The organism is Methylobacterium sp. 142-1Y, assembly GCF_057747795.1.
Window position 1 is genome coordinate 2,137,045 of sequence record NZ_CM173224.1, and the last position, 57,671, is coordinate 2,194,715.

The 57,671-nt window shown below is 66.5% G+C and carries 43 protein-coding genes (2 of these 43 only partly in view); 29 read left to right on the top strand and 14 right to left on the bottom strand.

The genetic code is table 11. The features are described 5' to 3' along the window. Positions 1 to 1,398 carry the 3' portion of a glycine--tRNA ligase subunit beta gene (glyS, locus tag AC3AOF_RS09780; RefSeq protein ID WP_488348357.1) on the top strand. Its footprint begins 717 nt before the window's first position, so 1,398 of the gene's 2,115 nt are visible here — the last part of the coding sequence; its start codon lies off the left edge, out of view; the stop codon is at positions 1,396 to 1,398. Positions 1,399 to 1,825: 427 nt separating this feature from the next. Here the strand turns inward: glyS and AC3AOF_RS09785 are convergent, their stop codons facing one another. Next, entirely contained in the window at positions 1,826 to 2,044 is a 219-nt protein-coding gene (locus tag AC3AOF_RS09785; RefSeq protein ID WP_236992239.1) for a DUF6894 family protein, read from the bottom strand. Positions 2,045 to 2,307: 263 nt separating this feature from the next. On the opposite strand from AC3AOF_RS09785, the gene AC3AOF_RS09790 reads away from it, so the two are divergent. Together AC3AOF_RS09790 and AC3AOF_RS09795 are read left to right on the top strand one after the other, a co-directional pair. Further along, entirely contained in the window at positions 2,308 to 2,544 is a 237-nt protein-coding gene (locus tag AC3AOF_RS09790) for a hypothetical protein (RefSeq protein WP_236992240.1), read from the top strand. 107 nt (positions 2,545 to 2,651) lie between these two features. After that, a complete protein-coding gene (locus AC3AOF_RS09795) occupies positions 2,652 to 2,786 on the top strand; it encodes a hypothetical protein (RefSeq protein ID WP_272913302.1) in 135 nt (44 codons plus the stop codon). A 222-nt stretch (positions 2,787 to 3,008) separates the two neighbouring features. On the opposite strand, the gene AC3AOF_RS09800 is transcribed toward AC3AOF_RS09795, so the two are convergent. Both AC3AOF_RS09800 and AC3AOF_RS09805 read right to left on the bottom strand, forming a co-directional pair. Continuing rightward, positions 3,009 to 3,689 (bottom strand): DUF2155 domain-containing protein, encoded by a 681-nt coding sequence (locus tag AC3AOF_RS09800; RefSeq protein ID WP_488348358.1) that lies wholly within the window; start codon positions 3,687 to 3,689, stop codon positions 3,009 to 3,011. Between the two features lie 212 nt (positions 3,690 to 3,901). Then, a complete protein-coding gene (locus tag AC3AOF_RS09805) occupies positions 3,902 to 4,318 on the bottom strand; it encodes an NADH:ubiquinone oxidoreductase subunit NDUFA12 (RefSeq protein ID WP_488348359.1) in 417 nt (138 codons plus the stop codon). A 504-nt stretch (positions 4,319 to 4,822) separates the two neighbouring features. On the opposite strand from AC3AOF_RS09805, the gene AC3AOF_RS09810 reads away from it, so the two are divergent. The 9 genes from AC3AOF_RS09810 to AC3AOF_RS09850 all read left to right on the top strand — a co-directional run bounded on the left by AC3AOF_RS09810 (position 4,823) and on the right by AC3AOF_RS09850 (position 17,602). After that, positions 4,823 to 8,545 (top strand): vitamin B12-dependent ribonucleotide reductase, encoded by a 3,723-nt coding sequence (locus AC3AOF_RS09810; protein WP_488348360.1) that lies wholly within the window; start codon positions 4,823 to 4,825, stop codon positions 8,543 to 8,545. A 589-nt stretch (positions 8,546 to 9,134) separates the two neighbouring features. After that, positions 9,135 to 9,809: an RNA polymerase sigma factor gene (locus AC3AOF_RS09815; protein ID WP_488348361.1), complete on the top strand. Its 675-nt coding sequence runs from the start codon at positions 9,135 to 9,137 to the stop codon at positions 9,807 to 9,809. After that, positions 9,806 to 10,405, top strand: coding sequence for a hypothetical protein (locus AC3AOF_RS09820; protein WP_488348362.1), 600 nt, complete (start codon positions 9,806 to 9,808; stop codon positions 10,403 to 10,405). Before AC3AOF_RS09815 ends, AC3AOF_RS09820 begins: the two co-directional genes overlap by 4 nt. A gap of 4 nt (positions 10,406 to 10,409) precedes the next feature. Next, the gene (locus AC3AOF_RS09825) at positions 10,410 to 13,772 is read left to right on the top strand and encodes a UvrD-helicase domain-containing protein (protein ID WP_488348363.1); all 3,363 of its coding nucleotides are present in this window, start codon (positions 10,410 to 10,412) and stop codon (positions 13,770 to 13,772) included. Between the two features lie 87 nt (positions 13,773 to 13,859). Continuing rightward, a complete protein-coding gene (locus AC3AOF_RS09830) occupies positions 13,860 to 14,585 on the top strand; it encodes a multiubiquitin domain-containing protein (protein ID WP_488348364.1) in 726 nt (241 codons plus the stop codon). Beyond that, entirely contained in the window at positions 14,578 to 15,198 is a 621-nt protein-coding gene (locus AC3AOF_RS09835; RefSeq protein ID WP_488348365.1) for a putative metal-binding protein, read from the top strand. Before AC3AOF_RS09830 ends, AC3AOF_RS09835 begins: the two co-directional genes overlap by 8 nt. 98 nt (positions 15,199 to 15,296) lie before the next feature. After that, positions 15,297 to 15,683 carry a Mov34/MPN/PAD-1 family protein gene (locus tag AC3AOF_RS09840; RefSeq protein WP_488348366.1) on the top strand — a complete coding sequence of 129 codons (387 nt, stop codon included), beginning with the start codon at positions 15,297 to 15,299 and terminating at the stop codon, positions 15,681 to 15,683. A gap of 2 nt (positions 15,684 to 15,685) precedes the next feature. Then, complete coding sequence (locus tag AC3AOF_RS09845; protein WP_488348367.1) at positions 15,686 to 17,215, top strand: E2 ligase fold family C protein; 1,530 nt, start codon at positions 15,686 to 15,688, stop codon at positions 17,213 to 17,215. Positions 17,216 to 17,269: 54 nt separating this feature from the next. Beyond that, positions 17,270 to 17,602, top strand: coding sequence for a transposase (locus AC3AOF_RS09850; RefSeq protein WP_488348368.1), 333 nt, complete (start codon positions 17,270 to 17,272; stop codon positions 17,600 to 17,602). 113 nt (positions 17,603 to 17,715) lie between these two features. Here the strand turns inward: AC3AOF_RS09850 and AC3AOF_RS09855 are convergent, their stop codons facing one another. From AC3AOF_RS09855 to AC3AOF_RS09875, 5 genes are all read right to left on the bottom strand, one after another. Beyond that, positions 17,716 to 19,566 carry a DUF262 domain-containing protein gene (locus AC3AOF_RS09855; protein WP_488348369.1) on the bottom strand — a complete coding sequence of 617 codons (1,851 nt, stop codon included), beginning with the start codon at positions 19,564 to 19,566 and terminating at the stop codon, positions 17,716 to 17,718. 45 nt (positions 19,567 to 19,611) lie between these two features. Beyond that, entirely contained in the window at positions 19,612 to 25,584 is a 5,973-nt protein-coding gene (gene proA, locus AC3AOF_RS09860; protein ID WP_488348370.1) for an anti-phage protein ProA, read from the bottom strand. Continuing rightward, positions 25,581 to 29,705 carry a hypothetical protein gene (locus AC3AOF_RS09865; protein ID WP_488348371.1) on the bottom strand — a complete coding sequence of 1,375 codons (4,125 nt, stop codon included), beginning with the start codon at positions 29,703 to 29,705 and terminating at the stop codon, positions 25,581 to 25,583. Before AC3AOF_RS09865 ends, proA begins: the two co-directional genes overlap by 4 nt. 429 nt (positions 29,706 to 30,134) lie before the next feature. Further along, positions 30,135 to 31,343: a T6SS phospholipase effector Tle1-like catalytic domain-containing protein gene (locus AC3AOF_RS09870; RefSeq protein ID WP_488348372.1), complete on the bottom strand. Its 1,209-nt coding sequence runs from the start codon at positions 31,341 to 31,343 to the stop codon at positions 30,135 to 30,137. A 252-nt stretch (positions 31,344 to 31,595) separates the two neighbouring features. After that, the gene (locus AC3AOF_RS09875) at positions 31,596 to 31,838 is read right to left on the bottom strand and encodes a hypothetical protein (RefSeq protein ID WP_488348373.1); all 243 of its coding nucleotides are present in this window, start codon (positions 31,836 to 31,838) and stop codon (positions 31,596 to 31,598) included. Positions 31,839 to 32,409: 571 nt separating this feature from the next. Between AC3AOF_RS09875 and AC3AOF_RS09880 the strand changes: the two genes are divergently transcribed. The 6 genes from AC3AOF_RS09880 to AC3AOF_RS09905 all read left to right on the top strand — a co-directional run bounded on the left by AC3AOF_RS09880 (position 32,410) and on the right by AC3AOF_RS09905 (position 38,867). Beyond that, positions 32,410 to 32,988 (top strand): tyrosine-type recombinase/integrase, encoded by a 579-nt coding sequence (locus AC3AOF_RS09880; protein ID WP_488348374.1) that lies wholly within the window; start codon positions 32,410 to 32,412, stop codon positions 32,986 to 32,988. Positions 32,989 to 33,061: 73 nt separating this feature from the next. Next, the gene (locus AC3AOF_RS09885; protein ID WP_488348375.1) at positions 33,062 to 34,072 is read left to right on the top strand and encodes a helix-turn-helix domain-containing protein; all 1,011 of its coding nucleotides are present in this window, start codon (positions 33,062 to 33,064) and stop codon (positions 34,070 to 34,072) included. A gap of 441 nt (positions 34,073 to 34,513) precedes the next feature. Continuing rightward, positions 34,514 to 35,515: a nucleoid-associated protein gene (locus AC3AOF_RS09890; protein WP_488348376.1), complete on the top strand. Its 1,002-nt coding sequence runs from the start codon at positions 34,514 to 34,516 to the stop codon at positions 35,513 to 35,515. 1 nt (position 35,516) lies between these two features. Beyond that, positions 35,517 to 36,902, top strand: a complete 1,386-nt coding sequence (locus AC3AOF_RS09895) for a hypothetical protein (protein WP_488348377.1) — start codon at positions 35,517 to 35,519, stop codon at positions 36,900 to 36,902. 399 nt (positions 36,903 to 37,301) lie between these two features. Next, the gene (locus AC3AOF_RS09900) at positions 37,302 to 38,597 is read left to right on the top strand and encodes a flagellin N-terminal helical domain-containing protein (protein ID WP_488348378.1); all 1,296 of its coding nucleotides are present in this window, start codon (positions 37,302 to 37,304) and stop codon (positions 38,595 to 38,597) included. 81 nt (positions 38,598 to 38,678) lie between these two features. Further along, complete coding sequence (locus AC3AOF_RS09905) at positions 38,679 to 38,867, top strand: hypothetical protein (RefSeq protein WP_488348379.1); 189 nt, start codon at positions 38,679 to 38,681, stop codon at positions 38,865 to 38,867. Between the two features lie 36 nt (positions 38,868 to 38,903). Here the strand turns inward: AC3AOF_RS09905 and AC3AOF_RS09910 are convergent, their stop codons facing one another. Further along, positions 38,904 to 39,317, bottom strand: coding sequence for a DUF1236 domain-containing protein (locus AC3AOF_RS09910; RefSeq protein WP_488348380.1), 414 nt, complete (start codon positions 39,315 to 39,317; stop codon positions 38,904 to 38,906). A gap of 246 nt (positions 39,318 to 39,563) precedes the next feature. On the opposite strand from AC3AOF_RS09910, the gene AC3AOF_RS09915 reads away from it, so the two are divergent. The 3 genes from AC3AOF_RS09915 to AC3AOF_RS09925 are packed head-to-tail and all read left to right on the top strand — an operon-like array spanning position 39,564 to position 40,257. Next, a complete protein-coding gene (locus AC3AOF_RS09915; protein ID WP_488348381.1) occupies positions 39,564 to 39,806 on the top strand; it encodes a hypothetical protein in 243 nt (80 codons plus the stop codon). A 33-nt stretch (positions 39,807 to 39,839) separates the two neighbouring features. Further along, entirely contained in the window at positions 39,840 to 40,016 is a 177-nt protein-coding gene (locus AC3AOF_RS09920; RefSeq protein ID WP_048430991.1) for a DUF1328 domain-containing protein, read from the top strand. A gap of 37 nt (positions 40,017 to 40,053) precedes the next feature. After that, positions 40,054 to 40,257, top strand: coding sequence for a CsbD family protein (locus AC3AOF_RS09925; protein ID WP_427433764.1), 204 nt, complete (start codon positions 40,054 to 40,056; stop codon positions 40,255 to 40,257). A 111-nt stretch (positions 40,258 to 40,368) separates the two neighbouring features. Here the strand turns inward: AC3AOF_RS09925 and AC3AOF_RS09930 are convergent, their stop codons facing one another. Then, positions 40,369 to 43,272, bottom strand: a complete 2,904-nt coding sequence (locus tag AC3AOF_RS09930) for a PAS domain-containing protein (RefSeq protein WP_488348382.1) — start codon at positions 43,270 to 43,272, stop codon at positions 40,369 to 40,371. A gap of 586 nt (positions 43,273 to 43,858) precedes the next feature. On the opposite strand from AC3AOF_RS09930, the gene AC3AOF_RS09935 reads away from it, so the two are divergent. From AC3AOF_RS09935 to AC3AOF_RS09945, 3 genes are all read left to right on the top strand, one after another. Further along, a complete protein-coding gene (locus AC3AOF_RS09935; RefSeq protein WP_488348383.1) occupies positions 43,859 to 44,077 on the top strand; it encodes a hypothetical protein in 219 nt (72 codons plus the stop codon). A 131-nt stretch (positions 44,078 to 44,208) separates the two neighbouring features. Next, the gene (locus AC3AOF_RS09940; RefSeq protein WP_488348384.1) at positions 44,209 to 46,125 is read left to right on the top strand and encodes a PAS domain S-box protein; all 1,917 of its coding nucleotides are present in this window, start codon (positions 44,209 to 44,211) and stop codon (positions 46,123 to 46,125) included. A 36-nt stretch (positions 46,126 to 46,161) separates the two neighbouring features. Next, positions 46,162 to 46,545 (top strand): response regulator, encoded by a 384-nt coding sequence (locus AC3AOF_RS09945; protein ID WP_427433755.1) that lies wholly within the window; start codon positions 46,162 to 46,164, stop codon positions 46,543 to 46,545. Between the two features lie 160 nt (positions 46,546 to 46,705). On the opposite strand, the gene AC3AOF_RS09950 is transcribed toward AC3AOF_RS09945, so the two are convergent. From AC3AOF_RS09950 to AC3AOF_RS09960, 3 genes are all read right to left on the bottom strand, one after another. Continuing rightward, complete coding sequence (locus tag AC3AOF_RS09950) at positions 46,706 to 47,017, bottom strand: response regulator (RefSeq protein ID WP_232388844.1); 312 nt, start codon at positions 47,015 to 47,017, stop codon at positions 46,706 to 46,708. Positions 47,018 to 47,084: 67 nt separating this feature from the next. Continuing rightward, positions 47,085 to 50,381, bottom strand: coding sequence for a GAF domain-containing protein (locus AC3AOF_RS09955; protein WP_488348385.1), 3,297 nt, complete (start codon positions 50,379 to 50,381; stop codon positions 47,085 to 47,087). Positions 50,382 to 50,705: 324 nt separating this feature from the next. Then, entirely contained in the window at positions 50,706 to 50,942 is a 237-nt protein-coding gene (locus AC3AOF_RS09960) for a helix-turn-helix transcriptional regulator (RefSeq protein WP_488348386.1), read from the bottom strand. 112 nt (positions 50,943 to 51,054) lie between these two features. On the opposite strand from AC3AOF_RS09960, the gene AC3AOF_RS09965 reads away from it, so the two are divergent. The 3 genes from AC3AOF_RS09965 (at position 51,055) to AC3AOF_RS09975 (ending at position 55,888) form a co-directional block, all read left to right on the top strand. Further along, positions 51,055 to 51,942, top strand: a complete 888-nt coding sequence (locus AC3AOF_RS09965; protein WP_488348387.1) for a 3'-5' exonuclease — start codon at positions 51,055 to 51,057, stop codon at positions 51,940 to 51,942. Between the two features lie 917 nt (positions 51,943 to 52,859). Then, positions 52,860 to 53,588, top strand: a complete 729-nt coding sequence (locus tag AC3AOF_RS09970) for a hypothetical protein (protein ID WP_488348388.1) — start codon at positions 52,860 to 52,862, stop codon at positions 53,586 to 53,588. Next, the gene (locus tag AC3AOF_RS09975) at positions 53,585 to 55,888 is read left to right on the top strand and encodes a Mu transposase C-terminal domain-containing protein (RefSeq protein ID WP_488348389.1); all 2,304 of its coding nucleotides are present in this window, start codon (positions 53,585 to 53,587) and stop codon (positions 55,886 to 55,888) included. The genes AC3AOF_RS09970 and AC3AOF_RS09975 overlap by 4 nt, the downstream gene beginning before the upstream one ends. A 145-nt stretch (positions 55,889 to 56,033) precedes the next feature. Here AC3AOF_RS09975 and AC3AOF_RS09980 read toward each other — a convergent pair whose 3' ends face one another. Then, on the bottom strand, positions 56,034 to 56,213 hold the full coding sequence (locus AC3AOF_RS09980; RefSeq protein WP_488348390.1) for a hypothetical protein: 180 nt from the start codon (positions 56,211 to 56,213) through the stop codon (positions 56,034 to 56,036). A 103-nt stretch (positions 56,214 to 56,316) separates the two neighbouring features. On the opposite strand from AC3AOF_RS09980, the gene tnpC reads away from it, so the two are divergent. Then, on the top strand, positions 56,317 to 57,600 hold the full coding sequence (gene tnpC / locus AC3AOF_RS09985) for an IS66 family transposase (protein ID WP_236993540.1): 1,284 nt from the start codon (positions 56,317 to 56,319) through the stop codon (positions 57,598 to 57,600). 16 nt (positions 57,601 to 57,616) lie between these two features. After that, positions 57,617 to 57,671 carry the 5' end (the start) of a TniB family NTP-binding protein gene (locus tag AC3AOF_RS09990; RefSeq protein WP_488348391.1) on the top strand. 839 nt of this gene lie beyond the right edge of the window, so only the first 55 of its 894 coding nucleotides appear in the window; its start codon is at positions 57,617 to 57,619; its stop codon lies off the right edge, out of view.

The window sequence follows — 57,671 nt, forward strand, 5'->3', positions numbered from 1 at the left end:
GGCCTCGACCTCGTCGAGGACGAGGGCCTGCTGGAAGAGGTGGCGGGCCTCGTCGAGTGGCCGGTGACCCTGATGGGCGCCTTCGACGAGCGCTTCCTGACGATTCCCCCGGAGGTGATCCGCGCCACGATCCGGGCGAACCAGAAGTGCTTCGTGCTGCGCAGGCCTCCCGGCCCGGACGGGCGCGAGCGCCTGGCCAATGCCTTCATCCTGGTCTCGAACCTCGTCGCCTCCGACGGCGGCGCGGCGATCGTCGCCGGCAACGAGCGGGTGGTGCGGGCGCGCCTCTCGGACGCGGCGTTCTTCTGGGAGACCGACCGCAAGGTGCGGCTGGAAGACCGGCTCGTTAAGCTCGACAACATCGTCTTCCACGAGAAGCTCGGCACGCAAGCCGCGCGGGTGGAGCGCATTGCCAGCCTCGCCCGGGCGCTGGCGCCGTCGGTCGGGGCAGATCCCGATCTCGCCGAGCGGGCCGCGCGGCTCGCCAAGGCCGACCTCGTCACCGAGATGGTCGGCGAGTTCCCCGAGTTGCAGGGCCTGATGGGCCGCTACTACGCCGCCGAGCAGGGCGAGGACCCGGCGGTCGCCGCGGCGATCGAGGACCATTACAAGCCCCTCGGCCCCAGCGACCGGGTGCCGTCCGAGCCGGTCTCGGCGGCGGTGGCGCTCGCCGACAAGCTCGACACCCTGGTCGGCTTCTGGGCGATCGACGAGAAGCCGACGGGGAGCAAGGACCCCTATGCGCTGCGCCGCGCGGCGCTCGGCGTCATCCGTCTCATCCTGGCGAGCGAGGCCCGGCTGCCCCTGCGGGCGCAGATCGCCGCCGCCGCCACCGGACACGGCCAGGCCTCGGAGGCTTTCGCGGGTGATCTCCTCGCCTTCTTCGCCGACCGGCTGAAGGTCTACCTGCGCGACCAGGGCGCCCGCCACGACCTCATCGACGCCGTCTTCGCCCTGCCGGGCCAGGACGACCTCCTGATGGTGGTGCGCCGCGTCGAGGCGCTCGGTCGCTTCCTCGACACCGAGGACGGCAAGAACCTGCTCGCCGGCTCCCGCCGCGCCGCCAACATCCTGCGCATCGAGGAGAAGAAGGACGGCCGCGCCTACGACGCGGTGCCGGACCAAGGCCTCCTGAACCTGCCCGAGGAAGCGGCCCTCGCCGACGCCCTGCGAACAGCCGGCGCCGAAGCCGGCCGGGCGGTCGCGGTCGAGGATTTCGAGGGCGCGATGCGGGCGCTCTCGAGCTTACGCGCGCCCGTCGACGCCTTCTTCGACAAGGTGACGGTGAACGCCGACGACGCGCAGTTGCGCGCCAATCGTCTCGCTCTGCTCCATGCGCTCAGGGCGGCGACCCGGGAGGTGGCGGATTTCTCCCGCATCGGCGGCGAAGGTCGCTGAGTTCGAAAACTAACATAAGATGCGTTGCACAAGAGCCTCAGCACTTCACCAGGGAACGGTTTAACGACTTTTTCATTGTTTGTCGGCGCCGGGAACCGGTACAACCTCAACCGGTTCGATTCTCATCAACAGGACACGTCGGCGCCGCGCTCCGGCGGAAGGGAATGCCCTGTGCCGTAGCGCACCGCGAGGTGACGCGGCCGGTGGTTCCCTGCGCGCAGGTTCTGAGAGTCGGACCGGTGATGGAAGGCAGGAGATAGCCACGATGTCGCTCGGCGGGAAGGCTCGACCCACGGAGCAGAACGCTCCCCGGACGCCGGACGCATCCGCACCGCATGCGGGCGGCCGGGACGACGCAGGCGCCCAGGCGAGCGCCTGCATCCGCTCCCATGTGCGTCAGGTGCTGCTGCAGACGGGATCCGGCCCCTCAACCCAGGGGAATTGAGCGCACCAGCCGTCCGGCCCCGTCGCGGATCTCCAGCTGCCAGCCCTCCCCGAGGAGCGGCAGGTCGCCGCTCACCCGCATCTCGGCGATGACCGCCCGCGCTTCGGTCTCAGCCTGGTCGGCCGTGTCGGCCTCGACGCCCGTCGGGTCCTCGATCGCACGCGCGGGGCCGACCAGGTTGAAGAAATAGCGCTGCGGCATGAGGTCTGACCACGGTCGGTGATCGGGACGCAGCCCGGTTCGGGTCTCTCCGCCCGGCCCGCGTCCGATCGATTGCGAGTGCGACGCCCTGACGTTACCAGCCCGGTTCCGGGCTGGCATGTCAGGGAAAAGGCGAGTTGCACGCTCAAGCGTGAGCGATTCCGCGCCTGCCGCGTTCCTCCGAAGGGAGAGGGCGGCCGCCCCCCTTCTCCCACCGCCTGCGGGCGGCCGACGGACCACGGCGCGGCGAAGGCAGGCCGACCATGCAGCACGATTCCGCCCGAGCGCATCCCGAGAAGCGGAGACATCCGGACAAGCCGGGGGCCTCGGCCCGCAGCATCGTGCTCACCCTGCTCGGCGTCGTGATCGGCAGCGCCGGCTACTATGCCTCCTGGCGCTTCCAGACCCCGATCGGCACCCTTGCGGGCATCGCCGGCCTGGCGCTCTGCGTGATCGGCACCAGCCACGGGCATGACGGGGGCACGCGTCAGGTCGGATGATCGGCCCATGCGGCGAAACGCGGCCCGGGCGTGACCGATCCGGCGAGCCTCGGGAGACGTTGGTGCGGGAATCCTCGGTCGCGAGGATCGTCGATGAGGAGAATCCCGTGAACGCCAATTCCCCCGAGCACCGCATCGGCCACGACGTCGATTCCGTCGATCAGGTCAGCAGCGTCACGCTCTTCGGCTTCGCCGTCGTCGGTGCGGCCCTGACGGTGGCGCTGAACGCGATGCTGGTCTGATAGCCTGTTTGATCGATCTCTATCGATCGAATCTTCCTCGTCATTCCGGGGCCGCGCAGCGGAGCCCGGGATGACGAGGAAGGCATGAATACTGTCGATCAGGTCAAGCAGGCTTGAGGATCTTTCGGCCTCGGAACGAGCCCGCAGAGGTCGGAGCCGCGCAGCCCTGCGCAGCGGCTTCAGGCACGGTCGGCGGCAATTGTTGCCAAATCCGCCGAGCGCTCAGCGCGGGTTCGGATCCATCGGGTCGACGCCGCCCGGCTTCGGCCCGTCATTGGTCGGGAAGAAGCGCCGCGACGGCGACTGACGCGGCTGCACCGGCGTGCCGCGCAGGGGCTCGACGTCGACCTGGCCCTGGCGGTTGACCTGGCGGCTGCGCGGCGCCTCGTCGCCGCCCCGCGCCTGCTCGCGGCGCTTGCGGCCCTCGGGCTTGGCGGCGGCCACCGGCGCGTCCTCCTGCTCCTTCGGCTCGGCCACGAGGTCGGTACCACCTTTGCAGTCGACCAGCCACACGTCGTAGATCGGATGCTCGATCGCGTGCAGGCCCGGACTCGAGGCGAACATCCAGCCGGTGAAGATCCGCCGGTACTTGTTCTCCAGCGTGACCTCGTCGACCTCCAGGAAGGCCGTGGTCTTGGCGCTCTCGGTCGGGGGACGGGTGTAACAGACCCGCGGGGTGAGCTGGAGCGCGCCGAACTGCACCGTCTCGTCCACCGCCACCTCGAAGGAGACGGTGCGGCCGGTGATCTTGTCGAGGCCGGCGAAGACCGCGGTCGGGTTGCGGATCTTGTCGGCCCAGGCCGGCGCGGAGGTGAACGAGCCCCCCAGGACGGCGCCGCCCAGAACGATACCGCGGAGGAGCAGGAAGGCGCCCGCGGCGCGGCGTGCGGTCATGCGGCTCAAACCCAATCGCTCCCGGCTCGGTAGTCGGCGGCCATCTTGAAGGCCTCTCGCGCCCGGATCGACGGGGCGCGCGGGCAGGATCGGCCCGCCCGCGATAGACACAAGGAGGATGGTGGAAAAAGGGCGGCTTAGTGCACCTCACGAAACTCCCGCTGCGCCGATGCCGCCAGAAGCAGGCACCGGGCAGCGGGCGGGAGTTTCGTGAGAGACACTTACTCGCCCGGGACCCACGGCACGTAGTCGCCGGTCGCCGCCGGCCGCTGGCCGTAGGAGAGCTGCGAGCCCCGCGGCCGGTAGGCCGCCACGGTGCCGGTCAGGTTCTCCTCGTGCGGCTTCTGCCACTCCCGCGGGACGTAGGTCTCCTCGGAGGGCGCCACGTTGGTGGCGTGGCAGAGCCAGCCGCGCCAGCCGGGCGGCACCTTCGAGGCGTCGGCATAGCCGTTATAGATCACCCAGCGCCGCTCCGGGCCGACCGAGCGGTCGATCAACGGGCCCTGCGCGCGGTAGTAGCGGTTGCCGAACTCGTCCTCGCCGACGAACTGGCCATGGCGCTTGGTGTAGAATTCCAGGCTGACGGTCGAGCCGCTCCACCAGGTGAAGATCCGAAGCAGGGTGTCTTTCAGCGCCATCGCGACCGTCTCTGGGGCTCGGGCCCTTAAGGAATGGGGGAGGCCCCCTTCGTCGCGCGGGACTATGGTGAGATGACTCCCGGATGTCCAGCACGTCCCGCGCCGCAGCATGATTCCCCTGCGCGGAGCCCTCGGGCGGTTTGGTTCGGCTCAGGTTCGCTCACGATCTGTGAACAACTCGGTGCCCCGAGCTTGCGCCGGCTATGGGCGGCGCGCAGGCCCGCCGCGATTCTCGCAACCCGATCCTGGGCTTAAGCGCGGGCACGGCGCTATCCACAGGAATCCGGCCCTTAACACTATATGTAGGGAGGAACGGAGTCCGTCGACACTAGTTGTTGACGTGTGGCCGCCAGCGTCGGTAGTTTCCGGGGCATCGGACGGGAGGATCCCGGATCGGGTTCGCCCGCATCCGCCGAACCTCCAGCGCCCCGCCCATCCCCTGTAACCGGCGGACCCCGCACGCATGCGGGCGGTCCCCGGCTGTTCGTGACCGGAGAGTATCCCATGCGGTTCGAGCGTCGCATCACCACCGCGGGGCAATCGCCCTATGCCAGCATCCCGTTCCGCAAGGCGGTGAGCGAGATTCGCAATCCGGACGGCTCGGTGGTGTTCCGCCTCGACGGCATCGACGTGCCGGAGGCCTGGAGCCAGGTCGCCTGCGACGTGCTGGCCCAAAAGTACTTCCGCAAGGCCGGCGTGCCGAAGGCCCTGAAGAAGGTCGAGGAGAACGGCGTCCCCTCCTTCCTGTGGCGCTCGGTGCCCGACGAGGCGGCCTTGGCCCACCTCCCCGAGGGTGAGCGCACCGGGTCCGAGGTCTCGGCGACGCAGGTCTTCGACCGGCTCGCCGGCTGCTGGACCTACTGGGGCTGGAAGGGCGGCTACTTCTCGAGCGAGGAGGACGCGAGCGCCTTCCACGACGAGCTGCGCGCCATGCTCGCCCGCCAGATGGTGGCGCCGAACTCGCCGCAATGGTTCAACACCGGCCTGCACTGGGCCTACGGCATCGACGGCCCGGCGCAAGGCCACTACTACGTCGACTACAAGACCGGCGAGCTGACCCAGTCGGCGACCGCCTACGAGCACCCGCAGCCCCACGCCTGCTTCATCCAGTCCGTCGCCGACGACCTCGTCAACGAGGGCGGCATCATGGACCTGTGGGTGCGGGAAGCCCGCCTGTTCAAGTACGGCTCGGGCACCGGCTCGAACTTCTCGCGGCTCCGCGGCGAGAACGAGAAGCTCGCCGGCGGCGGCAAGTCCTCAGGGCTGATGAGCTTCCTCAAGATCGGCGACCGGGCCGCCGGGGCGATCAAGTCCGGCGGCACGACGCGCCGCGCCGCCAAGATGGTGATCGTCGACATCGACCATCCGGACGTCGAGGCCTTCATCGACTGGAAGGTCAAGGAGGAGCAGAAGGTCGCCGCGCTGGTCACCGGTTCCAAGGTGGTGTCCAAGCACCTCAAGGCGGTGATGAAGGCCTGCATCAACTGCGAGGCCGCGGGCGACGCCTGCTTCGATCCCGAGCGCAACCCGGCCCTCAAGCGCGAGGTCAAGGCCGCCCGCAAGGCGATGGTGCCGGATGCCGCGATCAAGCGGGTGATCCAGTATGCCCGCCAGGGCTACACCGACATCTCCTTCCCGATCTACGACACCGACTGGGATTCGGAAGCCTACCTCACCGTCGCCGGCCAGAACTCGAACAATTCGGTCTCGCTCACCGACGACTTCCTGCGCGCGGTCGATGCGGATGCGGACTGGACCCTGAGCCAGCGCACCACCGGCAAGCCGGCCAAGACCGTCAAGGCGGCGGAACTGTGGGACAAGATCGCGGAGGCCGCCTGGGCCTCGGCCGATCCGGGCCTGCACTTCAACACCACGATGAACGACTGGCACACCTGCCCGGTCGGCGGGCGGATCCGGGCCTCGAACCCGTGCTCCGAGTACATGTTCCTCGACGACACCGCCTGCAACCTCGCCTCGGCGAACCTGCTGGCGCTCTACGACCGCGGGGCCAAGCGCTTCGACGTCGAGGGCTACGAGCATCTGTGCCGGCTCTGGACCGTGGTCCTCGAGATCTCGGTGCTGATGGCGCAGTTCCCGAGCCGCGAGATCGCCGATCTCTCCTACAAGTACCGCACCCTCGGCCTCGGTTACGCCAATATCGGCGGGCTGCTGATGACCATGGGCCTGTCCTACGATTCCCGTGAGGGCCGGGCTCTCGCCGGTGCGCTCACCGCGATCATGACCGGCGTGTCCTACGCCACCTCGGCCGAGATGGCGCGCGAGCTCGGGCCCTTCCCGGCCTACGAGGAGAATGCCGACGCGATGCTGCGGGTGATCCGCAACCATCGCCGCGCCGCCCACGGCGAGGCCACCGGCTACGAGTTCCTCAACACCAACCCGGTGCCGCTCGACCATGCCGGCTGCCCGCAGGGCGAGCTGGTGGAGCACGCCAAGGCAGCCTGGGACCGGGCCCTGCGGCTCGGCGAGGAGCACGGCTACCGCAACGCGCAATCCACCGTCATCGCGCCGACCGGCACGATCGGCCTCGTCATGGATTGCGACACCACCGGCATCGAGCCCGACTTCGCCCTGGTGAAGTTCAAGAAGCTCGCCGGCGGCGGCTACTTCAAGATCATCAACCGGGCGGTGCCGGATGCCCTGCGCAGCCTCGGCTACCGCGAGGCCGAGATCGCCGAGATCGAGGCCTACGCCGTCGGCCACGGCTCGCTCGGCCAGGCCCCGGCGATCAACCCGGGCTCGCTCCGTGCCAAGGGCTTCACCGACGACAAGATCGCGGCGGTGGAGGCCGGGCTGAAGTCGGCCTTCGACATCAAGTTCGTGTTCAACCGCTGGACGCTGGGCGAGGATTTCCTCACCCAGACCCTGAAGGTGCCGGCGGAAAAACTCGCCGACCCGTCCTTCGACCTGCTCTCGTTCCTCGGCTTCAGCCGCAAGGACATCGAGGCCGCCAACGTCCATGTCTGCGGGGCGATGACGCTCGAAGGCGCGCCGCACCTCAAGGTGGAGCACTACCCGGTCTTCGACTGCGCCAATCCGTGCGGCCGGATCGGCAAGCGCTACCTCTCGGTCGAGAGCCACATCCGCATGATGGCGGCGGCGCAGCCCTTCATCTCGGGGGCGATCTCCAAGACCATCAACATGCCGAACGACGCCACGGTCGAGGATTGCAAGAACGCCTACCGGCTGTCCTGGACCCTGGCTCTGAAGGCCAACGCCCTCTACCGCGACGGCTCGAAGTTGTCGCAGCCGCTCAACGCCGCCCTGATCAGCGACGAGTCGGAGGACGAGGACGAGACGGTCGAGGCCATCCTGGCCCAGCCGGCGGTCGCCAAGACCGTCGCGGTGACCGAGAAGATCGTCGAGCGGATCGTCGAGCGCGTCGAGCGCCTGCGCTCCCAGGAGAAGCTGCCGAGCCGCCGCAAGGGCTACACCCAGAAGGCCAAGATCGGCGGCCACACCATCTTCCTGCGCACCGGCGAGTACGACGACGGGCGGCTGGGCGAGATCTTCCTCGACATGAACAAGGAGGGCTCGGCGCTCCGGGCCTTCATCAACAACTTCGCGATCTCGGTCTCGCTCGGCCTGCAATACGGCGTGCCGCTGGAGGAGTACGTCGACGCCTTCACCTTCACCCGGTTCGAGCCGGCCGGCTTCGTCCAGGGCAACGACGCGATCAAGAATGCCACCTCGGTCCTCGACTACGTGTTCCGCGAACTGGCGATCTCGTATCTCGGCCGCAACGACCTCGCCCATGTCGACCTCTCGGAGATCGGCAACGCGGCGACCGGCGTGAGCCCGGCCAAGCCCTCGGCCTCGGATTCGGTGCCGGCCCACAACGTCGTATCGCGCGGCCTGCTGCGCGGCTCCGGCGACCGTCTGACCCTGATCCATGGCGGTCCCGGCGGCGCGACGGCCGGTGTTGCGGCCCCGAGCACGGGCCAGTCGGCTCCTGCGGGTGGGACGGTCGTGGCGGTGAGGGGCTCAGTTGCACTGAAGGCAGAGCCTACCTCGGACGCAGATGGTGTTAAGTTAGGCTTCTCTGCTCCTGATATCGACAACAAAGCGATGTTAGTCGCCAAGCGCGTCGAAGCTCGCATGAAGGGGTACGTAGGAGAAGCCTGCCCTGAGTGCGCAAATTTCACATTGGTCCGCAATGGAACGTGCCTGAAATGCGACACCTGCGGTGGCACGACTGGATGCTCATAGTCTTCATTTAACATAGTCGGTGGGCGCGGCTGTCGAGCGAACCATAGAATCGGCCTACGGAACCAAAGCGTAGGCCAATTCGAACCATAGTGTGGTTATTCAACGTGCCGTTGAAAACCAACGCATCACGAACGTGAAAGTAATGAGGGCGCGTCGGGGTACCCGACGTGCCCTCTCAAGACTCAAGCTACTGACTCCGCTCACGGATGTCTCAATAAAACGCAAGGCCTGCTGGCCTCAGGCGCGAATTTGAGGCTGATCGTTCAATACGGCATCTTGACATTGACTGAACAGGTGGCCTCCATACGCCGCCTGTAACCTCGTTGATCCGGAAACGCCTTGCGGCTCTGCCTGGATTGTTTCTCGAGAGCCGCCCCGTGGCTCTTTCTAGAGTATGTGTGACGGTGTTCGCGACCGGGGACTGCCATGATCGGGCAGACAAACCCCGCGACCACCAATCAGTGCTGGCCAGCGTTTCGGGCCGCTCGCTCCGCACCGTTCGTGTGGGGCCTTGCCGCAGCGGTGTAAGATTTTCGCGCCGCGCTACCGATTCGTAGCCTGCAACTTCGCTAGAGAGGCAGGCTCTCGCATGACGGGGGCACGTGTGAACGTTCAAGACGGTGTCTCGCTCGAGCACCTTCGCGAGTTCTGGCAGGAGGCCACGAATGGCGGATCGCTCGACAAGCATGATCCCAGGACGATCGTCGCCGCTTGCCGTCGTCTCGATCCGACGGCGGACGGCCGCCTTCGCGAACAGCTGCTCAAGCATCTCTGTGCGACGGCCCAGCGGATCCTCCGGCCACAGGTCAGCGCACGGCACGAGAACGGCGGCGAGGACGCCGTGGTTGAGGTGGTCGGAGCGATGGTGGTGTCGATCCTCGACCCCAACTCTGCGGACGGGGTCGGCTTCGAGACGTCATTCCGTGGACGGCTGGAGAAGCGCCTTATCGATCGCGTCCGTAAGGAGCAGGCGCGACGGGAGGTCATTCGCCATTTCGACACCGATCCGGATGACGGTACCGTCCTCGAACCGAGGGATTGGCAGAGCTTCAGCCAGGAGGACATGGCCGTGATCTCCTCAGCCCTCGACAGTCTGCCGCCGAACCAGCGGAAGGCGCTCCTGCTGAGACGTAGCGGTTTCGGCTACACGGGTCCTGACGGAGAAAGCATCTCCAGCATGCTCGGTGTGACGCCCAAGACCGCCAAGGATTGGGTCGAGCGAGCCGAGCGGTATCTTCGTACGGAACTCGGCCGCGAGATATGAGTGCGCCGGAGGATACCCTCGACGAGATCCTGATTCGCTTCCACGAGGAGGCGGATCAGATCACGCCCGAACTCGTGCGGGCCTGGACGGATGCCTACCCGCAGTATGCCGAAGAGATCCGCGCGCACGCCGTCGAGCGGATCGAGATGGCTCACCATCGCAGGCGGGCGGATGCAGACACCGCCGTGACGGATTTCTCGGAGTTCGTCAGGGCGGCCGTGCAGGCAGCGGCGGAACGGCACGCGCCCGAGCCGGTGCCTAGGCTGCGCGACGTGCTGGCCTCGCATGAGATGGATGTCCGGACCTTCGCAGCCGAGATCGGCCTCGCGCGGTCCATCGTCGCTGACCTGGGCTCGGGGCAGATCGTCGCTGGGACGGTCCCCCAACGCTTCATGCGCATCGCCTCCGAGCGGCTCGGCTGCACGGTCGAATGGCTGCAGGCCGTCCTCTCCAACTCGCGTCACGCCGCGACAGCGCCGGCATTCAAGAGCTCCGCCACCCCCACGGCCGGCCGCGCCCGGACGTGGGATGAGGCCGTCCGTGCCTCGACGATGCCGGATGAACGAAAGGCCTTCTGGCTCGCGGCGGAGGATTAGGTCGATGGACGCGTGGCGTGGCATCCGCATCGAGGCGAGGCGACGGCACGCGGAGGCCGCCGCGCGGGCGAGCGATGGCACGATCGCCGCGCTCGTCGCGGCAGCGCTCTCGATCGCCGACCTCGAGGTCGAACTCTTCGAGCCCGGCACCGTGTACGGCCCCGAGGTCGCCGGCGCTTTGGAGCGGGCGGACGGGTTCGTGCGCCTTGCCGCGAACCTCGACGCCGGCCGCAAGGCCGTCGTCAGCGCCCATGAGATCGGGCACTTCCACCTGCACGACGAGAAACAGTCCCTGGTGCGCGCGACGGAGCCGGCCTTCGGTGGCCAGCCTCTCGAGACCGGCGCGGAGAAGGTTGTTGCCTATTCGCCGCGCGAGCGCCGCGAGGTCCAGGCCGACGTCTTCGCGCAGGAGTTCCTCCTGCCGGCCGACCTGCTGCGCCGCCGCTTGGTCGATGAAGGCCTCACACCGTCCGCGATCGCTGCCGAGACCGGGCTCCCGCTCTCCTTCGTGACGATGCAGGCAATCCGGGCGCTGCTGCTGCCGCCGCTGCCCGACTGGGACGCGGACACGGAGCCGTCGCCGGTGATCCCGCTGGACGACGACCAGCGCGTTGCCGCCGAGTGGGACGACCGTCCGCTGATCCTGGACGCCGGGCCTGGCACCGGTAAGACGCGCACGCTGGTCGGGCGGATCGAGCATCTGCTCGCGCGAGGCGTCCAGCCCTGGGAGATCCTGGCGCTGACGTTCTCAAACCGGGCAGCGGCCGAGATGCGCGAGCGCATCGAGAGGCTCGACCGCGCGGCCGCGCCACAGATCTGGATTGGCACGTTCCACGCTTTCGGGCTCGAGCTACTGCACCTCTACGCCGAGCAGGCCGGGCTACCGAAGGACTTCGACATCGTCGACGAGTCCCAGGCGCTCGGCATGCTTGAGCGCCTGCTGCCGCGCCTGAACCTGCACCACTTTCAGAATCTGTGGGATCCCGCGCTCGATCTGCGCCCGATCCTGCGCGCCATCTCGCGCGCGAAGGACGAGATGGTCGGCCCGGAGGCCTATCTCGCGGCGGCGCGCGCTGCCCTCGCCGCGGCCGGGACGCCGGATGCGGTCGAGCGGGCGGAGAAGGCGGTGGAGGTCGGCGAGGCCTACGCCGTCTACCAGGATGCGCTCGCCGCATCGGGCAAGGTCGACTTCGGCGACCTCGTCGGCCGGGCGGCCCGCCTGCTAGCGGAGCACGACGGGGTTCGAGCCGCCGTCCAGTCGCGACACCGCTACGTCCTGCTGGACGAATACCAGGACGTGAACTCCGCGAGCACGGCCCTGCTCGACCAGATCGCCGTCGGCGGGCAGCGTGTCTGGGCGGTCGCCGATCCCCGGCAGTCGATCTACCGCTTCCGCGGAGCGGCACCGGGGAACGCGACCGGCTTCACCGTGCGCTACGCGGGCGCGGAGAGCCGGCCGCTCACCACGAACTACCGCTCGGGTGCTCCCGTGGTGAAGCTGTTCGAGCGCTATGGCGGCGGGATCGCAGCGGCTCCGAAGCCGGCGGTGACGTGGCACCCGCATCGCGGCGGGATTGGGTTCGTCGACCACCTCCACGCCGCGGACCTCCGCTCCGAGGCCGGCGCGCTGCGCGACCAGATCGAGCGCTTCGCCGCCGACGGCATCGCGTACGATCAGCAGGCGATCCTCGCCCGGACCCACCTCTGCCTCGCCCGGTTCGGGCGCATCCTGCAGGAGCTCGGCGTACCCATCCTCTACCTCGGCGACCTTTTCGAGCGGTCCGAGATCCGCGACCTGCTCTCCGTTGTCTCGCTCGGTGCGGATGGAGACGCGACCGGCCTGGTGCGCGTCGCGCAGTTCCCGGAGTATGGCGCAACGCGCGAGGATGCCCTCGGGATTATCCGCGAGGCGGACGCGACGGGCGAGGACGTGCTCGCGCTGTGCGCGCGCGCCGCGACGATCGACGGCCTCTCCGAGGCCGCGCGCGTCGGACTGCCGCTCCTAGCGGACCATCTTGCGGGCGTGACCTGGCAGTCGTCGGCCTGTCAGGTGCTGGTGCGTTACCTGTTCGAGACGAGCGGGTACCTGCGTCCCCTCATCGAGGATCCGAGCGTCCGCGCGAGGCAATGCCTGATCGCGATCTATCAGCTCCTCAAGTTCGCGCGCGAGCACGCCGATGCCGCGAGGGGCCGGGGAGGACGCCGCCGGTTCCTCGAGGCGATCCGCCGGCTCGAACGTCTCGATGACGACCGGGCGTTCCGTGTCGTGCCGCCGGAGGCGGACGGCATCTCCGCCGTGCGCATGATGACGGTGCATGCTGCCAAGGGCCTCGAGTTCCGCGCCGTCCATCTGCCGCAGGTCGCGACGCGCTACGTGCCGAGCAAGCGCCAGAGCATCCGCTGCCCGGCACCGCTCGGGCTGGAGCACCTCGAGATCCAGCCGGTCGACCACGACGCGGAGGAGGAGTGCCTGTTCTTCGTTGCGCTCTCCCGCGCACGCGACGTCCTCTCGATCAGCAGCGCGCGGCTGTACACGGTGAAGCAGGGCTGCAACCCCTCGAAGTTCCTGAAGGACCTCGCCGCCGTCCTGCCGAAGGCCCGGACCGTGCCGACGCTCGCACCAGCGACCGCGGCCAGCCGGATTCCCGTGCCCCCGCCGGCCGCCGCCTATGAGGAGCGGCACCTGCTGGTCTACGCGAAGTGCCCCGCGCGCTACCGCTACGAGGTCCTCGACGGCCTCGGCGACCGCAGCGCAAACTCCGCCTACCTCGCGTTCCACTGCTGCGTGCGCAACACCATCGCCTGGATCTCAGCGCGGCAGTCCGAGGGCGCGACCGTCGATCCCGCCGCGGCCCAGGCCTATCTCGCCGAGGTGTGGGCCGAGCGCGGACCCGTCGATCATGGCTTCGAGCCCGTCTATCGCGTGGCCGCCGAGGGGATGGTCGCCAACGCCGTCACCGCACTCGCCGACGACGGGCGCACGCTGGATCGGCGCTGGAGCGTCGTGCTCGACGGCCGCACGATCCGGCTGCGGCCTGACCGCGTCGTCGAGATGCCGGACGGCCGCCTCGCCGTCCAGGTCTACAAGACCGGACGCCGTTCGAAGAGCGAGCCGACGAAGGCGGTCTGGGAGCTCCTCGGGGAGGCCGCGCGCCAGGCGCATCCCGGCCGGGAGGTCATTCTCGAGGCGGTCTACCCGGCGATCCCGGAGACCCTCCAGATCGACCCGGACCAAGGCGGCAAGGGGTTCGCCGCCTATGCCGAGGCCATCGCCGGGATCGAAGCCGGATGCTTCGAGCCGAAGACCTCGACCGATTGCCCGACCTGTCGATTCTATTTCGTCTGCACGGCCGAAGATTCTTTCTGACCGGACTACCGAATCGCTGCGCACCGCTTCGCTAGGGACTCACAAGGGCAGCTCAGTCTGCTGCCCGCCTGAGGCAAAGGCCAAGCGATGCACGAGCACCACGCGGACGGCGAGCCCATCCAGATCGGCGACGAGTCCCTCCACTTCACGAACGTCACCCTGCCCGATCCCGTGCCGACGGGGCGGCAGATCATCAAGGCCGCGGGTAAGCGCCCGGTCGACGACTTCGCGGCCCTCGCGATCCTGCCGGACGGAGCGCTCGAGGTCCTGCGGCTGGACGAGACCTTCGACCTGCGCAGCCACGGGGTCGAGCGCTTCCTCGTCTGCCGGAGCGACACGCTCTACCGGGCCTTCATCGACGGCCAGGACTTCGATTGGCCCGTCCGCCGGATCACGGGCGTCGTCCTCAAGACGCTCGCCGGGGTCGACCCGAAGGCCTTCGACGTCTTCCTCGTCGTGCCCGGGGCCGACGACATCCAGGTTGCCGACCACGAGTTCTTCGACCTCGCCCGCGAGGGGGTGGAGCACTTCCAGACGGTGCCGCGCAAGGCCCCCACGAACCGGGAGATCACGCTCCGGATCGTCGTCAACGGTGCCGAGGCGCAGATCAAGGTGCGCGAGGGTACCCCGCTGGAAAAGATCCGCCGGGAGGCGCTCGAGAAGACGCAGAACATCGGACGCCCAGACGACGATTGGGAGTTCAAGGACGAGGCCGGCAACGTTCTCGACCTGGCGCAGACCGTCGCTGGCCTCGGTCTGCACGACGGCGACCTGCTCTTCCTCAGCCTGAAGGCGGGGGTTGCGGGTGCCTGAGACCCAGACCGTTGATCCCGAGGTCTCCCGCGCGAAGTTCGCGCGGGAGGTCGCCGCCTACCGGGCGCTGGAGGACACCTACCGCAAGCGTGGGCAGATCCTCCTCGATGCGGCCTTCCCGGAGGTCTGTGTGATGTTCGCGGTCCCCAAGCTGCGACCGTCTCCCATCGTCGCGTGCGTCGTCATCGACTTCACGAACTACGACGCTCGTCCGCTGTCGGTGCGCTTCGTCGACCCGTTCACGCGCGCGCCGCTGAAGTGGTCCGAGATCAACATCGCGCTGATGCGGCGACCTCAGACACCGCCGGGAATGCCGCAGCAGATGTTCCAGCAGCTGATGCAGCAGGGAGCCTTCGCCCCCACGCAGATGCTGCAGGCGAACGGTCCCGACGATCCGCCCTTCCTGTGCCTGCCACGTGTCCGCGAGTACCACGACAACCCCGCCCACACAGGTGACGCATGGCTCCTTCACCGCCGCTCTGGCGAAGGCTGCTTGGCCTTCATCCTCGACACGATCTGGAGCTACGGGATCAACCCGATCGAGCACTTCCAGGTGGCAATGCAGATGCCGTCGATCGGCATGGCGATCGCGCTCGATCGACTGCCGGTGTAAGCGGGCTTGCCGCGGTCGCGTCGATCGCGATCCCGCGCAGCTGCGCCGAGGCGGCGCAGGAGCACCTGCGGGCCGTCGGTCGCGCGGGGCACGAGGGCATGGCGCTCTGGATCGGGCGGCAGGACGGTCCGCGCTTCTGGGTCGAGGAGACGCTCATCCCGCAGCAGCGGCACGTCCGCACCGAGGACGGCGTCTGCGTCTGCATCGGGCCGGACGAACTGCACCGCATCAACGTGCGCCTGTTTCGCGAGCGGCTCGTGCTCGTCGGTCAGATCCACAGCCATCCGGGCCGGGCCTACCACTCGAGCACCGACGACGCGTTCGCGGTTGCGACCACCGTCGGCAGCATTTCGCTCGTCGTCCCCGACTTCGCCGTCCGGCCGTTCGCGCTCGCGGAGGTCGCGGCGTACCGGCTCGATGCCCGCGCGCGATGGTCGGCCCTCTCGAAAGCCGACCTCGCTCGGCTCGTCACGATCACGGACTGACCATGGCCCTCGCACCCTTCTTCGAACGCGCGGCGACGGCGGCCTCGCAGGTGCTCTCCGGTTTCGGCACGGCCGCGTTCGCCGACCGGTTGCAGGCGCATGTCGTCGGGATCGCCTTCGACGGCGAGGCGGCCCGATCCCGGGAGGGGGCGGCGACGCTCGATCTCACGGTGAGGCTGCTCGCGCGGCTCTACCCGACGCTGGCGATTGAAGCGCTCGATGAGGGCGGCCGAGAACGAGCGGTGGAACTCCGTGCTCTCGCGTCGGCGATCAACCCAGTCGTGAACTTCGACCCTGATTGCCGGAGAGCCACCGTCGTCGTCTGCGTCGGACGGAGCGTACCCGACACCGACGCCACCGTGCTCTACGCGGGTTCGGACGGCTGGATCGCGAGATTCGCACGCTCGGGACCACTCGGGTCCGGCGAGACGTCGAACCCCTTTGGGGCCGGCGTGACGGCGTGCCTCGCCGCCGCGAACGTGTTCCGCACCGTGTTCCGGGATCAGATCGTGAACGGGAATCTCGATCCCGATCTCGCCCTCGACCTCCAGAGCTACCGGCCAGCGTCGGAAGTGACAGTCGCTGACCCCCTCGGTCGCATCGATCTCGGCGAGGCACATCTCGTCGGGCTCGGAGCGATTGGGAACGGAGCGGTGTGGGCGCTTGCCCGCCTCAAGGACGCCGTCGGCACTCTGCACCTCGTCGATCACGAGGCCGTCGATCTCTCGAACCTGCAGCGGTACGCCATGGCCGGACATCACGATATCGATGCCCCGAAGGTCGATGTCGCCGCGCGCGTGCTGGGTACGACGGGGTTGAGGGTCGTGCGCCATCGAGTGTCGTGGGATGCCTACCTCGCGGATCGTGGGGACTGGCGCTTGGAGCGGGTGGCGGTTGCGCTCGATACGGCCGCGGACCGCATCGCAGTCCAAGGGTCCCTCCCCCGCTGGATCGCGAACGCCTGGACGCAGGAAGGGGACCTCGGCGTCTCGCGGCACGGCTTCGACGATGGCCGGGCCTGCCTCGCTTGCCTGTATCTGCCGCAGGGAGCGGTCAAGGATGAGGACGACCGCATCGCCGAGGAGCTCGGCATGCCGGAGGCGCAGCCTGAGATACGACGGATGCTCCAGACCGGCGAGCCGGTTCCCGTCGCGTTTGTCGATCGCATCGCTGCCGCACTGCGCGTTCCTCCAGGGGCGCTGCATCCCTTCGTCGGCCAGCCCCTGCGCAGCTTCTACCAGAACGCCATCTGCGGCGGCGTCGTGTTCAGGCTGACGGACGGTGAACAGCCCGTGAAGGCCGTCGTCCCGATGGCGTTCCAGTCGGCCATGGCCGGGCTGATGCTGGTGGCGGAACTCGTCAAGCACGCGAACGGCACGCTCGACGCGCCGACGACGATCACGCGCCTCAACCTTTTGCGGCCGATCGGCAGCCATCTGCACGATCCTCGCCAGCCTGATATGAGCGGACGCTGCTTATGCGGGGACAGCGACTTTCGTGATGCCTATCGCTGCAAATATCCAGTCGCATAGTTGAATGTATGACTACATGCAACCGAATGGCCGTGTGCGAAGGTATACAGTACTATGACGCTGCTCGAGACGCTCGACGTGATGGAGCGCACCATAATCGGTCGCTGCACGTCGCGTCACCGCCACGACGAGCTCCTCCACTTCGTCAAAACCATCCAGGCAGCGGTGCCAGCCGACAATTCAATCCACGTGATCCTGGACAACTATTGCACCCACAAGTGCCCGAACATGCGCGTCGCACTGGCCCGGCATCCACACGTCTTCCAATTCACCCCGAACTCAGCCTCGTGGATGAACGCGGCCGAGGGCTTCTTATCCGCTCTAACCTCGCACAGGCTAAAGCGGGGAAGTTTCAACGGGAATTTCGACGTTCAGGTCGCAATCTAATGAGACATCGACGAGATAACGACCGGCTAAGCCCTTTCCTTTGAAACTAGCCGATCGCTGCAATCCTCAATGTAGTCCATAGCAGCCCTGCATCATCCGTCTGAGGCATTGCACTAAGATGAAGAGACCGAAGGCGCTGGCGGAGCCTGCCAGAGCTGTGCAGCAACCTTGAACAAAGACGCTCCGCGGGCTGTGATCATCTCTTCATTCCAAACAGTGTGGTCGTGCAGCTCGCGATTGAGGATGAGCGCTGACTGCGCCCGGATGGCCGGCATCTTCACAGCGAAAGCTCCGTTGGACACAGAAGCGTTCAGCGCGTGGGTGAGCAAAGTGAGATTACCCATCGTGTGAACTCTGGCTTCCCGCGCGCCCTGCCGAGAAAGGTACTCAGCGCTGGGTGCTGCCTCATCCTCCAGGGCGAAACCCGGGATCGGCCAATGCGCCCGCCACTTCTGCGGCATGATGTGTTCGAGCGTCAGGTCTGTCCTGATCTCGACGATCTCATCCACGTTTGCGCGCTTGCGCTCTTCGATGCGCTCGAACAGGTGGCGCAACCTGCCTTGTCGGGCGGGCTTGTACTGTGTGCGTGACCGCCACGCATCGCCAAATTCGCCGTCGTCCGGCCAGCGCACCGAGTCGAGCGTCCCCACGGCTAAACCGTCCCGCAAGGTCGCCAGCAGCGCTGGCCGCTCGACCTCCCTGAGACGTGCGATGAGGTCGGTGAAGATTTTGTTGTACCCGGCTGTTGTCAGTCCGCAGATGTCCCGGCGGACGATGAAGGACTCGATGCAGGCTAGCGCTGAGCCGAGTTCGGCTTGGTCTGCGATCGTCGTGCCGAGATAAAGTACTAGTGGCGTCGCGGTGGACACATCGAACGCCCGCGAGAACCGACCGAAGCGACCGAGCACATCATCTCTGTCGTACCCAGCGAGGCGTCGGAATACGGACGCACTCGCTGCAATCGCCTTTAGCTCCGCCTCGACATCGCCGTCGAACGGCGTCTTGTCGACGATCCAGCCCCGGTAGCCGTCGAACAGCGTCTCTACGGAGACGAGCTCGGCCTTCATCATAGCCAGATGATCGGAGAGGAGCCAATCAAGCCGTGGGCGGGTCAGACGGCCACGGGTGTCACCCTCACGCCAGAACCAGTTATCGAGGGGTAGCCAATACCGGCGGTACAGGCTGTCGACGATCAGATTGGCACCCTCAAGGCCGAGGCCGGTTGCTCTTTGGAAGATGAAGTTGCGCATGAGGTCGCCGGCTGTGAGATCGACCCCCCGGCTGTTCAGAGTCTCAAAGATGGTTTGTGGATCGTCCCCTCCTTCGAGTTCAATCGCAACGACCGCTAGTCCGGATTTTAAAGCCTCGAACAGCTTCTCGAGCTTGAACGCATCATAGATTCCGCCTGGCGCGACGTACGCCTTGATCTGCTCGACAAAGTAGGCATGCGCGGCCGTGGCGGGGCGTACCACGCCCTCCTCAAGCTCTGCCACGTCGGCTTCCGGCAGGATGGCGTCCGGGTCAACGGCGGCGGCAAAAGCGCGGCGATCCGACAGGGTCGGCCACAACTTGAAGCGTTCGATCTGCGCGTGTTCCATCACGCCGTCGTTCAAGAGGTGCTTGCCGGCCTCAGCAGCGTACTCGGGAGAGTGGATGCGTGCCACGTCCCGGAGCGCGATCATCAGCAGTTGGAACGTGGTCAGACGCTGCTGACCGTCGATGACCTCGTAAGACGGAACCTGACGCCCGTAGGTTTTCACCTGCGCAATGACCATCGCACCCATGAAGTGGGGCGCGACGGTGACACCTCCCTTCTCAAGCCGCGCTGTCTCGCGGGCGATGTCATGCCAGAGGAGCTCTAGCTGCGGCGAAACCTTCCAGGCGTATTGACGCTGATACAGCGGGATAAGATAGCGTCTTTTGCCGTCAAATAATTCGATGATAGTGCGTGTGAACGGCTTCATAAGCCTCTCTCGTATTAGATGATTTTTGTGAATTTGTGTGTCAGTTTAGAGAGTTTTTCGTGCGTCTAGACTCGCGCGCTCGAACCGAGCGCGCGCCGATGCCTCGATGCGTGACAAGCCGAGTTTCTGCCCCATCGTTCTCACGCGTTCAGCCTCAGAGGCGTTGGATCGCAGGGTGCCTGCGAGTGCCACAAGTTCCACCATGGGCGTGTCGTTGTGGCCGCGTAAGTTCGCGTCAGCCGACCGGTGCGGATGGCTTGCCCGTGGCTCCTGGCCCAATGGCCATAGGACAGTCCGGCCGTCGTCGTCGGTGCGTGCGATCGAAGCGTCGATCTGGGCGGACACCGCTGCGCGGATCAGGGGGCCGACACGATTGAACTCGTGCGCGCGGGCGATGCGCCGGACGAGGACATCCTCGTAGATGGGCGCTTCGACTGCGAGGACGTGCGCGACCATCGCAGCCAGGGTCGGGCGGTAGGCGGCGTCGTAGAACCGCTCCGGCTCGACCGGCAAGCCGAGATCCGCGAAGTCGGCGATCCGGTAGACCCGCTCGTCGTGCAGGGGCTCGGCTTCCATCGTCGGGGCGGTCGAGGGCCTGGCTTGGTCGGCGTAGAGGCGTGGTAGCTCCGCATCTCGTTCCGGCTGCGGATCGTTGGCTGGTTCAGGCGGGACATCTCCAGCCGCCACTTCCGCTGACACGTCGTCCGGGGATTCGGGACCATCCAGCGCCACGTTGACAGGTTCAGGAGGGGTGTCAGCTGGAGCCGCCGCACTGAGCGCGCGATCCTGTTCCAGATCCTCGCGCAGGCGCTGATCGAGCTTGGCAAGCGCGGCTTCCGCGTCCATCCACCACTCGGTGCTCCAGACCCGGCGGATGCGCCAGCCGAGACCGGTCAGCACGTGCTCGCGCAGGCGGTCGCGGTCACGCGCCGTGGCCGAGCTGTGATAGGTCGCCCCATCGCACTCGACGCCGGCGAGATAGCGGCCGGGCGCATCGGGATGGACGATTCCGAGGTCGACCCGGAACCCCGACACACCGATCTGAGTGTGCACATGCCAGCCCTTTGCCTCGAGGCCTGCGAGCACAGCGGCCTCGAACGGGGATTCGACGTCGCCTCCGGTCGGCGCGAAGGCCTCGGCGAGCGCCCGCGCCCCGCGATCGGCGAATTCGAGGAAGTGCTTGAAGTCGCGCACGCCGCGCGCCCGGGTCCTGCCGAGGTCGATCTGCTCAGGTTTCAACGAGGCGAAGACGACGAGCTCGCGGCGGGCGCGGGTGATCGCGACGTTCAGGCGGCGGTACCCGCCATCCTTATTCAGAGAGGACACGGTGCTGACCGGCCGGCCCGCCTGGTCCGGCCCGACCGCCACGGAGAACAGAATTGCGTCGCGCTCGTCGCCCTGCACGTTCTCCAGGTTCTTGACGAAGACCGGCTCGTGCCAGCGGTCCTTGTCGAAGAACGGCTCGAGCTCCGGGTACGACCGCCGTTGCGCGTCGAGCAGATTCTCGATCAGGCGCTGCTGCTCGCCGTTGAAGGTGACGACCCCGAGCGAGCGGCGCTCCTGCGCGAAGCCCGGATCGCGCAGGCGGCGCACGATCTCGGAGACGATCGCCTGTGCTTCAGGCCGGTTCACGCGGCCCGCGCCACGCTCGTAGACGCCGTCCGGCACGAAGGAGAGCCGCACCGCACGGTCGTCGGTCACCGGCGACGGGAAGGTGACGAGCCGCCCGCCGTAGTAGCGGGCATTCGAGAAGGCGATCAGGCTCTCGTGGCGGCTGCGGTAGTGCCAATCGAGGTTGCGCCGCGGGATGTTAGCCGCCAGGCACTCGTCGAGGATGGATTCCTGGTCGGTGACGTCGCTGCCGTCCTCGATGTCGTCGACGCCGCGGTCGCCGACATTGGTTGGCGGCAGCTGCTCGGGATCGCCGACGATGACGACCTGCCGGCCCCGGGCGATCGCCCCGACGGCGTCCCAGGGCGAGATCTGCGAGGCCTCGTCGAAGATAACGACGTCGAACGGCTCCTTGTCAGGCGGCAGGTACTGCGCGATCGAGAGCGGGCTCATCATCACGCAGGGGGTGAGCTTGGTCAGCGCCGTCGGCATCTTCCCGAAGAGCTTGCGCAACGGCACGTGCTGCGCCTTCTTCGTCAGCTCGTGCGAGAGCGTGCCCCATTCCGGATCGGCCCCGAAGGCCGTGGGTCCGGGAATGCCGCCGCCGAGCCGCGAGCGCACGACCTGCTTGGAGAGTTCGGTGACGCGGGCGTCTGCCGCGCGGAAGCGGGCGATCGTGTCCTCGTGGCGTTCCGGCAGGAAACTGCGCAGCACCGGATCGTGGCTGACGACGCGGTCGATCCACCAGCGCGCGTAAGCCGTCTCGAAGGCGGCTTCGGCCCGATCGGGTGCGACCCTGCCCTCTTCCAGCGCCTCGATCAGCGGAGCGAGGCCGCGGTCGCGCGCGTTCTGGGCGGCCGCCTGCCAGGCGCACCACCCTTGGGCGCGGCCGAGCCCGGACGCCCAGAGCCGCGCCTGGGCGATACTGGCGTCGATCCAGTCGGACCCGGTCGCCAGCGGCTCTTCGGGATCGGGACGCCCGGCGAGCCGGCCGAGCGCCCCCATGGCCTTGGTCGCCCGCCCGCGATCCTGCTCGAAGGCCGCATATCCTTGCGCGATGCGGCCGCCCTCGCCCAGGGCCCGGGCCTGGCGTTCGAGGAGCTGGACCAGGTGATCGCGTAAGCCCTCGATGCCGAGCGAGGGTGGACCGAGGATATCGAGGAGACGCTCGACCTTCTCGGCCCAGGCGACGGCCGCCTGAAACTCGGAGGCCGGCGTGTTCGGATCGCTCCAGGGCGGCCCCAACCGAGCGAGGAGCGCGTCCCCGGGACAGCCTGCCTTCACGTGCCGGGCGACCTCGATGAGCCCGACGAGATCCGGTCCGATATCCTCCGGCAGCGCCCCCTCGGCATAGGGCTGGACCTGCGCCAGGACCCTCCGGAGTTTGCCGCCTCGCACCAGGAAGTTCGACGCTTGCGCGGCCGTCCACTCCGCCTGGAGGCCGGCGAGATCCTGGTCGAAGATGCCGGCACGGTACCGGCCCGAAAGGCGGCCGAGCAGCGCGTCCAGCGTCCCCTGGAAATGCTCGCGAGCGGTGAGCGCGCGATGCAGGTCGCCCGTGCCATCGGCCAGAAAGGCGGCTCCGCATCGCGCTTCGGGCCGGACCAGGAAGTTGCCGAGAACCGCGAGCCCGCGCGTGCCGGTGTAGGTCGCGAGCAGGGACGGAAGGCCGATCGCCCCGGCGAAGGCCTGTCCGCTGGCGCGTAAGGACACGAGAACGTCCTCGACGGCCTCGATCGCGGCGCTCATGTCGTCGCGCCAGACCGGCGACCATTGCGTGGCCTCGACGCCCTGAAGCGGATGATCGGCGAGCGACCCCACCGCGGTGAGGACCGGACGCAGCTCGCGGCACCCTGCGCGCAGTGCCGCGAGCGTCTGCGCATCATGGGCGCGGTGGTCCGGCCAGGCGAGCCGAAGCCCGACATCGCCGCCGCCGGCCGCGATCACGCGGCCGAAGGCCTCGTAGGCCGAGAGACCGTTCTCGCGCCGCCGGTGGAGCGCGCTCACGAGGCCGTTGAGTTCGTCGCGCAGAGCGGTGAGCTCGCGCGTGGCCTCGTCCCAGGTCCCCTGCGAGGGCGTTGTCCGCTCGTGCCAGGCTCTGCGCAGCTGGTTGAGCACTGCCGATTTCTGCGCCTTGGTCGAGTGCACCTCCAGGCAGTAATCGCCGAGTCCGATCTCCTGCAGGCGACGCTGCACGACTTCGAGCGCGGCCGTCTTCTGCGACACGAACAGCACCGTGCGCCCTTGCGCGAGGCACTGGGCGATCATGTTGCCGATCGTCTGGCTCTTGCCGGTGCCGGGCGGCCCGAACAGCACGAAGTCCTTGCCCTGCGCCGCCGCCAGCACGGCGGAGAGTTGGGAGGAATCGGCCGAGAGCGGCGCGAACACGGTCTCGGGTGGATGGTCCCGATCAAGGCTGGCCGGCTCGGGAAAGGACGTGCCGTCGCCGTAGGAGTGTTTCGGCGTCTCGATCAGGTGCCGCACGACCGGGTTGCGCTTCAGAAGCTCGGCACGATCGACCAGGTCCTTCCACATCAGGTACTTGGTGAAAGAGAAGGCCGACAGCACGACGTCCGGCACCACCTCCCAGCCGCGCAGGTCACGCACATGCCCGCGCACGATCCGCATGATGCCGTCGACGTCGATGCCGGAGGCGTCCCGCGGCAGCTCGCCCTCGAGGTCCGGCATCCGCAACCGGAAATCCTCGCGTAGCATCTCGAGCAGGGTCGGGTTGATCCGCACCTCGTCGTCGTGCAGCGCCAGTCGGAAGCCCGCGCGCACGCTGGAGCGCTTCAGCGCGACCGGGACCAGCAGCAGGGGCGCGCGATAGGCGGCCTCGCCCTCCTTGCGGGTCCACGACAGGAAGCCGATCGCCAGGTAGAGGATGTTGGCCCCGCCCTCCTCGAAACCGTTGCGGGCGAGCCGGTAGAGATCGAGCAGGCGGCGGTCGAGATCGGCCTCCGTCGCCGTGGTGTAGATCTCCCGCCGGGCGAGCGCCGCTTCGAGGTAGCTGCGACGGCCGTCGTCCTGATGCCGCCTCGCGTAGAGGTCGGCGCTGCGCTCGTCGGACCCGGTGAGCACATCGGAGACGGGCTTGAGCCGGAACTCGTGCCCCGCCGCCAGCCCATCCTCCAGGGCTCCGGGGGAGACGCATTCGAGGGCGACCGACCCTGTCCCCGGCTTGAAGTTGAGGAGCTTGTTGCGCAGCGTGAGGTCGAGGAGCTTGCGCTTCCAGCGCTCCAGGCGACCGACCGGGGTCTCGGGGGCCTCGTCGACGGGCGTCCGCGGCTCGTCGTCGCCGAGCGAGGGCGGCGGAGCGATCGGCTGGTTGATCGGAGCCGTCGGGACGGGGGCGATGCCCGGCTTCCCCTCCCCGAGATCCATCGGACGGATGCCGCGCCGTCGGCACCGGCGGACGTCGATTGCGACCTCGAGCGCGGCAGGGGCATCGTCCTCGACCTGCGCACTGCCTCGGGCCGTCGCCGCCAAAAATCCGGCCGGCGGGTTGTGGGTCAGAAACGTCGTCTCGACGAGGATCAGATCCTGCAGATCCCGGCGCTTGCGCAGGAGCTGCATGTCGTCGACGGCGGCCGAGGAGAAATCCTCGTCCTGCAGCCACAGGCCGACGAAGGCGTGGCCCTCCGTCAGCACCAGGACCGGGTTGAGCCCCGCCTGTTCCAGGCAGGCGGCGTAGAGGAGCGAGAGGTCGAGGCAGGTGCCGACCCGCCGCTCCAGCACTTCGCTCGGACCGCGCACCTTCTGGCCGGCCCGCTCGAAGCTCGCGGGCGGCAGGACGTAGGCGATGCTCCGGTCGGCGAGCGCCGCCCAGATCGCCGCGGCGAGCTCCCAGGCGCGGACCTTCTTGCCGGTGGTATAGCCGTTCAGCCCGGTCTCGCGCCCGGCCTCACCGAGCTTCGTCGCGGCATCGCGCAGGACGACGTCGACGGCCGGATCGTTGGGCCGCACGAAGGCGGCGAGCAGCTCCGGCGCGCTGACGCCCCCGCCCCAATGCGACGGCGGCAGGAGGCGGATCTCCACCACGTCCCGTGCGCGCTCGCTCCCCGCCTCGTCCAGGATCGTGGTCAGTTCCAGGCGGCTTGCCTCGGCGAAGCCGGCGAGCAAGGCGGCATCGAGACGGAGATCGGGAGCCTCGATGTGATGGTTCGCGCCGGCCAGGATCCGGTCGATGCGCAGGGTCAGCGGCTGCACGACGGCCGGTCGGCTCTCGACCCGGATCACCAAGTCGACGATGTCCCGATCGGAGGGGTTGGCGACGACGATCTCACGGATCACCGGGATGGCGTTCTCGTGATAGGCGAGACTGAGGTGCTCGGTCGCGGTGCAGCCGACCTGCACGGTGGCCTCGGTCTCGGCGTCCGCGATGGGTTCGATCGTCTCGAGGCTCACTGCGCGATCCACCGGCTGGAGAAGCGCTCGCCGAGCTTGTAGCGGGCAAGCTTGGGGCCGACCTCGTCGCAGGGCTCACCGAACGGATCCCGCGTGACGCCGAACTCGGCATCGTTGACGTAGCCGGTGACGTAGCAGACGTCCTGGTACTCGCCCTTGATGCGGTTGCGCATCCTGATCCGCGTCGTCGCCAGCGCGGTCTCCAGGGGGCGATCCTTGTAGAGGGCGGTGCCGTAATCGAGGACTGTCGTCTCGCTCGACATGAACTCCCAGCGGTCCTCGCGTTGGGCCTGATAGTGCCGCGCGAGCCGCGGATAGCGCGAGAGGAAGGCGTCGGGCTGCGTCCCGGTCGCGAAGCCGCGTGCCTCCTCGCCGAGAGCCAGTTCGAAGAACCGCGCCCGCTCGCCGTACTGGGCGCGCAAGGCCCGCTCCCGGGTCTCGCGTCGGGCGCTCTCGTCCTTCTCCTTCTCGCGGTCGAGCCTGCGCCGGTCGTCGAGTTCGCGCTGGCGCTTGAACTGCTCCTCGGCGCTGCGCGTCTTGCCGTCTTCGATCTCGGTTTGTACCTGGGCGACCTCGGACGGCGCGATCCAGAGCGGCAGGAAGCGGTGGGACAGGCCGTCCCGGGTCATCGCCTCGGTGATCGCCGCAAGATCGGCCGCCCCGGCATAGACCGCGCCGCACTCGGCCCGCTTGACTGCGATGAAGGCTCCGTCCGCCGAGGTGGCTGCGACGACTGGACGACCCGGCAGCTCGTCGCCGATCCGATCCGACAGGCGGGCGAGGATGGCGGCGTGCGCCTCGGCCTTGTCGGGCGTGACCCGGCACAGCACGCTCGACGGATTCGGCACCACGACGATTCCGAAGCCGTCACCGTGAGCGCCGCGCACCAGCGCCTCGACCTCGTTGGCCTTCGCGGCGTCCGCCTGCCGCACGGCGGCGAGCGCCGCCGCATCGACGACGGCGAGCCGGGCGAACAGGTTGCCGTTGACGGCCTCGGCCAGGGTGATCACCCGGTCGACGGGCTCGCGCAGCAGGCGCTCGCGCTCGGCGAAGATCAGGTCCTGTTTTGCCAGGTCGTTGGACCCGCAAGGCCGAAGCGGTAGGTCGAGCTTAGCCCCGAGCCCGGCGCTCCGGTCGCGGATCTGCCGGTTGAGGAACACGTCCGACAGCGGCGCGTGGTACAGGCAAGCGGCAGCCCGGCCGTCCTCGAAGACCAGTTCGCCGCGCAGGTTGCGCACGACGGACGGGGCCTTGCCGCTGTCGTTGACGAGCATGATCAGGTCGCCGCGACCGCCGTCGAGCAGGAACCGGCTCTTCCCCGTCACCGCCCGGGCGAGCCGCGCGGCCGCATCGATCCGGGCCCGCTTGCCCGCATAGGCCTCAGTGAGTTCCTTCAGGCGCTCGTCGCCGGTCTCCGGCACGATCCCGGTCACGTCGGCGACGAACCCGGACAAGAAGGTCTGGAGATCCTGCGGGATGCCGCCCTTCAGCGTCGTCTCCGCCTCGGTCGCGTCGCGCTTCAGGCGCTCGACGAGGGCCGCGCGCCGGCTCTCGGCCTGGTCACGCTCGCGCCGGCCCGCTTCCGCCTCGCGCTCGCGACGCTGGGTCTCGCCCTGCTCCGCTAAAGCCGCCTGCGCCTTAGACACGGTGTCGGGCGAAATCCAGATCGGCAGGAAGCGGAAGCTGACGCCGTCGCGGGTGAGCCCCTTGATCAGGACGGCCAGATCCTTCGCGCTGCCGTAGACGGCCCCGCACTGCCCGCGCTTGATCGAGAGGAACGCGCCGTCGGCACTCGCCGCAACGACGGTCGTCGCACCCCGGAGTTCGGCCTTCAGCAAGGCCTCGTGGGGTTCCAGGAGCCGGTCGTGCAACGCCTTGTCGCCGGATGCCACGCGGCAGACCGTACGCGAACCGGAGCCGAAGGCGAGGACCGCGAGCCCGTCGGAGGTTCCACGGGCCACCTCGCTCTCGGCCTCCGCCGCGCGGATCCCCTCCTGCTGGCGCGCCGCCTCGATGTCGCTCTTCAGGACCGTACCGGCGAGCGCGTAGACCCCGGTATCGACGGCCGAGGCGATGGTAGCGAACAGCCCGGATTGCGCCCGCAGGGCACCGCGCTCAAGGGCGAGGAGGTCGGCGCTCAGCTGCTGCGCGCTGGTGCAGCGCGCCAGCGTCTCGCGGACCGGAGCCTTGAGGCTGCGCAGCGTGGCGACGAGCTGTTCGAGGACGATGCGGTCGGCCGGAGCATCCGGCAGGGCGCAGGCGACCGTCCGCTCGGGATCGAAGACGAGGTTGCCGTCGAGGCCGCGCACGACCGCGTTCGCACGCGGCGAGCTGTTGAAGAGCAGCACGAGGTCGCCGGCGTCCCCCTCGACGAGGAAGCGGTTCTTGTCGGTGACGGCCCGCTGCACCGCCTCGGCCTCGCGGAGCCGCGGCTCCATCTGGGCGACACGCTGACCGAGGGTGTCGGCGAGACGTGGCAGATCGCGCGGGGCGGCCCCTTCGGATTGCTGCAGGATAATGGCCAGTTCGGGCCGCAGATCGTCCGGCACCGGACCTTTCAGGACGGTCTCGGCGCGCTTGCGCAGTTCGTCGAGCCGATGCTGGGCCTGGAGCCGTGCGCTCCGGTCCTGCTCCTCGACGCCGAGGTCGTTGAGATAGGTCTCGTAGCGCCGGGCGACCGCGTCGATGCGCGTGGGCAGGCCCGGATCCGTGACCAAGACGAGGCTCGGGCCAGCGCTCGATCCCCGCCCGAGGCGATCGGCGAGGCTCGCACTGAGGAAGCCGTCGGCCGGGAGGCCCTGGGTGTCCGCGTAGGCGACGATCGCCCGCCGCGTGATGCCGCCGTAGACGCCGTCGGCGACCGCATCGGCCGCCAGATGGCCGGCGGTGCGCAGGGCCTCCTGGAGGCGGACATGCTCCTCGATCGGACGGCCGATCTCCTGCCGGGCGGCGGGCGGTCCGTCGCGGCCGACGCGCGCGGCCCACGCTTCCTTCTGGCGCTGGTAGGTGGCGGCAATGCACGGGACGGCGCGGGCGCGCAGGGCCGCCGTGACCTTGCCCGACTCCGGGATGCGGCAGGTCTTGAGCGTGCGCTCGACCAGATCGTTCGACTCCGCCTTCAGCTCCGCCCCCGCCTCGGGCTTGAGGTGGCGCAGCACGTAGAAGGGCCGGGCCATCTCGAGGTCGATCCGGCGCAAGGCGGAATCCTCGCAGATCAGGGTCGGCAGCGGGGTATTGGCCCGCTCACAGTCGAAGGACGGTCCCAGATCGCGGGCCGCCGGGGCCGGCTTCGGAGGCTGGATCGCGCGCGGCGGCTCGGACAGGGCGACCGCCTCCTTGCGTAGATCGGCCAGCCGCTTCTTCAGCCCCTCGGGAGCATCGCTCCGGGTGCGCGCCTCGGCCTGGGCCCGCAGGGTGCTCATCCGATCGAGGGCGGACAGACGCACGGCCTCGGCCTGCGACAACGGGCCGAGCCCGCCGACCTCGCGGTTGATCGTCTCCGTGTCGGGCGCGGAGGGCCCGGTGCGCGCCGCGAGCTGCTGCTCGATTCGCCCCTGGATCCGCGCGGCTTCAGACCGCACGACCGGGGACGCGTCGCGCTGGTACGGAGCGAGACTGGTCTTGAGCACCTGGAGCTGCTCGGCCCGCCCTTGCGCCTCGGCGCGGGCCTGCCGCGTTTCGCGCGCCTCGCCGGTCTCGACCTCGGCGACGACGATCCGCGTGCCCGAGAAGTGGAGCTCGATCGCCTCCCGGGGTTCGACGGGGCGGACCTGGTTGTTGCCGTCGCGCGTCGCGAAGGATTGGTTGCAGGTGGTTGCGACGGACCACCCGTGCTCGTCCGTCGTCGTGCAGCCGACATTGCGCCGGAGGTTCGGCTCGGTGAAGCGCCGGCACTCGGCGAAGGTGCTGCCGAGCCGTCCATCGTCGGGGCCGATGCCGCTCTGGATCAGGCCTTCGATGTTGGTGTTTCGCCGTGCGAGCGCGCGATCGACGCAGAATCGGTCGAGGGTCGAGAGCCGGGCCCAGGTCTCGCGCGCGGACTGGATCTGGGCTGCACCGAGCAGACCGCCGAAGATGTCGAGAGGCGTAACCTGTGCGACGGCCGGACCAATCGAAGCCATGGCCGCCATGATCGGCAGAACACCGCGCCATCCACCCCGACTCATCGCGACACCCTGCACAAACTTTGCAATCTGTGTCGCCGGTTTGCGCTTCTTATTCAAGCCATCGCGCTCCGCGCACAATGCATAATTTCATTGACGGACGAAATTGCGGATTCAAAGCAAATATTAATTTAGCGTAGATTTACTGCGCACCCATTGGCACAACTTAGAAAGAGGCCCTGTATCCATGCAAATCATATAATCAGCGCGTCGTGAAACTATATAGGACGATATATATCTCAATCTTAGAAATCCATCGGAGGATACTCCGCGATGGATACGAAAGGCAGCGCACCCTGGGGCATGATGCGCCGTCTTACTTGGAGTCCACGCCACTCAAGAGCCATCACGTAGTTCCGACGGCCAGTCGGTCGCATGTCCGGTCGGCTATGGGCGAACCGCGGTCCGCGGATCGTGTGCGAGGACAGGACTCATAATGGAGCCGGGCTCGACGCCGTGGCGCTGTGCCCAATCGGCTAGGCCAGCCGGCCGGTACTTCGGATCGCCTCGCCAGCGTTCGAACACCGAGGCGTCGATCGTCTCGTTGACGGTCTCGTCGTGTCCCACCTCCGAGGCCTGCGGCGGTGCGCCGATCACGCGCTGGAACGGCCGGCTCACGAAGCGGTACGCTCCTGACATGAACTCACGGTAGCTGTTAGAGATTGCTGCCTGCCAGGTGTGGAGATCGGGTACGACGTCGGCCCGGAAGCCCAGACCGTGAGCTGACGCCTTGTCCATCAGCCATCGGAGCGGGACCTGGGCCAGCAGATCGCTGCGGCATCCGCCACCGACGTTGGCGTGTGCACCAACGAACCAGCGCTGCTCCACGCTCGTGATCGGCCGGGGAGCCGCCATCGCGCTGGCTGGCACGCCGTCCCGGATCTTCCTCGTCCAGAGCGTCGGCGCGAACGCCTTGCGGTGCTCATCGATTGCCAGCGCATGATACGCATTCTGGATCGATTGGCGGAGGCCCGTGTGGAGGAACTTGTAGCCCGATCGGCTCAAGCCTGGGATCGTCCCGAACGGGACGCCGAGTGCGCCGACCGTATCCCAGACGCCGACCATCTTGATATTGATCGGCATGGCGTAGGTGAGCATCCAGCGCTCCTCGAGCGTGGCGTCCTTGAGCTCACCCGCCTGATCCCAGGTGTGGAGCTTCCAGATCGTACGATCTTCGTTCCCCTGGCGGTACCGCTCGAAGAGCTGGCCGACCCCCAGCGGCGCACCCGGCTTGAGCAAGCCGCAGAGGGCAATGAAGCCGGCAAGGCTCCGCGCCGTATAGGCCCCGCGGCTGAAACCGAAGATGAAGATCTCGTCCCCCGGCTCGTATGTTTCGATGAGCCACTCGTAGGCAGCAGAGACATTTCGGTCGATCCCGACGCCGAAGAGGCCTCCGCGCACCTTCTCGCCGAACGTCGTCCCGACGCCCCGGCTGTAGTAGGCAACCTGGCGCGCACCATCGGCGCTGCGCTCGGCGCACAAGGCCTTCAGCCGCCAGACGTTCGTGTTGTCGCTGACTGTGTTCCAGGTCCCGTCCAGAAACAGGGCTATTCGCTTCTGCCCGGGGGACTCGGGCGGCGCACTTTCGTTCGGCATATTTTGTGACCGCCCAAGGCTTGACGACTTCATTGGACAACGCCTAGCAGTCCATCACGTTGCAAAATTCTTTCGATAGCGCACATTCATCCCAGGGTGCGGATATGAGAGATCTAAATTTATATTTCATCAAATATAATCAACATTCTTCCAGAACGCGCAGCGTATTTATATTTTATGCGTGATATTCTGATGTATAGTGATGTATTATATATTCGGTGTGTTCGACGCTTTTTATCCAGGCTTGCGATTTCACGGCGTGACACAGAGCGCCTCGGCCTCCCGCTGATGAGTGACACCGTCATAGCCAGGACAGCCTGTCAGGGCTCCGTCCCAAATATCGCGGACAATGCAGAGCGCGAGGAGACCAGCTAAGAGCGTAAAGACGGCCCAGACGATAAGCGATGAGGGGCTGTCGCTGGGCAGGTGCGCATCGATCTTGCGCGAGACGGCGATCAAGAGAGAGCGCAGTCGAGATGAGGAGCGTTGCGGCATGGAATGGTCTCGCCATCTTGTGGAGCGGGGTACGACGCTCGTCAGCGCGGCCAGCCGGTGACGATCATTGCGAAGAGGTAGACGAGCAGGATCAGGACGACGCAGACGGCGACGCCCTCCGGTAGGAGTTGGCGATTCATGGGATGGGTCCGGGCTGCGGACCGATGCCCGGCCGCGGGGTGCGTCGCCGTCGCTGCCGGCGGCAGGGCGAATCGCATTCCTGCGATCTGCACGGGTTCGTTCGGCCGGCGCATGCGCGCTACGAAGGTGAGGCCAAGGCGAATCGCAGCAAGAGCCTGATCAGACTCCGCTTTTAGGGATTCGCATTACATGTCGGATGCGCTATGGTCGCCTGCGAATCGCGGAACAGAATTTCCAATTCTGTTTACTTTCTTGAAACTATTGCATTTTTAACATTGCAGAACTGAAGCCAGGCGGAGTACCGGTTTTGCCCAATCCCACCCGTGCCGACGCGCGATGCGCCTCGGGCTGCGGCGTGGAACAGAATTGGAAAAATCGTTCCGCTCTCCGTCGTCGCAGCGATCGGCGGATGCTCTCAGGATCTCTCGCCATGGCCCGCTACGCGTCGGCTCCACCGCTGTCGCTCCATACGGCGTCCGGTCGGCGCAAGTACCTGACACCGCACGAGCGCGTGCGCTTCCTGGGAGCCGCCGCGGCCTCCCCGCCCGAGATCACGACACTCTGCCTCGTCCTTGCCTGGACCGGCTGCCGGATCACCGAGGCCCTACACCTGACCCATGCCGACCTCGACCGGGACGGTGCGATCATCAGCATCCGCAGCCTCAAGAAGCGCCGTTCTGGCGTGGTGCGCGAAGTGCCCGTGCCGGCCTCGGTTATGGCCACTCTCGATCGCATCCACGGGCAGAAGCCCCCCGATACGCTCCTCTGGCCCATCGGCCGCACGACGGCGTGGCGGCACATCAAGGTGGTGATGAAAGAAGCCGGGGTCGGCACGACCGCCGCCTCGCCGAAGGGCTTGCGCCATGGGTTCGGCGTGCACGCGCTTCGCTCTGGCGTACCGCTCAACCTGCTGCAGCGCTGGCTCGGACACGCCGACATCTCAACGACGGCCATCTACGGCGATGTTCTGGGCCCGGAAGAGAGGGAGATTGCCGCCCGGATGTGGTAGCGAGCTGCCGGTGCGATGCACGGCAATGTACCGATGGGCCGCGAAACCGGTCGCAGCCCGCGGGTGCGACGCCGTGCTGATCCTCGAGCACCGCTTCGCGCACATCCCGCAAGAGGGCCGTCGCGGCCGCGCCTGGCTTGCCAGCCTCCCTCCCCTCTACGAGGGTCGTCTCGCGGACGGCGCGACCGTTTCGTTGCACGCATCGCTGCGCTACTACCACCTCGGCGACATCGTCCTCGCCGTTGAAGATGGCCCAGCCCAGGTCATCGAGCGCACGCCGCACATCATCTCGACGCAGGCGCTCGATCACCTCGTCCTGCGCACGCATGCGAGCGGTCGCGCGTACGTCACCGCCCATGCGCAGACTGCAGAGGCAGCCTCCGGGGATCTCCTCTTGATCGATCTGGCACGGCCGATCAGCATCGCGATGCCGCCTGTGGTCGGAGTCGCCGTCGTCGTACCCCGACGGCTCCTTGCGAACGGCCGCGGCGCAAGCGGCCTCCTGAGCCGGCACGTCCTCGAGGCGGACCGTGATCCGCTGATCCGCCTCCTTGCCGGTCATCTCATCCATCTTGCCGACGTACTCGCTGCAGCCACGGACGCACAAGTTGCCGAACTTGTGCAGGCGACGGTCGCCCTCTGCCGTGCCATAGACACAGCTGGAGAGCCCGCAGCACCAGGATCAGCTGAGGGCGCGAGGGACACCGCAAGCCCGACGGTCCTGGCCGTACGCCGTTATATCGAGGAGCACCTAGATCGCGTCGATGTCCCCGGACTGATGGAGCATTTCGGCTTGTCGCGTCGCTCGCTCTACCGGTTGTTCGAGGGAACGGGCGGGGTCCAAGCCTGCATCCGCGATTGCCGCCTCGCCTTCGCGATGCGTGCACTCCGGCAGTCTCCTACGGCGCGCCGCCCGAAGCTCGCCCGTCTGGCCCACGACTGCGGCATCGGTGATCCTCGCGTGTTCAGCCGCGCCTTTCGTCGGCGGTACGGCATGTCGCCGACGGAGGTCGAACCAGGATCGACGCCGGCCTTTCCCCATCGACCGGACACAGGCCTTCTGGGCTGGCTGCGTACGCTGTAGGGTTGCAATCGATCGGCTTGATCGCATGGGAATCCGCTCGCGGCCCATTCCGGGCATCAGGCATGTCTGCTTGTGGGTGGCCAGCCCGCAAATATGAACCTTCGGCGGGTTTGACTGGGGGCGTTGAGCTCCACCGCAGCTTGTCGCCCTTTTGGCGAACTACGAGGGGTTCGCTCGAGTGCCCTTTGTAGACCGTTGCGCATTGGCGTAGCGAGCACGCCGCTGCCAACCCACCCTTGTTCTTGTTTCGTTCGCAATATATAACAGCGGGGGCACGTGGGATGAGGGGTCAGCGCTCTGCACGGTCCAACTCACCCCGAAAGGAGTTCGGGACAGGGAGCGGCAATCGTATCGTCTGGGTTGTCAGCAGCCTTGCGCCAAGCCAGTCTCGGCCGCAGTGAACGACAACTGAGGTCGTTTCATTCGCCGTTGGGAGGGCAGGTGACAAACACTATTATCCGTGTCGCGATCCACGACCTGACCAAAACCCAGGGGGTTTTCGTCGTTAAGCACGGAAAAAGCGATCTAAAAGTTACTCAGACGATGCAGCGCGTGATCGACGATCTCACCGCTCTCTACGCCAAGCGGACCTCGAAAACTTACGGAAAATTCGCGGTCGATGAAGATCGATTTCCGACCGAGAAGCACCTAAGCGCCTACCTCGACGTCCAGCCCAATGACTTCACGACGCTGACGCACAAAATGATGGAAACGCTGAAAGCTCAGGCGGGCTACAAGGGCGCTGCCACGGGCGGCCACGTCTTCTTCGCTCACTTTGAGCGCGAAGAACGGCAGTACCTCCTCATCGCCATCGTCAACGAGAAGCTCGGCGCGTCGATGACGAGCGACCTCGATGTCCAGGATGTCCGCCATCTCGACATGGACGGTTTTCGCTTCGCGGGCCGCATCAACATGACCGGCTGGGCCAACGGCGAGGAGCGCTATATCGGCTTCTTGAAGGGCAAGCGGGAGGTCTCCGAGTACTTCAAGGAATTCCTCGGCTGTGACACCACGGTCCAGAACCGCCGCGACACGGCCGAGCTCGTCCAGGCGCTGATGGTATTCGCCACAGATGAAGGCATGGACACCCCGAGCAAGGACGATTTCCTCGCCCGCGCGAAAACCATTTGCGAGCGTTCGGCCAAGGCTCAGGAGGAACTCAGCTTCGAGGCGCTGGCCAACGAACTCAGCCCGCAGGATCCCGAGAGGCTGATGACCGTTCTGGCCGATCCCGATCTGCGCCTCAACGACGGCTTCGTGCCTGATCGCCGCGCCCTCGGACCGCTGATCAAATTCAAGGGCAAGACCCCGACCTGGAGCATTGAGTTCAATCGCGACGCGATCACCCGCGGAAATGTGCGGTTCAACGCTGAGGACAACACACTCACGTTGACCGGCCTGCCCGAGGATCTCACAGCGCAGCTGCGCGCTGAGTACAGCTAAGATGGCTGGGATCACATTCGACCAGCTAAAACTGCTGTATCGTCATATCGCCTTCGATCAGAACGGCGATCAAGGAAGACTGTCGATTGCGACTACAGAAATCCTGGAGATCATCCAACTCATCGAAGATAACCAGGATGTCGCTGCTGACGCAGACATCGTGGTGCTCGACGACGACGCGCTTCAAGTCGGTCAGATCGTATCAGTCCGCGTCGGCCCGCCCCGGACTGCGCTCGGCTCCCTCGTTCGCGACTTCGATGGGCTGCTCGATACCCCGGAAGCGCGGGTCAAAGAACCGCGCGCCTACTTCGTCATCGACGGCGGTATCACACCCGAAATCGATCCCTGTCCCGAGCGCTTGGCAACCTATCGCAAGGTCCTCGAGTTCACGAAGCTCGTCGGCGAAGCAGCGGCCTATGTCGATCAATTCAAAAGGGAATTGATCTTCATCAAGGAGGGCAAGTTCAGCGTTCCGCTGGTGTATAAGGCCGCTGACTTGGACCGTGTGAGCGTCTCCGACGCCGACGCCATTCTCAGCGCGTGCGCCGACAAGATCCACCGAGACCAGAAGCTCGCGATCCTCGCCGAAGCCGTTATCGGGATCTGCGCGTCTCAGCCGGTCGCAGTCCGGTTTCGCTACCTCATCGCGAACCTCGGTTCAGTGAACGAGGAAGTTCGCAACGGCTATCAGCTGTTCGCGTCCAGCTTCTCTTACTCTAAGATCCGCAACGAGGTCGAAGCCGCGCGCATCGACTATCTCAACAAGATCCATAAAACGATTATCGATATTCAGACGCAGTTGCTTGGTATCCCGGTCACGACGGTCATCGTCGCCTCGCAGCTGAAAGTCACATCCGCCTGCGGCGTCGAGTTCTGGACCAACTTCGCCGTCGTCATGGGAGCGTGGATCTTCGTCGCGCTCTTGGCGATCGCCATCGGAAATCAATGGGCAACGCTGGCGTCCATCTCCGACGATATCGCGCGCCAAAAAACCAAGTTTGAGCGGGACTTTGCGGCGCTCAGCGATCAGTTCGATACGATTTTCGTCACCCTCGCCGGTCGGATCAAATGGCAGCGAAGGTTTCTGGGGTTTGTTGGCCTGCTCGCAGTCGTCGGGGCAGCGGTGGCCACATTCGTTGCGTATCGAGTGACCAACATCCCGTACATGAGCTGTTGGTCGAGTGAGGTCTCGGCGGCCGCACCAACACCGATCCCGCCGGCTGTGACGCCTGTCGCACCGGCTCCGCCGCCTCCGTCGCCTGTCTCGCCAGCCAACACACCGACGAACGTGTCGCCGCCTAAGCAAAGCCCGCCACCCGATCCGGCTCCGCCAACGCCCGCCAAGCCGAGAATGGCTCCCACGCCGCAGGCCCACCCGCAGCCGTAAGTGGTTTGCGCTGTCAGAAGCGCCAGTGGAGGAGAGGACACTACGTGTCCCCGCAGTTCGGCTGATCGGTTGGTAGAACCGATCGCATAGGAGCAGCCCGCTCCAGGGGCCGACACGGCGACGGTCATCCAAAATTGAATGTCCGCTACTGGCGCGATCCTGCCGCTCGGCACCCGCCCCATTCTTAGCAGCCAGTCGCAGGGTCAAGCTGACTACACTTTGACCCTAGCCGTACCAGGCCGCACGGCGCAGCCCTTGGCACACGGTGTGCGCCAATTGGCACGACGCATCCGCGACGAGATCCGATCGTGAAGAAATCTTACCCGGTCGGCTGACGCATCAGAGCCGAAAATCCTCGTGTCTTCGCGATCCCCGCGAGCACATCGGGAAGTCTCGTCCATGCCGTCGTCCGTCACGCTCTCCGCCGCGACCCGCCAGAACCTGCTCTCGCTGCAGGACACCGCCGCCCTCGCGGCGACCAACCAGAACCACCTCTCGACCGGCAAGCGCGTCGCTAACGCGCTGGACAACCCGGTGAACTTCTTCCAGGCCCAGGGCCTGTCGGACCGCGCGAACGCCCTCACCAACCTGCTCGACGGTATCTCGAACGGCATCCAGACCATCCAGGCGGCGTCGAAGGGCGTCGACGCGGCGTCGTCGATCGTCAAGCAGATGCAGTCGGTCGTGTCGCAGATGCAGTCGAACGCTGCCACCAACCTGCCGAAGCTCCAGGGCACCGCCGTCCTCGGCACCGCTGCCGAGTCGACCGCGACCGGAAAGAGCCAGCGCGACGTCGCTGCCGCGAAGACCGTGATCGGCACTGCGAGCGCGGCGACCGGCACCGCCGCCGGCAACGTCGGTCTCGACACCACCAAGGTCGACACCCTGCAGCTCACCGCCGGCAGCACCGTCTACAACCTGTCGATCAAGACCACCGACACCGTCAACGACCTCGTCAACGGCATCAACCGGTCGGGCGTCGCGACCGCCTCGATCGACTCGCAGGGCCAGCTCCAGATCACCGGCACCGGCTCCGACGCCCTGACGGTCCAGGCCGGCAAGATCACCGCCGGCACCGGCGCGATCACCGCCGACGCGACCGAGCTCGCCAAGCTCACCGGCGGCGCGGTCGCGACCGCGGCGGGCGGCACCTCGGCCCAGCGCTCGGCCCTCGTCAACCAGTTCAACAACCTGCGCACCCAGCTCGACCAGGCGGTCAAGGACGCCGGCTTCAACGGCACCAACCTCCTGAACGGCGACGCGATGACGGTCTCCTTCAACGAGAAGACTGGAGGCGCGGCCTCGAAGCTCCAGATCCAGAACAGCGCGATCAACTCGCTGAACCTCGGCATCGGCACCGCCACGGACTCGGCCACCGCGCAGGCCGGCGCGAACTTCGGCGTCCAGAACAACGCCGACCTCGGCGATGCCGCCGACGCACTCACCAACGCGCTGACGACCCTGAAGTCGACCTCCTCGACGCTGGGCTCGAACCTGTCGGTGATACAGACCCGGCAGGACTTCACGAAGCAGATCGTCGACGTCCTCGACACCGGCGCGGCGAACCTGACCAACGCCGACATGAACGAGGAGGCGGCCGTCTCCCAGGCCCTGTCGACCCGCCAGTCGCTGTCAATCTCGGCGCTCTCGCTCGCCAACCAGGCCCAGCAGGGCATCCTGCAGCTGCTGCGCTAGGCGGCCGAGGCGGCGCGGGACGAATGACGGCGACCCGAGCCGCGTCGAAAATGTCCGTCATCCTGCTACACGAGGTTCCCGATGGACCTCGGTATCGATGAAGACAAGCCCGGCAATCAATCCTTACCGGATATCGGGCATGGCGCACAGCAGGCGAGCGGCAACGCGACCGCTCGCCTGCTAGAATTCGAAATTATATTTTATAAGGCTGCTTTTATGACCAGATACGACGTGATAACTTGCCGAATTCCAGCGCAATCCGATTCTTGAGCCTGGAACGCTGGTACGGACCTCTCAAACGCGATGCTACTCGATCACGTCGACGATGCGACGGGTCTGCGGGTCGACGAGGACAGGACGCTCATTGACGATGGTGTAGCGGTGGCCGCTGACGCCGTATTCGGCTGGCACCTCATAGTAGGTGACGCCCGACGACGGCAGCACAGTGCCAATCCGGACATCTCCGTCATAGGTATAGGAAGGATGACGCTCCCGCACGACATAGCTACGGAAGCGCGGGCGCGTATCGATGCCCAGTATGCCGTTGACAGCCCCTGTCGCGGCTCCGACGGCTCCGCCCACGATCGCACCGAGCGGGCCGGCTGCGGCGCTACCATCCGCCGCCCCTTCCTGAGCGCCGCGCACGAGGCCTTGAGCCTGGGCGGCCGCGGGTATGGCCAGTGCGAGCAGTGCGGCGGCGGCAAGGGCTTTGATCGTCATGATGGGGATCCCAATCTGCATGTGGCCGCTCAAGCGTGGCGGTTATCGGGGCGTCAACGCTCAAGCTTGACCCTGGGATGCACCCGGGTGACGTAAAATTGCGGACCGGCGGCGAGGCATCGGAGCGCACCGCGATGCAGTGCCATTCGGCGAGGTTCCGCTCCGCGCCTCTGAAAAATTTCCGGAACTGCGCTCCGAGCTTGGCCGTTCTCAGCACATCAGACAGTCAAGTTTCGGATTGCTGCCATGAAGACCGCCCTCCTCTCCGCGATGCTTGCCGCAGCTGTGTCCCTCGCGGGCTCCGCTGCGGCGTCGGCCGAGCCGAGTGCGGTGGTCTATCTCGGCGATACCGGGCTGCGACTTCCCGTTAGCGCGCTGGCCGCACCGGAGGCTCCGCCCGCCACGGTTCAGGCCGCGCCGGCAACCCAGCACGCCGCCCCGCCCCGCAAGGTGCGGGTGGTGCTTGCCTCACCCTTCACGGTCCGCTGACGGGCGTTTCCTCATACCTGCGAGTGTCCCATCATGATGTCCTGGGCCGTTACCTTTCTGGTCGTGGCGTTGGTCGCCGCCCTCTTCGGCTTCGGCGGGATCGCCGGCACGGCGATGGAAGCCGCCAAGCTGGTTTTCTTCGTGGCGATCGTCCTGTTCGCGATCTCCGCAGTCGTCGGCCTGATGCGAGGCCGCGCCCCGCGCGTCTGATGCAATCCCCGTTCCCTCAAGTCGCAGGAGCATTCCGATGAGCAGCACCACCGACAAGATCAAGGGCCTGGCCAACGAGGCGGTCGGCAACGTGAAGCAGGGCATCGGCAGCGCCACCGGCAACGAGAAGCTGCAGGCCGAGGGCAAGGCCCAGGAGCTGAAGGGCGAAGCTCAGAAGACCACTGGTGACGTCAAGGACGGCATCAAGAATGCCGCCGACACGGTGAAGAGCAAGCTCTGACGCGCCACTCAGGCAGACTGAAGCGAGCCGCCCCACACGGGGCGGCTTTTTTATTTGTGTGGGCCACCGGAACGGGAGTCGCGAGCCTACCCGCTGGATGAGCGTCGGCTCTTAACGGCGGCGCTGGTGGCTATGGATGAGACGGCGTAGCATCCTTGAGAGCTGGTCGGCCGAGTAGGGTTTGTGCAGCAAGTCGAACCCGTGCGTGCCGTTCTGCGCGAGCACGTGGCTGTAGCCCGAGGCCAGCAGTACCGGCATCGTCGGCAGGCGGCGGCGCAGCTCTTCAGCCAGGGCAATGCCGCCCATCCCGGGCATCACGACGTCCGAAAACACCACGTCGAACCCGTCGCCGTCGGAGCCGAGCCGTTCCAACGCAGCTTCGGCGTTCGCCGCCCATTCGGTCCGATAGCCCAGGTCCTCGAGGATCTGGGTGGCGAACTTGCCGACCTCGATATTGTCCTCGACCACCAGCACGCGCAAGCCACGCCCATCGGGTGCAGGCCCGGTCTCCTCGATATCGCTTACCGGATCCATCGGAGCGGCGACCTCGGGTAGGTAGAGCGCGAACGTCGTGCCTTCGCCGACCACGCTCTGGACGCTCACGTCGCCGCCCGACTGCTTGGCGAACCCGAACACCTGCGACAGCCCAAGCCCCGTGCCCTTGCCCACTTCCTTGGTCGTGAAGAACGGCTCGAAGATCCTGGTCAGGTCCGCCTCGGCGATCCCGCTGCCGGTGTCGCTCAGCTCGATCTTGGCAAACGGGCCGGGACCACCCCCGTGGCCGCGGATCGGCGGCATCGGCAGGCCGCATGTCAGCCGCAGGGTCAGCGTGCCCTCGCCCTCCATGGCGTCGCGGGCGTTGACCGCCATGTTGACCAGCGCGGTCTCGAACTGGCTCACATCGGCTTCCATGAAGCAGGGGTGTTCCGGCAGTTCGGTCACCACCCGCACGCGGGCACCGGTCACGGTGTCGAGCATGTCGGCAACACCGCGCAGGCGCTCGCCGACGCTCACCACCTCCGGCTTGAGCGCCTGACGGCGGGCGAACGCCAGCAACTGTCCGGTCAGCTTGGCGGCGCGCTCGACCGTGTCGGAGACGGCATCCATGTACCGCTTGCGCCGCTCCTCAGGGAGGTTCGGCCGACGCAGGAAGTCCACCGACGAGCGGATGATGGTCAGCAGGTTGTTGAAGTCGTGCGCGACGCCTCCCGTGAGCTGGCCCACGGCTTCCATCTTCTGCGACTGGCGCAACGCCTCCGCGGTCGCCTCCAGCGCCTGAGATTGCTCCTTTTCCGCTGTGATGTCGCGGCCGGTCGCATAAGTCATCTGGCCCGCCGGGGCCGCCGACCAGGAGATCCAGCGCACCGAGCCGTCCTTGTGGCGGTAGCGGTTCACGACCCGAGGCTGCCCGCCCTCGGCTGCGTAGGTATAGGCTTCGGTCGTTTCAGTATGGTCCGCCGGCACGACGAACTCGTTGACGTGGTGACCGACGAGTTCGTCGGGAGCGTAGCCGAGCAAGCGCGTCCACGCAGGATTGACCCGCTGGAACACCCCGTCGAAGTCGATCACCAGCATCAGGTCCGGCGAGGTCTCCCACATCCGGTCGCGTTCGATGGTCCGCTCCGCCACCTCGTGCGCCAGCGTATCGGCCCGGGCGGCCAGCAAGGCCGCGGCATCGCGCAGGTCGGTCACGTCCTGCACGAACACGTAGAACCCATCGACGCTGCCGCTGGCATCGCGGCGGGGGGTGTAGCGGATGGCTGCGATGCGTCGCCGCCCATCTGCCCAAGGCCAATCGAGATCCATCTCGACCACCTCGCCGCCAAGGGCCCGATCGATCCCCTCGCGGCGGAGCGCAAGGCCGTCCTCGCCGACGAGATCGAGGACCGTTCGCCCCAGCACGGTCTCCGGGGGACGCCCGAACCATGCCTGGTATGCGGCATTAGCGAAGCGGTAGGTGAGCGAGCGGTCGATGAACGCAACGAGCACCGGCAGTGCGTCGGCAACCAGCCGCAGCTCCGCCTCACTCGCTCTGAGGGCGGTTTCCGCCTGCTTGCGGGCGGTTGCCGTGCGGATCCGTGCAGCCACCTCGCGGATGAACACCAACTCGTCGTTGGTCCACGTGCGCGGTGTGGCGCTGCAGACGAACAGCAGCGACACGAGGCGGCCGTGCTCGACCACCGGCGTATTGACGAACGCCCGGGCGCTGATCGCCTCCAGGGCGTCGGCACGGGCGATGGTGCGCGGGTCGGTGCGGGCATCGCCGACGACGACCGTTTCGCCCCTCTTGATGTCCTCGATGTGGGAGCCGAAGTCGCTGAACCTGTGCGTGCCCGCAATGGAATGTGCGTCGCCGCTGGTCCAATCACGCTCGACGTCGATGGTTTCGGCCTCGCGATCGACCAACCCGTAGCCGACGAGCTGAACGTCGAGCGCCCGGCCGAGGATGCCGATCGCCACGTCGGCGAGGCTGGCGGCGTCGTGGTCGTGCTCGGCAAGTTGGTCGCTCAGTTCGAGCAGCGCCTGGCGACGATGCTCGCCTGCGCGGAGGGCCACCCCAGCCAGATGCTCGCCGGTGCGGTCGCGCATGATCTTGACGAAGCCGATATGCCGGTCCTCCTCGTCACGCAGCGGCATCATCTCGCCGGAAGCCCAGAACCGCTCCTCACCCTGTTTGAGGTGCCAGCGTTCGTCCTGGGCGCGCCCGTTCTTGAGGGCGGTTTCCATCTCGTAGGTGACCCGGCCGTTGGCACGGTCCTCGGGCGTGAAGAAGCGCGCAGCGTCCTGCCCACGCATCTCCTCGGCGGTCCAGCCCATGACGTGCTCGGAGCCGCTGTTCCAGCCGGTGATAGTCCCCTCGCGATCCGTGACGACAATCGCGAAATCCAAGGTGCTCTCGAACACCGCGTTCTGCCGAGCCGCATCCATGCTGCCGCTGCGAGCCCGTTCGCGCAGTCGCCGCACCTCGGCTTCCAGTTCCTCTCGCGAGAGGAGGCTCACCTCACGTTCCGGCACGCCACACCCTTCCTCGAACCTAAGTCACTGCGAGAACGGAGAAATCAGTGCCGCTCTCGAACGCTCCAATCAGGCCTGAATTGATTGGTGCGCGACCGAATCGTATGCGTTATGCCACAAACTTGCGAGTCGTGAGCCCTCGCCTCCACGCTTCGGGACCGGCACCGGAGCGCGCTTGAGTTCGGATGCACAGATCGTTGAAAATGGCTCGTCCGCCACAGCAAGGCCATTTACTATAGATCTGATCCGCATTGATGGATGGCGCAGGGCCGACATTCAGAGATGTCGTCGAGCAATATTTTGCGATTGCGTAGATCGATCGGCTGATGCCGTGAGATCAAAACTCGTACGATGTTCGTGTTGCGCGTGGCTGATGCGCGCGTAACTTCAATCATATTGAACGATCTTGGGCATCACGAAGCGCAACGCTTGACGCGTGCACCTTTCACCCGTTTGTGATGGGTCCAATCGCCCCGCGTTGTCGTGACCGAATGGCCGACAGGCGACGGCTGCAGCGAACCTTGGCCGTTGTGGCGCGTTGATGGTTGCCGTCCGTTCATGGGACGGTCGAGCGACGACGAGACCGATGCCCCGGAATACACTGCTCCAGACGATCGACGTGGAAATCGTCGCCGCGGAGCACCGCACCGAGACTCACGCTCAGACAGTGCGGGCCCTTCTCGCCGTCGGTGAAAGTAGCGTCGAGGCAGAGCAGGCGCTCTATCTCGAACTCGATCGTCTCACGCTCCTGCGTGATCGTCAGTGGAACTTTCGCTCGATGCAGGATCTTCTCTCGGCTGCTTGAAACAGAGGGCCGGAACTGGCGAAGGAGATGCCCTCTTGAGGGCCAGAGCATCACTTTGCATTGTGCGTGATAAAATTGCGAGACGACCACCCCTGCCCTGGGCTACAAGGCAGGGGTGAGAAGCGCCCTGTATGATATCTGACCTGTTCCCGTCCGCCCTCGTGCGAGACGCCGCCCGCCTCGGTTCGCTCGCAGGCCTCAACCTGCTCGACACGCCGCCCGAGACCGAGTTCGAGGACATCGTGCATCTGGCCTCGACCGTGTGCGAGACGCCGGTGGCGCTGGTCAGCCTCGTGGCGGGAGATCGCCAGTGGTTCAAGGCTCGGGTCGGCTTTCCGCCGTGCGAGACCGCCCTCAACGCCTCGGTCTGCGCCTACACGCTGGCCGAGCCGGACCTGCTCACGATCCCCGACCTGACGGCGGATCCGCGCACGCGCGACAACCCGCTGGTCACGGGGGAGCCGTTCATCCGCTTCTATGCCGGTACCCCCTTGCGCGCGCCCGACGGGCAAGTGCTCGGCAGCCTCTGCGTGATCGACCACACGCCGCGGCCGAAGGGCCTGTCGATCCGGCAGGCGGATGGGCTCCGGCGGTTGGCGCGGCAGGTGACGAACGTGCTGCGCGAGCGCCAGCTCAACGTGGAGATGCGGGCCGCGCGTGACGCCCTGCGGGTGTCCGAGGAGCGGCTGGCGTTGGCGTTCGCGGCGGCGGGCAGCCTCGGCTGGTGGGATTGGGACATCCCCGCCGACTGCGTCTATGCCGGGGAGCGGTTCTCCGACATGTACGGCATCGACCCTGCCCTCGCCGCGCAGGGTGCGCCGCTGACCGCTTTCGTCGAGGGCATCCACCCGGACGACCGCTCGTGGGTCGGCGAGCGCATCCAGCAGGTCGTCGCGACGGCAGGCGAGTTCAGCGAGGAGTATCGCCTGCGCCACGCCGATGGCAGTGTGACGTGGGTCCTCGCCAGGGGACGATGCTTCCACGATGGCGATGGCAAACCGCTGCGCTTCCCCGGCGTCGTCGTCGATATCACCGCCCGCAAAGCCGCGGATGCCGCACGCTTCGCCGGCGAGGCGCGGCTGAAGTCGATCATGGAGACCGTGCCAGTCGGAATCCTGCTGGCCGAAGCCCCCTCCGGGCGCATCCTCATGGGCAACCGGCGGCTGGCCGAAATCCTCGGCCACACCACCCTCTACGCCTCGTCCAGCAACGCCTACGGTGAGTTCGTCGCCTACCACGACGACGGCAGGCTGGTAGAAGCGCAGGAGTACCCGCTGGCGCAGATCTGCGGCGGCCAGTGCAAGCGGGCCGCCATCGAGGTGCTGTACCAGCGTCCAGACGGTGAGCGGCGCTGGATCGCGATCTCCGGCGAGGCGATCGAGGACGAGCAGGGCGCGACGGTCGGCGCGGTGGTCGCCGTCAGCGACATCGGCGACCGCAAGGCGGCGGAAGCGCAGCAGGACATCCTCAACCGCGAGCTGTCGCATCGGCTGAAGAACACCCTGACGCTGGTTCAGTCGATCGCCTCGCAGACCCTGCGCAACGCCCCCAGCCTCGACGCCGCCCGCGATGCCCTCGCCGCGCGGCTGATCGTGCTCGGCAAGGCGCACGACATCCTGCTGGCTGGGCGGACCGACAGCGCCAGCGTCGACCGGGTGGTGCAGGAGGCGTTGAGCCTGCACGACGACACCGGCCGACGCTTCCGGGTCCGCGGCCCGAGCCTGTTCGTCGGTCCCTCGGCGGCGCTCTCGCTCGGGCTGATGCTGCACGAACTGGCGACCAACGCCGTGAAATACGGGGCGCTCTCAGTGCCGACCGGCTGCGTGACCGTCGACTGGACGGTGGACGGCACGGGCGCGGCAGCCGAGTTCCGGCTGGATTGGCGCGAGCAGGGCGGCCCGCCTGTGACGCCACCGACCCGCCGGGGGTTCGGCTCGCGGCTGATCCAGCGTGGCCTCGCCGGAGGTGATGTGGCCCTGCACTACGCCGTCGAGGGGGTGCAATGCACCTTGAGCGCCCCGCTCGCGGGATTGCGCGTCGACGTTTGATCCACACGGCCGCGGATTTTGTGAGAAGGACGTCTGATGACCCTGAAGCCCGGCGCAGTGGCCCTCGTGGCCGAGGACGAGCCGCTGGTGCGAATGGAGGCCGCCGACGTGCTCGGGGATGCTGGGTTCGACGTGCTCGAGGCCAGTACGACTCCGGCGGCGCTTGCCTACCTTGAGATGCACCCGGAGATCACGCTGCTGTTCACCGACGTGGTGATGCCGGGCCCGATCGATGGGCTGGCGCTGGCTCACGAGGTTCGGCGGCGGTGGCCCGGGGTAAAGATCATCATCGCTTCGGGTCGGATCACGCCCGATCCCGCGCAACTGCCGGACGGAGCGCGTTTCCTGGAGAAGCCGTACTCTGCCAACGGCCTCGCTCGGGTAGTCCGCGAGTTGGGTCTGCGTTTGGCAACGGAATGAGGTCGAAGCGACGATACGTGGTGCTGTGATGCCGGCGCACGACTTTCGCCCTAAGCTCCCGAATCCGACAGGAGGGTGGAACAGCACTCATCGGCACCGATGCACGCAGGACCGATGAGGCAGCCTTGTCGCTCCGCGCGACCATCGACCCTGAGAGGGACTATTCGGCAAACCGTCGAAGCGTCGCCTCGATCTTGCGTCGGTCGAACGGCTTGCCGAGCACAATCCCGCGCGAGGGGATCTGAGCAGGGTCCCACGGTTGCGAGGAGACCATCAGGAGTTCGATCGGCGGCCAACGATCGCGGATGAGCAGCGCCAGCTCCATTCCGGCCGTCGAGCCGCGCATGTCGAGGTCGGTGAACACCGTACGGATGTCGGTCCGGGCCTCCAGGATCTGGATCGCCTCGATGATGCTGCTGGCCTCGACGGCTTCGCAGCCCGCGTTCTCGACGAACTCGGTCAGCGCCATCATCAGGATCGGGTCGTCCTCGACGACGAGAACCCGTGGCAAGGTCGGGGGGTGAGACTGACCCATCGAGCTAGTGGACCTGAACTTGAACTTCGGCGAGCGGCGCGCGGAACTCGGCTCTGAGGCCCGTGGGCTTAAAATCGAGGTCGGCCTCACGGGTTCCCAGCAATCCCATGCGGATCAGGCGCGACCCGAAGCCGCCTTTGTTGCGCGGAGGCATCACGGCCGGCCCGCCCGTCTCGGTCCAGTCGAGGACCAGCGTCGGAGCGGCTCCGCCGCCGGTCCGCCAACTCACGCGCACCATTCCGCTCTGGGCGGACAGCGCGCCGTACTTGAGGGCGTTGGTTGCGAGTTCATGCAGCAGCAGCGACAGGGAGAGCGCCGCTTGGGGACTGATGTCCATGTCCGGCCCCTCGAGCGCGAACCGATCCAGGTCCGTCTGCATACTCAGCACGCTCTCCATCACGGCGCGGAGCTTGGCGGCCGACCAACTCTTCTGAATCAGGACGTCATGAGCGCGGGACAGGGCCAGCACGCGGCGCTCGAACGCCTCGACCAAGTCGCGCTCGCTCACGCCGCGCAGGGTCTGCGTGGCGATCGACTGCACGATGGCGAGGGTGTTCTTCAGCCGGTGGGCCAGCTCCTTGTTCAGGACCGCCTGCAGTTCCTCGGCACGCACGCGCGCCACACCGACTTCGACCCGGTCGGCGACGTTGCGTAGGAACGCCAGTTCCTCGGCCGTCCAGACCCGCGGCTGTACGTCGTGGACGATGAACACGGCAACCGCACGCCCGCGCTCGCGCACCGGCATGTTGATCAAGGCACCGATGCCGATCGCCTGCATCGGGCCGGGGGCGTTCCTGGTGCGTGGATCGGTCGTGACGTCGTCGATGACCAGCGGCTCGCCTCGAGCGAGGTGGGCCCGCAGGTCGCCGTAATCGTCGAAGCGGTGTCGTCCGGCGATGCTGACCTGGCCCGGCGCGGTCCAGTCCTGCTCGATGTCGATGAACTCGACCTCGCCGACGATGCGCCCGAACCCTGCGCGGGTCGCACCCAGGGTACGCCCGACGATCTCGGCGGCAGCCTGTGTCATCGCGCCGACCGTGGTCAGGTCGCGCAGGTCATCGCCGAGAGCCAGGAGTGCCATGCGGCGGTTTTCCGCACTGACCCGTGCGGTCGCGTCCAAGAAGATAACGCCGAAGCGGTCGCCTTCGAGCTTGAACGCATTGCCGTCGTACCAGCGACCGTTAGGGGCAAACTGCTTGGTGAACCCCCATGCTTCGCCGGTCTCGACCACTTGGGCAAACGCGGTGATCCAGTCCTGCGCGGCCTCGCCGAACAGCTGACGCGCGGTGTGTCCGACGACATGGTCCGCCGGGATGCCGATCTGGGTCGTCCAAGCCGGGTTGATGTCGATGATCCGGAAGTCGGCGATGTCGCCGGCGCTGTCGCGGATCGCTTCGGTGAGCTGAAATCCTTCGCTCAGGCGCTCGAACAAGCCCCGCCAATGCGCCTCGCTGGCGCGCAACGCTTCCTGCGCCGCGCGTCGCTCCTCCACATCAAGGAGGACGCCCGGGAAGCTCAACGGGGTCCCGTCCGGCCCCTGCTCAACGCGCCCGTTGGCCTCGATCCAGTAGTAGCGCCCGTCCGCACGCCGCACCCGGTACTGATGCGCATAGGCCCCGCCTCGTGCGATGGCCTCGGTGATTGCCGCCGCCAGACCCGCTTGGTCGTCTGGGTGCACGGTAGCGACGATCTGATCCAGCGGGATGCCGTCTCGACCAAGCGTCGGATCGAGGCCGAAGGAGTGGGCGAAGGCGTCGTCGATCGTGAAGCGGTCGGACGGTATGTCCCAGTGCCACGTGCCGATGATCGCACCGGCCGCGAGGGCCAGTTGAACACGTTGGATGTTCTCGCGGGCTAGGGTTTCGCTGGCCCGCAGCTCCGCCTCAGCCTCCTTGCGGGCGGTGATGTCCTGCACCGTGCCGACCATGCGCAGCACGACGCCGGCGTCGTCCCGCACGAAGCGTCCAATCCGCGAGATCCAGCGTAAGGCACCGTCATTCGCGCGCCGAATGCGGTACTCCACCTCGGTCGAGGCTGTGCCGTCCCGGATCGTGGCCTGTGTCGAGGGGATCCCGCGGTCCTCGGGAACGGCCAGGGTCGTGAACGTTTCCAGCGAGTAGACCCCGGCCTCCGGCACGCCGTAGATCCGACAGTGCTCGGCCGACACGCGCGCAAGGCCGCTCGCGACGTCGACCTCGAAAGTGCCGATGTGGGCAGCCTCCTGGGCGAGCCGTGAACGGGTATCGCTGGCCCGCAGCACCGCATCCACATCAAGGCGCTCTCGGACGCCTGACATAAGGCGGGCGAGCGCGGCGAAGGAGGTCAGAGCTCCAGCGTCGAAGGCGGGCTCGCGGGTCGAGACGAACGACACCACGCCGACGAGCTGGCCGCGGCTCATGATCGGGTAGCCCGCGAAAGCGTCGAAGCCTGCCTCGCGCGCCAGGGCATAGCGCGGCTCGGTGCTCGCCTGCACGGCCTCCAGCACGAGGGGCCGCCGTGTTCGGACGACGATCCCGCATAATGGCAAATCGAGATCGACGCAGCTGAGGACGGCACGCTGCTCGTCCGTGGTGCCGACCGATTGGACGAGCCGCAAATTCCGGCCTTCGGGGTCGACATCGTAGATGAAGCATAGATCGAAGCCCAAGGCCTGCGTGCCCATGGCCAAGATCGGTTCGAGCACGGCCGCCGGATCAGTCGCGGAGACGAGTGCAGAAGAGGCTTTGGCGAGGAGGTCGAGGCGTCGCGCCTGTTGCAGCTCGGCGCGCTGGTTGGTCAGGATCTCGTCGCGACGCGCGACGTCGCGGCGCATCTCCAGGAGAACCGAGACCTGGCGTGCAAGGGCGCGCAGGTCGTCGGCTTGCTCAGGCGTCAGGCCCGCAGGTCGGGGTGCAGTATCAATCACACATAAGGAGCCGACGACCTGTCCGCCCGCCAGGCGCAGCGGTGCGCCGGCATAGAACCGGATGTTGGGCTCGCTGGTGACGAGCGGGTTCGCGGCTGTGCGCGGGTCTGCCGTCAGATCGGGGATGACGAGGAGATCGGGTTCGACGAGGGCATGAGCGCAGACCGACGCATTGAGGGTGGTCTCGCACTGGGGAAAGCCGACCCGAGCCTTGAACCACTGGCGATCTCCCGCCACGAGGCTGACCAGCGCCACCGGCGTCGCGCAAAGGCGTGACGCCAGACGGACAATGTCGTCGAAGCCTTGCTCGGGAGGCGTGTCGAGGACAGCCAACGCATCAAGGGCTGCGAGGCGGGCAGGGTCGCGGACGGTCGTGCTCGGTGTGTCGTTCTGCATTACGGGCGGCCGAAAGGGCCGCATCGCGCCCCAACTCCGGTCTTGTCGCAGACCGGGCATCGTCCTGCCAGCCCCTGGACATATCAGACAGGGGCAAGGGGGCGTGGTGCCTGTGTGGGGTGGCACGCAAGTGGCCGGCTTTGCTCCAGCCCATGCTGATCATGGGCACACATGAAAGGGGTGGTGTCGCTATAGATCGATATTGTAGCCCCAAGACACCGATACCCGGATGCCAGCGACGAGTTTTGCACCGCGTAATATTTCAAATCGAAAATTTCGGATGCCCGGGCCTTTGACAGCGAATTTCGTGTCAGCGGATAAAGTTTATTTACCGATATTCGAAGTTAGAACGATTCCTTTCGCGCCATCTTCGCGCACGATTTCCTCGACGCCTCCCGCACGCAATGCTTCCACCAGACGGAGCATGGTCTTCGGATGCGGTGTCTGCGTCCCGGCTTCATACCGCGCGACGACCAAGCGCTGCACGCCTGCGCGCTCCGCGAGGTCCGGCTGCGACCAGCCCAGCGCGGCACGTGCCGCCTTGATCAGCCGCCTATCCATCAAAGCGCGTCTGATCACGAAAAAGTGATCGACCAAAAACGATACGCTGTGTATCGTTTTCCCCAGCAGTATCTATCTTGCGATTGTCCTTCCCCAAGGGAGAGTGAGACAGATGCTTGACATCGATCCCGAAATCGTAGCGTCCGCGCTCGAGCGGCATGGTGATTATCGTGTCCTCCGCCGTCACCGACCCCGTCGTGTCTTCAACGATCCTGGAGATGCCGAGATCCGCCACGGCCTCGTCATCGACCTTGAGACAACCGGTCTCGACCCGGAGTACCATGAGATTATCGAAGTCGGGATGCTGCCGTTCACATACACTGTTGATGGCCGCTTGATCGAAGCCGGCACCCCGTACGGCTCGTTCCAGCAGCCGTTTGGTCCGATTTTGCCCGAGATCACGCGCCTGACAGGCATAGACTTGCCGATGGTCGAAGGACACATAATCGATCGGTCCAGAATCGCAGCTATGGTCGACGAAGCGCACTTCGTCATCGCGCACAATGCCGGGTTTGACAGGAGATTTGCCGAAGACCTTTGCCCGGGTTTAGCACAAAAGCCCTGGGGCTGCTCTCTTACGCAAGTCCCCTGGGCAGCCGAGGGAATGGGCAGCAAGCTCAGCTACATTGCTTGCGATTTCGGTATGATCTATTCAGCTCACCGCGCCGTCGACGACTGTCAGGCAACGCTTGAGATACTGTCTCGTCCGCTACCTCAGTCGGGTCGAACGGGCTACGAGTACTTAATTGAGAATGCATTTGATCCAACGTACCGAATCAAAGCCGTTCGCACACCGTATGAGAGCAAAAACATCCTCAAATCTCGGCGCTATCGGTGGGACGACGGAAGCAAGACTCATGTGAAATGCTGGTACAAAGACGTACCAGAGGCAGACGTTGCCAGCGAACTCGCTTGGCTACGGCTCGAAATCTATCGCTACGAAGCGGACATTCCGGTCATTCCGATCTCGCCGTATGATCGATTTTCAGCGAGAGTCTGAGCTTCGGTGTAGCAGTTAAAATCGCCCACTGACTACGATATCTGCATCAGGCGCATTTGCTGGCGCGTGTCAATATCGAGACAGCCGAGGTACATGTCGTAAACTTGAATGCCATTCAATGTTGCACCTGAACAAAGGAGATCATTCTCGAGTCTAATAAATCAATTATGTACGATTAACCATGAGGATAGACTCATGGTTCAGTGCCAGCGACTCGACTCGACTCAGAGATGCCGCACACTTACAAAATGTGCTGCGACCACAAGCGAGCGTCATCATACGCCCAGGTTGGATCGCAACGCCGCCCACAAGAGAGCGCCACCATACGCCCGGGCTGGACCGCGTTCGAGCCTCATCCACGAGTGAGCGTCACCATGCGCCCGGGTTGGATGAGATGGGCTATCTCCATACGCACTGCGAACACGGAATGGCTTAGCTGCAAGTCAGTCAGTGCGTAATCGAAGACTTTCTCCGGCTGCTCGGCGCAATGCCGATTGGCCCTAATCAATCGGAAGGAAAAGGATGATGTGTCGCCTGAAATCTGGCTGCGATCCGGGCCGTATCGTCGCGAGGTTCATCCGATAGCCCTCGGGTGAACCTCGCGACGAATAATGAACCGCCGACGCCTCGCCTGAACAGCTGCGTCAACCACCCGCCTGAACGGATGCCGTGACAACCCGGCACGAGCAATCGTGCCGACTCGGAACGGTTATAAGCGTCGCACGCCTCGTGTGACGACGCAAGAACCGCAACGAGAAAGCCGGGGTATAACTCCCCCTGGGCTGTCTCAGCATCCTCCCGTCATTCGAGGACGCCGATCCCACACCGTGCATCGCCGCATGGATCCGCTGGGGTCGCCGGCTTCGTCGTCCCGTGCTGCCGGCCGGCAGCGCGATCACTGACGCACGAGGATCACCATGTCCGATACGACAAACCCCACGCTGTCCGGGGCCCCGAGCGAGCCAGACACGCCCTTCACGCCGCCAGACCCGTCAAGCGCCTCGCGCCGGATCACGCTGCGATCCAAGGGCTCTCTCCGCGGCAGCCTGGTCACGACGACGGACCATCGACAGCTCGACTACGAGAGCACCATTGAGCGCAACGCCGCGGTCGTGTTGCTCGCCCGGCGGGACGTTGTTCGCCTAGACGACCAGCCTCCCGCCGTTGCGATTGTTCTCCCGGATGGGGCCCCCAGCCACCACACGTTCGACTTTCGAGCCCATCTCGTTGACGGACGCCGCATCGCAATTGCCGTGAAGGACGAGGCGCGCGCCGCCAAGCACGATCTCGAGGGCTTCCTGCGGCACATCGCGCCGCAGATCCCACGCGACTTCGCCGATGGCCTCGCCCTGATGACCGAGCGCCGCATGTCGCCGATCATCATCGCGAACGCCGTCCTCCTGCACGCCGTGAGGCGAGATCCCCCGAACGCGGCCGATGCCGCCATCCGCGACATCATCGGAACCCTCACGGGCGATGCATGCATCAGCGATCTCGTCGCCAGGAGTGGTCACGGGGCCGACGGCTTCCGTGCCGTCGTGCGGCTGATCGGGACCGGCGACATCAGGCTGATGCGCGACGAACACATCAGCTACGCCAGCCGCGTTGCAGTGGTCGCTCGAACCGGTGGGGAGGGCACACGATGAAGCGCCCCATCGTACCGGCTGCTGCGAATCTTCGGCTCAACCATTCTGATGGCCTGACGGTCGACGGAACGCCGTATCGCGTAATCAGTGAAAGTGAGAGCGGCTTCGTCTTCCAAAACATTAGCAGTGGGCTCCACGAGGGCTTCGAGCGTGACCGGATCGCAGCGCTGTCGCTCGCCGGCCGGATCGAGTTCAGTGCCCGCCATCACGGGGCCCTCGCGGTCCGCACGCGGCTTGAGGCAGGGTGCAACTCTCTCGCCGGCCTACCCCCTGGAGATCAGGTGGAGGTTGTTCGCAGGCTCGACTGGCTCACTCGCCTTTTGAAGCGTGAGGCGGCTCAGAAGCTTGCAAATGCCGGCAAACCGCGCCGGGAGCTCATTGGTTTGCAGATCCGCTCGAAGGCGTGGTTCTGCAAGAACCTTCGCGAGATCCAGGACGAGATCGATGCGGAAGCCGCGGCGCGCTCGCGACCGCCGCGGAAGGACGGCACCCCTGCCAAGCCGAGGAAGCCTCGCTATGGCGGCGACAAGGGAGGATATTACGGCCCGGGCCTCCGGACAGTTCGGAAGTGGCTGGCGGACTACGAGCGGGCGGGTCGTAACCCGCTGGCCCTCCGGCCGAAGTTCTCCCGCTGTGGCAACAGGACACCGCGTTACGCACCAGAGGTCGAGAAGCTGCTGTTGGAGCACGCAGCTGGCTTCGCGTCCGAGAAAAAGCCGACACGAGAGGGGTGCCACAAGAAGTTGCGCGCGACTCTCGACGAGTTGAACGCACAGCGCAAGGCACAGGGGCTCCCGCCCTTCGGTGTGCCATCGGATCGTACGCTCTGCCGTCGTATCGCCGCCCTCGACGAGTTCCTCGTCATGGCGCGCCGGGAAGGGCTCGAGGCGGCCACCCGCACACACCGCTTCATCCTCGGCGAGGCCGAGGCGATCCGCCCCGGCCAGCGCGTCGAGATGGACGAGTGGAAGATCGACCTCTTCGTCCTGCTCTCAAGCACAGACCTCCTCGACGGACTGTCCGAGGAGCAGAAGGATGACCTTAGAAAGCGCCGCTGGATGCTGTGCGTGGCGATTGATGTCGCGACGCGGTGCATCCTGGCCCTTCGCCTCGACACGACGTCGAGCGTCCGGAACGCGGTCTCCACGCTGGAGATGGTGGTCTCCGACAAGAGACGCCTCGCCGATGCAGCCGGAGCGCGCGCTGTTTGGGAAAGCATGGCCCTACGCCCGGAGGTTGTCGTCACAGACAGCGGCTCGTCGTTCATCTCAGACGACTTCCACCTCGCAGTGATCGCACTGGGCAGCGCCCACGATGTGCCGCCCGCGGGAATGCCGCATCTACGCGGGTCCATCGAGCGCCTGTTCCGGACGATCAGCCTACAACTCGTCAGAGAGTTCACCGGCCAGACCTTCGAGAACTCCGTCGCCCGCGGGGACTACCCCGCAATGGATCGTGCCAGCGTCACAATCGAAACCGTTGCGTTGACCCTCGTGCGCTACGCCGTCGACGTCTATCACAACCTACCGCACGAGGGTCTTGGAGGTGAGACGCCAGCGCACGCCTGGAAGCGGCTCACGGACCTCTACGGCATCATTCCGGTCCCGGGTCGCAACGAGCGACGCGCCATCTTTGGTCTTCGGATCGAGCGAACGCTCGGGCGACATGGCCTGCGCTTCATGGGCCTCGACTACCAGGCGGACGTGCTGCGCAGGCACTACCTGCAACGGGGTGGTGTGGGCCTTGCCGTCAAGGTCGATCCGCAGGACATCGGTGCGATCTCCGTCGAAATCGAGGGCACGTGGCACGACGTCCGCGCCGCGACCTCCGGCTTCGACGGCATCCGCCTCGCCGATCACATGGCCCTCTGCACGCGCCTCCGGCAGCAGTACGCCGATCAGGCACAGATGACGGAGGCGCTTGTCCTTGAGGCGCTGCGCGCAATTCAGGCCCGGACGAGCGAGGCGGAACGGGCAGCAAACTTCCTGACGCGGTTTGCGGAGCCGGATGACATTGCACGAGCCGAGAAGAATCTGCTCGAATTTGTGATCCCGACCGACGCGGACTTCGCTGGACGCACCGTCGTCGATCCGCTCGCTACCGCGATCCCCGTCGTCGACCCGCTCGCAACCACCATCCCCATCGGGCGAGCTAATTCGAGCCCGGATGACAGCCGCGCGGCCATGCCGGCCGCGCCGGCTACCCCGAGGCGATCCGTGCGACCGACCCTGCGCGTCGAGCCCGACGAACGCGAGCGATCCGCGCCCAAAAAGCGTCCCGGTCTGAGCATCGACGACTGACGCTACGATATCGACGGCGCGTGCTGCCCCGCAGGACCCGTCCTCCGATCGGTATACAACACCACGATTGGAATATCTCATGAGTTGTGCCGTTGTTCATTCTGCCATCAAGATCATGGAGACAGTAAGGAGCAAGTACGTAGCCTCAAAAATCGACAAAGATCTCGAAGATGCGATCAGATATCTCCTTGTCAATCATGCTTTCCGTGCCAATCCAACTGTTATGACGATAGACGAAAACCGGCCCGAGGGTCGCCTTCTCGTCATCACGGGACCAAGCGGTGCTGGGAAAACGAAGAGCTTGATGCGAGCGGTCCGTCGTCATCCGTAATTACCCAGGGGGGTGCCGTGACGGGCGGCTCGGTCGCGGCTTAGGTGTCATGTCGCCCCCCCTTGCCGTCTGATGGTTTGGCTGATTCCCTGTCGGGATGAGCCGCAGCGATTTGGAGCGCCTGAGCAAGGAGGAACTGATCGAGCTGGTGCTGAAGCTGCACCGGCCGGAGAAGACCTCGCGCACCTCGTCCAAGCCGCCGGCCACGGATCGCAAGGAGAGGCGGGAGAAGTCCCGTCCCGGCGGGGCCAAGCCCGGGCATGAGGGCCACAAGCGGGCGCTGACCCCGGATCCGGATCAGGTGGTGGAGCATCGGCCCTGCGCCTGCTCGTCGTGCGGCGAACCACTGCCGGCCGACCTTCCGGCCGAGGTCGTCAGCGTGCACGAGCGGATCGACCTGCCGCTGGTTCGCCCGGTGGTGGAGCAGCACCGGCGCCTGTGCGTGACCTGCCCGGCCTGCCGGACCCGGGTCGCCGCCCGACGCCCGGCGGGAGCCGACGCGACACCCTTCGGGTCGCGGCTGCACGCGGTGGCGACCTACCTGAAGACCTTCCAGGCGCTGTCCTACGAACGGTTGCAGGCGGCGTTGTCGGACCTGTTCGGGCTGAAGCTCAGCCAGGGCGGGCTGATGAACGTGCTGCGGCGCGCCCAAGGCTGCTTTGCCGGGGGCCGGGACGCGGCGCTGGCGCGTCTGCGGCAGGCGCCGGTGGTGGCCTCGGACGAGACCGGGGTGCGGATCGAGGGCACCAACAGCTGGCACTGGGTGTTCCGCTGCGAGGAGGCGGTGGTGCATCACGCCGCCCCGAGCCGGTCTGCTGCTGTCGTCGGCGAGGTGATGGCCGGGCACCGGCCTTTGGTGTGGCTCTCGGACCGGTACTCGGCCCAGCAGGGACACGGCGAGCGCCAGCAGACCTGCCTGGCGCACCTCGCCCGCGACGTGGCCTATGCAGCCGAAGCCAGCGACGACCTGCTCGCCCTGCGGTTCAAGTGGTGGCTCGACAACGCCTTCGGGCTCGCCCGCCGGCTGACCGCGTTGGCCGCCTCGACCCTGGCGCGCAAACGGCGCGAGTTGGAGGGGGATCTCGACGCCCTCCTGAAGGTGCCCGCCACCTGCGACCTCACCCGAGCGCTCCAGACCCGGATGCAGCGGGCGCGCGACCAGCTCCTGACCTTCGTGGCCTTCCCGGGGAAGGTCGACGTGACCAACAACGCCTGCGAGCGCGACCTCCGGCCGGCCGTGGTCCAGCGCAAGGTGACAAACGGCTATCGGGCGATGTGGGCGGCCAAAGGCGAGGCAGACGTGCGCACCGTCGTCGCCACCGCCGCCCTCCGGACCAAGGCCACGCCCTTCACCACCCTGCTCGCGACCATCACCGCCTGAGCAACCCCCCCTCCAAGTGAAAGAGGGGGGGGCGGAAAACGCGCGTGCCGAAAAATACCCCCTGGGTAATT

Coding starts and splice junctions, on each gene's coding strand:
- AC3AOF_RS09785 (WP_236992239.1), bottom strand. CDS start 2,044: ATGCCGCAGCGCTATTTCTTCAACCTGGTCGGCCCCGCGCGTGCGATC.
- AC3AOF_RS09790 (WP_236992240.1), top strand. CDS start 2,308: ATGCAGCACGATTCCGCCCGAGCGCATCCCGAGAAGCGGAGACATCCG.
- AC3AOF_RS09805 (WP_488348359.1), bottom strand. CDS start 4,318: ATGGCGCTGAAAGACACCCTGCTTCGGATCTTCACCTGGTGGAGCGGC.
- AC3AOF_RS09810 (WP_488348360.1), top strand. CDS start 4,823: ATGCGGTTCGAGCGTCGCATCACCACCGCGGGGCAATCGCCCTATGCC.
- AC3AOF_RS09815 (WP_488348361.1), top strand. CDS start 9,135: ATGACGGGGGCACGTGTGAACGTTCAAGACGGTGTCTCGCTCGAGCAC.
- AC3AOF_RS09820 (WP_488348362.1), top strand. CDS start 9,806: ATGAGTGCGCCGGAGGATACCCTCGACGAGATCCTGATTCGCTTCCAC.
- AC3AOF_RS09825 (WP_488348363.1), top strand. CDS start 10,410: ATGGACGCGTGGCGTGGCATCCGCATCGAGGCGAGGCGACGGCACGCG.
- AC3AOF_RS09830 (WP_488348364.1), top strand. CDS start 13,860: ATGCACGAGCACCACGCGGACGGCGAGCCCATCCAGATCGGCGACGAG.
- AC3AOF_RS09840 (WP_488348366.1), top strand. CDS start 15,297: ATGGCGCTCTGGATCGGGCGGCAGGACGGTCCGCGCTTCTGGGTCGAG.
- AC3AOF_RS09845 (WP_488348367.1), top strand. CDS start 15,686: ATGGCCCTCGCACCCTTCTTCGAACGCGCGGCGACGGCGGCCTCGCAG.
- AC3AOF_RS09850 (WP_488348368.1), top strand. CDS start 17,270: ATGACGCTGCTCGAGACGCTCGACGTGATGGAGCGCACCATAATCGGT.
- AC3AOF_RS09855 (WP_488348369.1), bottom strand. CDS start 19,566: ATGAAGCCGTTCACACGCACTATCATCGAATTATTTGACGGCAAAAGA.
- AC3AOF_RS09865 (WP_488348371.1), bottom strand. CDS start 29,705: ATGGCTTCGATTGGTCCGGCCGTCGCACAGGTTACGCCTCTCGACATC.
- AC3AOF_RS09870 (WP_488348372.1), bottom strand. CDS start 31,343: ATGCCGAACGAAAGTGCGCCGCCCGAGTCCCCCGGGCAGAAGCGAATA.
- AC3AOF_RS09875 (WP_488348373.1), bottom strand. CDS start 31,838: ATGCCGCAACGCTCCTCATCTCGACTGCGCTCTCTCTTGATCGCCGTC.
- AC3AOF_RS09880 (WP_488348374.1), top strand. CDS start 32,410: ATGGCCCGCTACGCGTCGGCTCCACCGCTGTCGCTCCATACGGCGTCC.
- AC3AOF_RS09895 (WP_488348377.1), top strand. CDS start 35,517: ATGGCTGGGATCACATTCGACCAGCTAAAACTGCTGTATCGTCATATC.
- AC3AOF_RS09900 (WP_488348378.1), top strand. CDS start 37,302: ATGCCGTCGTCCGTCACGCTCTCCGCCGCGACCCGCCAGAACCTGCTC.
- AC3AOF_RS09905 (WP_488348379.1), top strand. CDS start 38,679: ATGGACCTCGGTATCGATGAAGACAAGCCCGGCAATCAATCCTTACCG.
- AC3AOF_RS09910 (WP_488348380.1), bottom strand. CDS start 39,317: ATGACGATCAAAGCCCTTGCCGCCGCCGCACTGCTCGCACTGGCCATA.
- AC3AOF_RS09915 (WP_488348381.1), top strand. CDS start 39,564: ATGAAGACCGCCCTCCTCTCCGCGATGCTTGCCGCAGCTGTGTCCCTC.
- AC3AOF_RS09920 (WP_048430991.1), top strand. CDS start 39,840: ATGATGTCCTGGGCCGTTACCTTTCTGGTCGTGGCGTTGGTCGCCGCC.
- AC3AOF_RS09925 (WP_427433764.1), top strand. CDS start 40,054: ATGAGCAGCACCACCGACAAGATCAAGGGCCTGGCCAACGAGGCGGTC.
- AC3AOF_RS09935 (WP_488348383.1), top strand. CDS start 43,859: ATGCCCCGGAATACACTGCTCCAGACGATCGACGTGGAAATCGTCGCC.
- AC3AOF_RS09940 (WP_488348384.1), top strand. CDS start 44,209: ATGATATCTGACCTGTTCCCGTCCGCCCTCGTGCGAGACGCCGCCCGC.
- AC3AOF_RS09945 (WP_427433755.1), top strand. CDS start 46,162: ATGACCCTGAAGCCCGGCGCAGTGGCCCTCGTGGCCGAGGACGAGCCG.
- AC3AOF_RS09950 (WP_232388844.1), bottom strand. CDS start 47,017: ATGATGGCGCTGACCGAGTTCGTCGAGAACGCGGGCTGCGAAGCCGTC.
- AC3AOF_RS09955 (WP_488348385.1), bottom strand. CDS start 50,381: ATGCAGAACGACACACCGAGCACGACCGTCCGCGACCCTGCCCGCCTC.
- AC3AOF_RS09960 (WP_488348386.1), bottom strand. CDS start 50,942: ATGGATAGGCGGCTGATCAAGGCGGCACGTGCCGCGCTGGGCTGGTCG.
- AC3AOF_RS09965 (WP_488348387.1), top strand. CDS start 51,055: ATGCTTGACATCGATCCCGAAATCGTAGCGTCCGCGCTCGAGCGGCAT.
- AC3AOF_RS09970 (WP_488348388.1), top strand. CDS start 52,860: ATGTCCGATACGACAAACCCCACGCTGTCCGGGGCCCCGAGCGAGCCA.
- AC3AOF_RS09975 (WP_488348389.1), top strand. CDS start 53,585: ATGAAGCGCCCCATCGTACCGGCTGCTGCGAATCTTCGGCTCAACCAT.
- AC3AOF_RS09980 (WP_488348390.1), bottom strand. CDS start 56,213: ATGACGACGGACCGCTCGCATCAAGCTCTTCGTTTTCCCAGCACCGCT.
- tnpC (WP_236993540.1), top strand. CDS start 56,317: ATGAGCCGCAGCGATTTGGAGCGCCTGAGCAAGGAGGAACTGATCGAG.